Origin of the sequence: Limosilactobacillus panis (assembly GCF_019797825.1) — a bacterium.
In the GTDB taxonomy this organism is placed as follows: domain Bacteria; phylum Bacillota; class Bacilli; order Lactobacillales; family Lactobacillaceae; genus Limosilactobacillus; species Limosilactobacillus panis_A.
The window spans coordinates 633,219-690,889 of sequence record NZ_CP081855.1 but is presented as its reverse complement, the minus strand read 5'-3'; the positions used below and the strand labels follow the sequence as shown (position 1 = coordinate 690,889).

Genomic DNA, 57,671 nt, shown 5'->3' with positions numbered 1-57,671 from the left:
TTGTCAGTGGAATCCCAAAGTAAATCAAAAATGGCCGGTACTTTCCACCGTGCTTGAAGTGGCTCTTATCAACAACGGTCCCAACCCATGGGTCCCAGAAAACGTTGACCCAACGGACAATCAAGAAGATGGTTGCCCCGGCAGCGGCAGAAATACCGAAAACCGTTGTTAAGTAAAATAGTAACATTGAACCGATTGTTCCGAAGATTAGGTTTTGCGCTAAGTCTCCGGCACCATAAGCAATTCGTTCGCGCCATGATAACTTCGCAAACTCATCTACTTTTCCAGCAGGTGTCTTTTCCATTTAAATCATCCCTTAAAAAATAATAAATACAGAGTAGAAAAGTAAGTTAGTTGTGTAAACGAAGTAACTACTTCATCAACGTCTTTTATTGTATGCGGTTTCACAATATAAAAATAGACCATAACCTGACAGAAATTTGTCAAATTATGACCTATTATGTAGGGTGATCCTTGTTAAATTCTATTCGAAGTAGCCAACATTGTTCTTTGAACGAACCGAGCGCTTATGAATAACCTGCTTTCGGTACTCGCTTGGTGAATAGCCTGACCACTTCTTGAATTGCTTACTGAAGATGGAGATGTTGGCAGCCCCCACCATGTAAGCAATCTCCTCAATCGAATTTCCCGAATATTCTAAAAATCGCTGGGCCTTTTTATATTTTTCCCGGTCAATGAAGTGCAGCGGGGTAATTCCGTATGCCTTCTTAAATACCCGGTGGCCATAACCACTACTAATGGCGAGTTCCTTACAAATATCACCGAAATTGAAAGATGGGCTGTGGTCATCATTGTTGACCCGGTTCTCAATTGCCATCACGATATCACGACCAATCTTGGCTTCCTTGTTACTGTACGGCATGTCATGGCGGTAATCGACATCCCCCATCAGCTGATTCAAATCACGGAGGTACTTAAGAAGGACAATTTCAATGTTAACCTGGGTATCAAACTCATTCCGGTGCTCACGATCCCGACTGAGGTCGACAATCTTGCTAAGGGTGGTATTAGACAACTGGGCAAACGGGGTTTCCGCCTTAAAGAGCTTATTAGCAATTAAGCCAATCATCCGGGAACGAATCTGGGTATCTTCAAAGTCAAAGTGCAGGCACATGTACGTCATCTTGGCCGCGGCACTAGCGTTACGGTTGGTATGGTAAGTCCCCGGGGAAATAATCAGGGCGTCCCCCGGTCCCATATTAACAGCGGCTTGGTCACGGAAGTCGGTAATTTGGTGTCCTTCAGTCACAACCATCAGCTCAAAGACCTGGTGGCGCTGCTCAAAAAACGACCAGGAACCGTTGACAGTATGCATATGACCGCCAAACATGTACAAGCCGGACTCAATAGTGGGAATCGAAACAAATTTCTGCATCGTTATCACCTCCATTTTATTGAAAGCTCTTACATTTCTATTATCCAATTTAAACCATCCATTCGTTAGTTCTATTTGTAACCTTAATTTGTTATTTTATGACTAAAATACAATTCTATATTTACCTTTTTATGATTGTGATTTGTTTATTAATATATCATGAAAGGGTTTTCTTTTTAAGTCCTTTATGCTATATTTAGGATGTTGGTTGGTTATTAAAACCAACTCAATCTATAAACAACTAACTCATTTCTGTCTATTATTTGGTTTTGATGGATAAGGAGCTCAAAATTATGAAACACAAATTATCCGCCGGGTGGATATACTTTTTTGCCGCCCTTGGTGGTCTCTTATTCGGTTACGATACTGGTTCAATTTCTGGTGCCATTCTCTTTATTGAAAAGCAATTATCATTGAATTCGTGGCAACAGGGTTGTGTCGTTTCTGCTGTTTTGCTTGGTGCCATCCTCGGTGCCATCACGATTGGGCCTTTCTCTGACCGCTTTGGCCGGCGGAAACTATTAATGTTCACTTCCATTCTGTTCTTCATCGGGGCTCTCGGTTCTGGGTTAGCTCCGGAATTCTGGACACTGATCATCACGCGGATCATCTTAGGGTTAGCCGTTGGTGCGGCCTCTGCTTTGATTCCGACTTACCTTGCTGAATTGGCGCCGGTTGCTAAGCGGGGAATGATGTCCGGGCTCTTCCAGTTAATGGTTATGACCGGTTTGCTACTTGCTTACCTGCTTAACTTCTGGCTACAAGGACTCTACACTGGTTGGCGTTGGATGCTCGGTTTTGCTGCCATCCCAGCTGCCATCCTGTTCTGCGGTGCTATTATCTTGCCAGAATCACCACGTTACCTGGTTCGGAACGACAAGGAAAGCGTTGCCCGTGAAGTCCTGATGGCCATGAACAGCAACGACGAACAAGTTGTTAATGGTGATATCGAGGACATTAAAAAGCAGGCTGCTATTAAGTCCGGTGGTTGGAACGAATTATTCGGCCCAATCGTTCACCCCGCACTTGTCGCTGCCGTTGGTCTGGCAATTTTCCAACAGGTCATGGGATGCAATACCGTGCTTTACTACGCACCAACCATCTTTACTGATGCTGGCTTCGGTGTTCACTTTGCCCTCCTCTCGCACATCTGGATTGGGATCTTCAACGTTATCGTTACGGTCATTGGTATCTGGTTAATGAACCGGGTCAGCCGTCGTAAGATGTTAATTGTCGGTGGTTGGTTAATGGCCATCACCCTGTTCATCATGTGCTGGGGACTAATGCACTCCTCTGAGTCCAAGTTTGCTGCTGACGTTGCCGTTCTCTCAATGGTTGTTTATATTGCATCATTCTCTGGTACTTGGGGCCCAATCATGTGGACAATGATTGGTGAAATGTTCCCACTAAACATCCGTGGTTTAGGTAACTCCTTCTCCGCCGGTGTTAACTGGACCGCTAACATGATCGTTTCTTTGACCTTCCCACCGCTACTTAGTTTCTTCGGTAAGGGTTCGCTGTTCATCGGTTACGGTATCTTCTGTCTGTTAGCCATCTGGTTTGTCCACGCCAAGGTCTTCGAAACCCAAGGTAAGTCCCTTGAAAGTATCGAACAATGGCTTCGTGACCAAGCTGCTAAGCGACAAAAGGCTAACAACTAAATTTAATCCAAACAGGTAAAGAGCACCAGCGTACTTAAATGCCGGTGCTTTTTTGTACCTTAAATGAAATTTGTATAAGAAACATAAATCATACAACTTAGAACAGCATAGTACGCAAATGGCCTCCAGTGCCCGGCATTGCCAAACACTGGAGGCCAATTTGCGTTCCATATTATTTAAGATCTTCACCATTAGTCGCAATTACCTTCTTATACCAATAGAAGGAATCCTTCGGCGTCCGTTTCAGAGTTCCCTGACCATTGTCATCCAAATCAACATAAACGAAACCGTATCGCTTGCTCATTTGGGAGGTGGAGAATGAAACCAGGTCAATTGGTGCCCAGGTCAGGTAGCCTATCAGGTCAACCCCATCCTTAACGGCCTCCTTCATCTGTTCAATGTGTGCCCGGAGGTAGTCGACCCGGTACGAATCGTGAATCCTACCATCATCACTAAACTTGTCATAGGTGCCTATGCCGTTTTCCACGACAAACAATGGCACCCGGTAACGATTCCAGAGGGTATTTAGGGCCACCCGCAGACCCTGGGGATCAATTTGCCACCCCTACGGTGTCTGTTTTAAGTACTTGTTCCGCACTGCGTACTGGTTACCAGTAGCCTCTGCTGTAGCGTCATGATTTGCCTTGGCAGCCGTTGCACTCGACATGTAGTAACTTAGGCTGAGGTAGTCAACCGGGTACTTCTTCAGCAACTCCTGGTCACCAGCCAGCATCTTAATGACGATGTGGTGTTCACCAAAGTAGCGATTCATGTATTCCGGATATTCTCCCCGCACCTGAACGTCGGTGAAGAAGAGGTTGAGCTGGTCTACCTTCTGGGCCATGACCACGTCAGCGGGGTTGCAAGTTGCCGGATAGGTTTGCATCCGGGCCAGCATACAGCCCATCTTGGCTCCCGGAATAATTTCGTGGAGCTGCTTGGTTGCCAGTGCGCTCGCTACAAATTGGTGGTGGAGGGCTTGATAACGCAGTTGGAGCTTTTCATCAGTTGTTTTCAAACCGTCCTCAAGGGCCCCGGTGGCGTGGAAGCCGGTGGTGCCGGTATTGATCTCGTTAAAGGTCATCCAGTACTTAACCTTACCCTTGTAGCGTTTAAAGACGGTTGCCGTATAACGAGTGAAGTCGGTAATTGCCTCCCGACTGGCCCAACCATTGTACTTCAGAGTGAGACCAACCGGCATCTCGTAGTGGGATAGGGTTACGACCGGTTCAATGCCATACTTGTGCATTTCATCGAAGACCCGGTCGTAAAAGGCGAGCCCCTTCTCGTTTGGGGTTAACTCGTCCCCATTCGGAAAAATTCGTGACCAGGCAATGGAAATCCGGAAGGCTTTGAAACCCATCTCGGCAAGGAGTTTGATATCTTCTGGGTAGCGGTGGTAAAAGTCATTCCCGTGACGCTTCGGATAGTCACGAATTGAGTCACTGTTGACAGCCTCTTCAATGCTTTGCCGGGTTGCTTCATCAAGCGTTGAGTGGGTCTCGCCCTCCTTTGCACCCCGGATACACTCGGCTCCAGATAGCTTCTTCCCGTCAATATTCCAGGCCCCCTCAATCTGGCTGGCAGCGGTTGCCCCGCCCCATAGGAAGCCGTTCTTAAATCCACGTGGGTAATCAGTTGCGTACATGTTAGTTTTCCTCCTCTAATTTTTCTCCATTTGTTTCAATCACGCGTTGGTACCAGAAAAACGAGTCCTTACGAATTCGCTTATAAGTACCTTGACCATCGTCATCAAGATCGACATACACAAGTCCATAACGCTTGCTCATCTCGGACGTTGAAAACGAAACTAGGTCGATTGGTGACCACATCAGGTAACCGATTAGCTTAACCCCATCACTGACAACCTCCTTAATCTGTTCAATATGTTCCTTTAGATAGGCAATTCGGTAGTCATCATGAACTTTCATTGTTGACGTTAATTGATCAACCGCTCCAAGACCATTCTCTACAATAAATAGTGGGCACTCGGTACCGGTCCCAAAATTCATTTAGTGTGACCCGCAAGCCACGCGGGTCAATTAGCCAGCCCCACGGTGTTCCTTTCAAGTAGGGGTTATTGAAGCCACGGGCCATATTTACCGTAATTTTCTTATCACTGGCAAGCGGACGACTGTTGGAAACTCGGGAGGTGTAATAACTAAAGCTCAGGTAATCAGCATGATACACATTTAACAACTCCTGATCGCCCGCAGCCATTTGAATGTGAATATGGTGGTCAGAGAAGTAGCGATTCATATAAGCCGGGTACTCCCCCCGAATCTGGACGTCCGGGTAAAAGAGGTTCAACTGGTCCTCTCGCTGGGCCAGGACAACATCTGTGGGATTGGATGTCGCAGGGTAGGTTTGGTCTCGACCAATCATACAGCCCATCTTGGACTGGGGATTAATCTCCCGCAACTGCTTGGTAGCAATTGCCCCGGCTACAAATTGGTGGTGTAGGGCCTGATAGCGTAACTGGAGCCGAGCGGCAGGTGAATAATCGTTGTCAATCGCACCGGTCGCGTGAAAGCCTGTCGTTCCTGTATTAATTTCATTAAAAGTCATCCAGTACTTAACCTGGTTTGCATAGCGTTTTAAGACTGTCTGAGTATAGCGTTTGGCAGCCCTAATAATCCGCCGGTCCGCCCAACCGTTATATTTTAGGGTTAGAGCAGCAGGAGTATCATAGTGAAATAATGTTACTACCGGTTCGATTTCATAATGGTGGAGCTCAGCCAAAACGCGGTCGTAGAATTTAAGGCCCTGCTCGTTAGGGGCTGGATCATCCCCATGGGGGAAAATCCGCGACCAGGAAATGGAAAAACGATAAGCTTTAAAGCCCATCTCCGCCATCAACTTGATATCTTCCTTATAGTGGTGATAAAAGTCATTTCCATGACGTTTAGGATAGCGTTGAGTTGACTGGTCGGTAATTGCCTTCTCTAGTGCCGCTTTCGTTACATTATCTTGGGTAGAATTGTGTTGACCCCCCACCAACAATGCATTCAGCGCCTGACAGTCCCTTACCATCAATGTTCCAGGCACCTTCAATTTGGGTTGCTGCACTGGCACCACCCCACATAAATCCTGCAGGGAAGCCGTGCGGGTAGTCCGTTGCATACATTTAATTTCCTCCTTTATATCTCATTATTAACCTCTAGCAAGAGGTTATATACTCCACCGTACAGGTTCGCATCATTTTCAAAATAGGCCTTCATGATTGTGGGACGCCGGATGCCTGCCAGGTCCACCTGCTCAACTAGCTTTTCGTATTCCGTGCGAATCGTATCACCGACAATCGGCTGGGCGCTGATCCCCCCACCAATCACGTAACGATCAAGGTCAACGACGGCTTGAATGCTTAAAATCATGTTGGCAATCCGCCAGCAATACTTTTTAAATACCTTGTAGGCATAGTGGTCACGGCGGTTAATCTGTCCAAAAACAGCGGGCCCATCATTAATGTTACTGATATTGTAATGCTTAGCAATTTTATTGATCATTCGGACAGCTGAGCCTTCAACCCCGTACTTATCCTTACCATTTTTAAAGGGAATAAAACTCAGCTCACCCGCCTGGTAGTGCATCCCCCGGTATAAGTGACCGCCGATGATGATACCCCCCCAACACCAGTACCGAGAACAATTGCTGCACCATTCTTAATATTATGAAGGTTACCTAGCCATAGTTCGGCCAAAGCTGCAGCCTTCCCATCATTTTCCACAGCAACAATGAGCTGGTCATCTATCTCTTGATGAACATGTTCAACCAAGTTGAGGCCATCAAGGTAGGGTAATGCACCCCCGACTTTGACTTCACCAGTAGCAGGAATAACCGTTCCGGGGATGCTAAATGCAACACCGCGGATTTGATCAACGTATCTTCTAATAATCTGATCAATGGTTTCCAGGAAAGGCCCTACCCCATCTTGAGGGGTTCCGAGTTTATCATGGGTTATCAGGTTTCCGGCCCGGTCAAGTATTCCGTATTTGATGTCGGTCCCGCCAACATCGATACTTAAATAATTTTTTCGCATATTTTTCTCCATTCTATATCACGATTCTTGTCAGACTGGAAAGGGGCCGGGAAGAACTCTCATTTTTCCCAGCCCCGTTCAAGCTTAAGTATTACTTGTTTTCTGCATTTTCACGTGCGTGCTTTGCCCGTAAGTCGGCCTGCATCTTACCTTCGAAGGAGTCAACCTTGTAGAAGATCAAAGCGATAGCAGAAAGGGCAAAGCCAACCATTGGTACCCATACATAGTTAATTGTAATGGCGTTTAGTGAGGAAGCGGTCTGAGCGTGGTTGGCAACGTAGCCACCCATGCTAAGGATCCAACCGGTGACCGCACCACCGATTCCCATTCCAAACTTAGCAGAGAAGGATGAGAACGAGGTAACAATTCCTTCGGCCCGGACACCATTTTTCCACTCACCATAGTCAACGGCATCGGCCAGCATAACGGCAATCAAACCAGATACCAAACCGGTCCCTAGGTTAACAATAATGTTAGCGGCAATGATGACGGGTACGCTAGCAGTCTTTGCACCAAGCCACATAACGAATTGGCCGATGATAGCAATTAGCATCCCGGAAAGCATCGTGTTACGCTTGCCAAACTTCTTTGAGCACCATGGAGTGATGGCAACTGTAATCAGCGCGAACAGTTGCAACCCCAGCATGATTGAGGTCAGCCAAGCAGCATTCATATTGTACTTGAAGAAATAGACAGTAACTTGATTCCGGGTTTGCATCCCCATCCAGTAGATAAAGTTGATAAAGATGATGACCGCCCATGGCCAGTTGTGCTTCAAGGCCTTTAAGGAAGTCTTGATTGGCAGTGCCTGCTTAGATTCCTTCGTCTGAATCCGTTCACGGGTGTTGGCAAAGGCATTAAGCAATAGAACACAGCCGATGATGGCTAGGATAATACTAGTAATGAAGAACCCATTTTGCTCGTTACCATGACCAAAGGCATTTACCATTGGCAGTGCCAAGACGGAAACCAGGGTTCCACCAGCAGTACCGAAGAACTGCCGAATCGTGCTTAATGTTACCCGCTCGTTCGGGTTGTTGGTCAGGTTAGGCAGAATCGACGTAATTGGAATGTTGACTGATGAGTACAGAACATCGACGCCAATATAGGTGACGTAGGCCCAAATAATCTTACCTTCCAAACTCATATGCGGCGTAGAAAATACCAGGACACAGAAGATGGAATACGGGATGGCGAACCATAACCAGTATGGCCGTGACTTACCCCACCGAGTGTGGGTGTGATCAATCATAATCCCCCAGAAGGGGCCATCGACCGCATCAACCAGCCGTGCGACCAGGAACAGAGTTCCGACGGCCGCAGCTGAGATTCCAAACGCATCAGTGTAGAAGAACATCAGGAAGTTAGAAATTAAACCAAATGACAAATTGCAGGCAAAGTCAGTTGCTGCGTAACTGATTCGTTCTGGCCAATGAACCAGGTTAGGCATCTTTGTTTGCTTTTCTGAAGCCTTATCCATAAATAGCACCTCGATAAATAATTCCAAAATCAATAACAATTTGGACAATCCCGGGTTTGTTGTCTTTCCAAGCAAACACAGTGTAGACCCATTAAAAATATTTTGCAAGCGTTTCCAGTAATTAGTTTTATAATTCAGATTTAGCGTTTTTGTCTACATATAATGTCAAAATAAAGGTAAATTTCACCTTTTTTACACTATTGACAGCGCTTACTTTGCGATATACAATCAGGTCATATTTAGGATTGTTTATGTAATAGACAAACTTACAGGAGGTACAATATGAAATTTACTAACGGTTTATGGCTGACCAAAGAAAATTTTGATATTAATTCACCCGCACAAGTATATGACTACAGTATCAGCGCGGACCACAAGAAGGCCGAAGTATTTGTTCCCTATCATCCCGCCGACCGTCGTGACCAGACGACTGACATTGGGGCAACCACCATTAACTTTACTTCCCCGTTGAAGAATGTATTAGGGGTAAAGTTAACTCACTTTGCTCAATTTCCACTTAAACCAAGTTTCCACATCAATGACCAACAAGTTACGATGGACGCTGATATAGTTAAAGATGATCATTTCACCCTCAAAACTGGTGATCTTTCTGTAACGATTCCCTTAGGCAAGCAGCCATTTAAGATGCAGTTCAAGGGGGCAGGCAAGCTCCTCACCACTTCTGAACCAGGGATGCAGGCTGAAATCACCGATCGTGACACCGGTAAACACTACATGCGTGAGGCCTTGGACCTCGATGTTGGTGAAAATGTCTACGGGCTCGGTGAGCGGTTCTCCCACTTTGTTAAGAATGGACAAAGCGTGGAAATCGTTAACAAGGATGGAGGTACTGGAAGCCAACAGACTTACAAAAACATCCCCTTCTACATCACCAACCATGGCTATGGTGTTTTTGTTGATGAACCCGAAACAGTATCATTCGAAGTGGCCTCTGAATATAACGACAAGGTTCAATTTAGCGTCGAAGGCGAAAGTATCCAGTACTATATTATCTATGGACCAACCCCGAAGGATGTCCTTGTCAACTACACCAGTCTGACTGGCAAGCCGGCCCTACCACCGGCCTGGTCATTTGGCCTCTGGTTAACAACCTCCTTTACGACTGATTACAGTGAAAAGACGGTTCTCAACATCATTGATAAGATGAAAGAAAATAACATCCCATTAGATGTCTTCCACTTCGACTGCTTCTGGATGAAGGGCTTTGAATGGACCAGTTTTGAATGGGATAAGGATATGTTCCCAGATCCTGCTGGCCTGATAAAGAAGATTCATGACCGTGGCGTCAAGGTTTGTGTCTGGCTCAACCCCTACATCGGCCAGAAATCCCGCCTCTTTATGGAGGCCCGGAATAAAGGCTACTTAATCAAGCGACCAGACGGTAATCCATGGCAGTGGGACCGCTGGCAAGCTGGTAACGCCTTCGTAGACTTTACGAATCCAGCTGCAGTCAAGTGGTATCAAGGCTACCTTAAGGACCTTCTCAATATGGGTGTTGATGCCTTCAAGACCGACTTCGGTGAACGAATTCCGGTTAAGGACGCGGTCTACTACAATGGTGCCGACCCAAAGCGGATGCACAACTACTACACCTTCCTTTACAATCAGACTGTCTTTAATGCTATTAAAGAAGTTAAGGGTGAAAAAGAAGCCGTAGTCTTTGCTCGTTCCGCAACCGTTGGTACTCAACAGTTCCCGGTTAACTGGGGTGGCGATAGCGATTCACGTTACACTTCTATGGCCGCTTCCCTTCGTGGCGGCCTGTCCTTCATGAGCTCCGGCTTTGGCTTCTGGAGTCATGACATCGGCGGTTTTAATGACCATTGCCCAACAGACCTTTACAAGCGGTGGACCCAGTTTGGCTTACTCTCCACTCATAGCCGTTATCATGGTAGTTCTGAATACCGGGTACCATGGCATTACGGGGATGAGGCAGTTGTAGTTTCCAGAAAGTTCGTCAAGAACAAGCTGGCTTTAATGCCATACCTCTTCGAACAAGCTGTTGAGACCCACGAGAATGGCTACCCGATGATGCGGCCAATGTTTGTAGAATTCCCTAGTGATGAATCTGCTGCCCCACTGGGCTCTCAATACATGTTGGGTTCTCAGCTGTTAGTCGCTCCAATCTTCAACGACCGTAGCGAAGGTAATTACTATCTCCCTGCTGGTAAATGGACAAATATTTTGACCAATAAGTCATATGACGTCGCTCATGGCCAATGGTTTAAAGAACATTTTGACTATATGACTCTGCCACTTCTGGCGCGGCAAAACGCCATCCTTCTTGAAGAGCCAAACGCTGAGCACGCCAAGTATGATTACCTAGCTGCCTCTACTCTCCATGTTTACCAACCAACCGCTGGTCAGCATAGCCAGCCATTGGTTGATGAGGAAGGGAACCACCAGGGTGAAATTACGGTTACCATTAAGGACAACAAATTAACCGTTGACGTCAGCGCTCTGAAGAAATTGCCGACCTTATACGTCCACGTTAATGATGAGATCAAGGAATTCAAACTGACTGATGCTCACCAGACCGTTCAATTATGATATAGTCATCACGTTTAAAAACAACTAAGAAGCTGGGAAAAGCAAATTTTTCCCAGCTTCTTACTTTGAAAGGAATCATTATGGATTATTTAATCAACCACAGTCCCACCCGTTGTATTAACCTTAGCACTGTTAAGCAGCAACTGTTTAACCATCAGGCGATTTCGCGGGCAGATATTGCTCGGTACACCGGCCTTCACCGGTCGACAATTTCCTCTTTGTTCGATGAACTTGATACTCAGGGTTACATCCACCACCTGGGCCATGGAAAGTCAACTACTGTAGGTGGTCGGAAGCCTGAACTGTACACTTTCAATGGACACTACGGTTATGTTGCCTGCTTCAATATTACCTACGCTCACCTCTATACAATGTTTCTTTACGTAAACGGCAAAGAAATCGGTTTTCAGCGCTTCGATACCTGTGGTCAAGATATTATTACTGTCATGGAACTGATTAATCGTCAGCTTCACAAGGCAGCTAATCGACACGATACGACACACGGATTGCTTGGCATCAGTATATCGATCCACGCAATCGTCGACCACAATAAGGTTACCCATTCACCTTATTACCCTATGAATGGAATCAACTTCCAACAGTATTTTACCAACCACTACCATGTTCCCGTTATCGTCGGAAACGAGGCTAACCTAGCCGCCATTTACGAACGCGATTATGCCCGCCATGTCAGTCCAGCTAACTTTATTGTTTTAAGCATCCACCGGGGTCCTGGGATTGGAGTAGTTGCCAACCACCACCTCTTCAGTGGCTTTCAGGGAAAGACCGGTGAGTTAGGAAGCGTCAAAGTCCCTAATTTGATGGGGCAATTTCAAGAGATTGGTGACTACTTGTCTGTTGACCATCTTCAGGCAGCAATCACTAAAGCCGTTGGTATTAACCCACACGCAGACTACTCGACTTTAAAACGGGTGGTTGCTACGGGCAGACCCAAGGTTGACCGTGTCATAACTTCTTTTGCGGAAGTCACAGGTCAACTGTTGTTTGATCTGCAGATGCTGTACGGGCCGGAAGAAATATTCATCAATTCCCCATTGATTGAGCTCATTCCTCAGCTTATCACAAAAATTAAAGCTACTGCTCAACAGCACGCGGTCACCATTCCCGTTTCAGTCATAAGTGGCTCCCGTTATGTTTCTCTCCTAGGCGCAGCCGCAATGATCATCCGCCAGGTAATTGAACTACCTGATCGGGACCTAGACTTTAAATGGACAACTTCAGTCGGTTAAACTAAACAAAAGTAAAGGGCCCTTATCTCTCCGGGAAACCTCCGGAGGGGCTAAGGGTCCTTTACTTTACTATTAGTCAATATTTTCGACTTCGTTTGGCCATTGAAGCTTCAACTGGAAGTCTTCTAGATTCAGCGCTTGGTGAATTGCCAACGAGCTGGCCCCCAAAAGCGAGGCCATCCGGGCGCCCTTAATCATCTTAATTGGTGAAAAGGCCCCCATCTCAATGAGCTTTCCCTGAACCTGTTTAAACAGTTCCGGAATATCTTCAAACAAGGTGGAGTTAAAGTAAACTTCCTGCGGGCCAAAGGAAACGATGGCGTTGTATGAGGCTTCCGCAATCAGTTCCATCGCATGGTCAAAGATACGCAGCACCTGACTGTCGTAATGGTAAAGCTTAACAAGCTGGTCGCTGTCGATTTCCTTGAGGCCCTTGACCTCCTTGACCTGGTTAATAATGGCATCCTCTGAACAGAGTGATTCGACTTTTACCAACTTATGGCCATTACCAGCATGGTCATTCATCAAGGTCCGGCCAATTTCTCCAGCCATTCCCCGGTTTCCCCGGTACAGGCTACCGTTGGCGATAACACCGACCCCAATTCCCCGGTGGATACTAATAGTAATCAGGTCAGAAATGTTGTCGGCCGCATAGTAGTCCTTCTCAAAGACAGCGGCCAGGTTGGCCTCGTTTTCCAGGACAACCGGGACCGCAAACTCCTTCTCGAAGTATTCTTGCAGGTCAATCCCGTTCAATTCCAGGAATGGCGAATCCAGGACCTTGTTTTGGTAGACAATCCCGTGGATGGAAAAACCAATCGCCAGAAGGCCATGCCCCGTCTGGTCGACTTTTTGCATTTTTTTGATTTCCTTCTTAATCATTTGCATGATGTTCAGAATATCAAACTGTTCGATTGGCTGACGGTTATACTGGATGATCTCCCCGTTCGTGTAGTTGAACATGGAGGCCATGTATGATGTCCCAATACTAAAGCTAGCGAAGAAGCCATAGTTGTGGTTTAAACAAACCAGGTGCGGCTTCCGGCCACCACTGCTGGTCGATTCCCCCTGGCGGACTTCTTCGATAAAGCCTTCGTCATCTAGTTCACTATAGATTGATGAAACTGTCGACTTGTTTAGGTGCAACTGACGGGCAATCTCCGCCCGGGAGGTCTCCTTGTTGTTAAAAAGCTGTTGTAAAACTAGTTTTCGGTTGTTAATTCGTGATAAATTACGGTGATCAATTGTCATATAATACTTTCCTAACTCTACCTAATTAATCCATTAAATCTATTATAACACGTGGCTAATCACTGCAAATGAAGCAGTCGCCACTCCAAATAGCAATAGAGGATGATTAAGATAACACAGTATCCCGCTGACATCCAGGCAATGATCTGCACAATTAACCAGGAGGTGATTGCGGCAATGGTTTGAAAGCAGATAGTTAAGACAATCCAGGCCACTAACCGCCGTTGGATTATCTGCCGATTTTTAATGATTTTGTTTTTCTCCATAATCAAAAAAGAGGCGTTTCACCGCCTCCGTCAATCTTATTCGTTCTTTTCCATTTCTGCCCGCAATTTCTTGCCGACTTCTTCGTAACCGGGCTTGCCCAGCAAGCCAAACATATTGGTCTTGTAGGCCTCAACCCCAGGTTGGTTGAATGGGTTAATCCCGTTCAGGTACCCAGAGATACCCATGGCAACTTCAAAGAAGTAGATCAGGTAACCGAGGGTGTATTCATTTTCTTCTGGAATGTGGACCGTCATTACCGGAACGCCACCAGCAGTGTGGGCAGCGACCACGGCTTCGTAGGCCTTGGTGTTGGCAAAGTCCATTGTCTTACCTTCCAGGTACTTCAGGCCGTCCAGGTTGTCGTCTTCACTAGGAATTTCAACATCGAAGTTAGGCTTGTCCAGCTTAACAACGGTTTCCATCAAGAAGCGGCGCCCTTCCTGGATGTATTGACCCAGGGAGTGGAGGTCGGTGGTGAAGTTAGCGCTGGATGGGTAGATTCCCTTCTGGTCCTTACCTTCGGATTCACCAGCTAATTGCTTCCACCATTCGGCAAACATCCGCATGTTTGGTTCGTAGTTTTCGAGGAGCTCTGTTTCATAGCCCTTCCGGTAAAGGATGTTCCGGTAGGCAGCGTATTGGTAAGCTTCGTTCTTGGTCAGGTCAGGGTCAACGTAGTCCTTTTCGGCTTGGGCAGCCCCTTCCATCAGCTTATCAATGTCGGCACCAGAAGCGGCGATTGGCAGGAGACCCACTGGGCAAAGGACGGAGTAACGACCACCGACCCCGTCTGGAATAACGAAGGATTCGTAGCCGTTGGCGTCGGCTTCGGTCTTCAAAGCACCCTTAGCCTTATCAGTCGTGGCATAGATCCGCTTGTTGGCTTCTTTTAGGCCATACTTTTCAATCAACTTCTTCTTGAAGATCCGGAAGGCAATTGATGGTTCCGTGGTTGTCCCAGACTTAGAAACAACGTTGACGGAGAATTCCTTGTCACCGATCAGTTGTAAGAGGTCGTGAACGTAGGTGGAGCTCAGGGAGTTACCGGCAAAGATTACTAGTGGGTACTTGCGGTCCTTGGCGCTTTGGGCCTGGTAGAAGGTGTTGTGCAAGAAGTCGATGGCCATTTGAGCACCGAGGTAGGAACCCCCGATTCCGATAACGACCAGGATGTCGGAGTCGGATTGAATCTTCTTGGCTGCCGCCTTGATCCGGGCGAACTCGTCCTTGTCGTATTCGGTTGGCAAATGGAGCCAGTCACGGAAGTCCGCCCCAGCACCGGTCCCATTACGGAGTTCGTCGTTAGCGGCATTGACCATTGCCTGCATTTCACCTAATTCGTTGTCGTGAACAAATTGTTTTAAGGCACTACTGTCAAATTTTACTGTTGTCATTTTCAGAGCCTCTTTCTTAAATTAAAAATACTTCACCACTAAATAATAGCGAATTACGAAGCCGGTTTCAATCCTTTGGGCACTTGTTGCAAACGTTTACATCATTTGTGATAATAAGGTTAACAAAGGAGTGACTTTTAATGGAACAAAATACTAAAGATATGCTCGCGGGCAAGCCCTACTGCCCGGATACCGCCGAGCTAAATCAGTTCGCGCAACTTGCCCATCGTCTTTGCCGAGATTACAACCTGACCGCCGATGAGGATACGGTTGAACGCGACACAATTATCGACCACCTCTTTTCTGACCACCAGGGAGGCGTCTACCTGCAAGGGCCCATTCACGTCGACTATGGCCGCTTTACCAGCCTTGGCAAAAACTTCTATGCCAACTTCAACCTGACAATTCTTGATACCTGCCCGGTTAAAATTGGTGATAACGTCATGTGTGGACCGAACGTTTCCATCGTCACCGCCATGCACCCACTGTGCTATTCACAACGAAACATTCGCAAGCAGGATAGTGGCCAGGTCACCGACATCGAATTCGGTAAGCCGGTGACAATTGGCAACAACTGCTGGCTGGCTTCCAACGTTACCATTTGCCCAGGAGTGACGATTGGTGACGGCTGCGTAATTGGCGCCGGGGCGGTGGTTACCCACAACATGCCGGCCGATTCCCTGGTTCTTGGGGTCCCCGCAAAGGCCGTACGCAAGATTACCGGGGCCGACCGGATGAATAACTATCCTTACTAAGACACAAAACGAGGATGGGAAGCTATCGTTCTTCCACCCTCGTTTTGTGTTTTCAAATATTATTCAGTATCGATTATTATCTTTTTGCTTAGTGGGCAAATGCGGTTAAGATACTACCGGCAACGATGAAGATAATTCCGGCAATCGTAAAGCCCATTTCACGATGGGTTTTTTGTTCATGCAGAACGAAAACCCCACCAATTGTTGCAATCACCACGTTTAACTGGGTGAAAACAAAGGCAACGTTGACCCCGAGGGCCCGTCCGGCAAAAATGTATGCCAGGGCAGCGATACCCCAAGAAAGGCCCCCAAAGATGTTGAGGTATTGTTCACGCTGCTTAAATGCAGAGATGTTTCCAGAAGCAATGGTGTAAATAACGGACCCTAACAGGATTCCCAGCATTTCCGGAAGGAAGATCCCCAGTGACTTTTCATTTGCCAACCATGGAATCTTAGGAAAGGCAGAGTAAACCCAGTAACCAAAGGTCGTAATCAGCAGGAAGAAGAAGTTTTGAATGGTGATCTTTTTTCCGCTACTTTGGTCGGTTACGGACGTCATCAAGGCACCAATGATAACAATTACCAGGGCCCCAAAACCAATCAGGCGGGCAGTGGCAGTGTGCCATTCGCCAAAGATAATTACCCCAATCAGGGAATTACCAATTAACTGGAACACCGTGGAAAGCGGGATGGTGTTTGAAACCCCCATCCGCTTAAAGGAAACGAACTGACCAATTTGACCAGTCGACCACAGGGCCCCACAGAGGACGGAAATCCAAAAGCCGCGGGCACTAACAATCACTGCATCCGGGTTTCCCGTCAAGTGAGCAATTACAAAGGCCAGCAAACCAATGATGGTGGCACCAGCCCCAATTCCAAATGTCTGGTTAACGGTGGAACCGCCGACCTTTCCAGTAATTAATGGCATAATCCCCCAACCAATGGCCGGGACCAATGCGAGTAAATAGCTTAGAAACATAACAATTCTCTCCTATCAATCAATCTACAAAGAGATAGTTTATCATACTGGAAACGCTTGCACAACCCCTATTTTTTTGGTCTACCATGTTAACCGGTTGATACTATTAATAAGTAAGTGCTTTATAAAAAATTGGCCTTGATCATAAAACTTTACTAATCATCGGCCTCTTTTTTACTGTTAAGGGCGGTCTTTTCGTCAGGAAAATAGACGGTGAATGTGCTTCCCTTTCCGTACTCACTTTGGGCAGTAATCTTACCCCCGTGGAGTTGAACAAGGCGGTGGACAATTGCCAGCCCCAGGCCCGATTCGCCGTATTTTGCATTCATCCGGGAACGGTCAGCCTTGTAATAACGTTCCCAAATATTTTCTAACTGCTCAGGGGTCATCCCGATACCGTTATCCTGAACGGTAAACTGGGTACCGTTTTCGACCTGCTTACCGCGAATCTTAATTTGACCATTTTGGGTAAACTGAATTGCGTTCTGGATGATATTAAACATAATCTGCACGAAGCGGTCATAGTCAGCATAAACCAGCAGGCCCTTAGCAACGTCAACGTCTAATGTATCACCCTGGGCCTGGGTCTTCTTACTCAGTTGTTCCTCTAGGTTCTGTAAAACTGCAGATGCGTCGAACAGCTTTCGTTCCATCGTAATCTGGTTCGTCCGAATTTTTTCGTAGTTCAGATTGTCATTTACCAGCCGAATCAGACGCTTAGTCTCGTTTTGCATTAACTCAATACTGTGTTTCTTATCTTCTTCCGGGATGACATCATACTGGAAGCCTTCTAGGATCCCATTAATCGTTGTCAGCGGGGTTCGCATCTCATGGGCAGCGTTGGCCATAAATTGGCGGCGCCGTTCCTCTTGACAATGAATTTCCTCCTGGGAGGCCTTAAGAGAAGCCGTCATCTGGTTAAAGCTCCGGCCAAGATCCCCAATCTCATCCTTTCCCAGAGCGGGCAGTTGAACATCATAGTTTCCCCTTGCCACTTGAGCGGTTACCTGCTGGAGGTTACGGACCCGCCGCGTGATTGAACGGGCAAAAAAATAGCTCACTAGTAAGGTTAACAGGCCGGCCACCAGCAGGGCCATGATTAGGTTGATCTTAATCTGGTGCATGTTTTGCTCAATCGACGACACGAAAGTAGCGATGGCGACCACAGCAACCAACCTATTTTTAACCCGGTAAGGCCGTATGATTTCCGTCATCTGCGGAAGGCGGGTATCGGCGACCTTGCGGGAAAGTTGGGGGGTGGCAATTCGGACGTAGATGGTCTTCCCTTTCTTTAACTTTGCCCACTTGTCAGCAGTGATCGTGGGGGTAAAGCCGTTGCTCGCAAAGACCTGGTTATGGGTCGCATCATAGATAGCGAAGTGGACATTCTGGTCGGACAAGAGCTTAGCGTTGCTATTCAAAGCCGGCGAGGCAAAGCCCTCAAAGCTATGGTCACTGGGGTTGTAACGGATGGCATCCTGGACAAGACTGTCGGCATCATTCCGCAGCTGGAACCAGGCGTTATGGTAGAGGGTCCGATTTGTAACGTTAATGAACGAGAAGCTGAGGATGATCATCAATAACATAATGATCGCAAAGAAGCTCAGCATTAAACGATACATTAATTTCATTTTAGTTATTCTCATCATCAAACTTATAGCCTACTCCCCAAACGGTTTTAATCACCTGCGGGCCTAGATCTTCCAACTTTTGACGGAGCTTTTTAATGTGGGCATCAACAGTTCGTTCATCCCCGTAATACTCGTAGTCCCAGACAAGCTGTAACAATTGTTCGCGGGTGAATACCTGGCGGGGCTTGCTGGCCAGAGTCTTCAGAAGGTCAAACTCCTTGGGGGTCAGGTCGGTGATCTGCTTATCGTAGAGGTATACTTCCCGGGTCTCGGTGTTCATCCGGAAGTGTTTCGTTTGGACATCAAAGCCACTATCGCCCTTTTGCTGGGCTGAATTAGCGGTCTTACCGAGTTGACTCCGCCGATAGAGGGCCTTAATACGGGCAATCAGGGTAATTGCGCTAAAGGGCTTGGTAACATAATCGTCTGCCCCAATTTTGAGGCCGAGGACCTGGTCACTTTCCGTGTCCCGCGCCGTTAGCATAATCAACGGCACGGTAGATGAAATGCGGCGGATATCAGCAGCAACCTGCATACCATCTTTCTTAGGAAGGTTCAGGTCCAACAGGATAATGTCCCATTTGTCGGGATCCGCTTTAAACTTCTCTTCCGCCTCGATCCCATCGTAAGCAAATTCGTAGTACCAGTTTTGCTTTTTAAGAAACATTGCCATCATTTCACAAACAGAATGGTTGTCTTCAATCATTAATATGTTCATCATTATCTTCCTCTCTTATTTAAAAGACAGGTGCAAATTACGTTTCAAAGGGCGTTCAAACAACGCGGCTACTACCGCCCCAAGAACTCCCTGGAGGGTGTTAGGAATTACGCCAAGGGCGCTTGTACTCCAGGAGTAAAGAATAGCATCTGCAAAGAAGTAGCAGACCACCATGACTACCACCCCGAAGACTAAGCCGAGAAGCTGCCCCCAGCGATTCGGGAACCACCGTATCAGCCAGCCGGCAACTAAGCCTTCCAGTCCGTGAGCAATGAAGGAAAACGGGGCGTACTGACCGAATCCAGACAAGAGGTCAAGGAAGAGGCCTGCGCTGCCGCCAATAATTCCTCCGTACCAGGGCCCTAGGAGCAACGCCCCAACAAAAATTGCCGCATCACAAAGATTAACGTTCCCATGGGTCCAGGGCAATGGAATCAGGAAAACCCGGCCAAAAACGATTGACAGGGCAATCAACATCGCCGCCAGGGTTAGCTTCTTAGTAGTTTGCTGCGTTTTCACAATTCTCGTCCTCCCTTGATAAGTAGGCAAGTAGTTTTTGCATTTTCATTCCGTACCGCCGGCCTTGATTATTTAAAAGTTGAGTTTCTTCAACAGCAACTGCTAGCGCTTGACTGGCTTTTTCAACTGCCCCTTCTAGTGGGCACCCCTGTGCCAGGTAACCGCACAGCAAGGCGGCAAAAGCATCGCCGCTCCCGTAAAAATGCCCGGGACAGCGCGGCGAATCAAACCAACGATAGCCAGCTTTAGAACAGAGGCAACAGCTGACCTGCTCCCCCCTGACGATTCCCGTTACTACCACGGCCGCAGAAATACCCGCTACCCGCAGTTGGGCGATTAGGTCGGAAAGGAGACCGACTTTGAACCTCTGGGGTTGCTTACCGGCTAGAAGGCATAACTCCGTCCAGTTAGGTGTAATTACGGTTGCCCGCCTACACAACTCTTCGAGCGCACTGGGGAGCTTGGATGAAAGGCCAGGGTAAAGCTTACCTTCGTCAGCCATCACCGGATCAACTACCCGGATTGGGGGATGGTAGTGATCAAGAAGCCGGGCAATCGAATGGGCCAGCGCTGGGTTCCCCAAGTAGCCAATCAAGGCACTATCGAGGACAAGGCCGGCGTGATCCCATTGGTTAATGGCTTGCGGTAACCAATGCTGGGTATCAATAGCAACGGGCTGACCAAAGCCTTCCGTTTGCGTGGAAAGGACTGCGGTAGGTAATAGGGCAGTTGACTTCCCCATTGCTTGGAGGATAGTTGTCGCTGCCACCATGGAAATCTGTCCCAGGGCAGTAAAGTCCTCAATTACTAACGTTGGTTTAACTGTCACCCGTGCCACCTCTTTCCCTTAGCTTAACCATCATTATATACTTTTCTCCATTCCTTTTGAAAGGTAGCAAGCTCGAAAGCCGGTTTAGGCAATTTTAAATAGCGGCTTATTAATGGCCGACACGTATACATTGACGATACAGAAAAACCGTCCAGCCGAAGCTAGACGGTCGTCCAAGTCGCTAAACCATGCTATAATATAGTCAATCGTAAAATATATTATATTCAACAATTAGGCTGATAGCTTAACGGTAGCGCTCTTGTTCTGGTGTACTGCAATACACCACCAGCCAAGTGCAACAAAGAACGTCGCCAAAAAGGGTCAGTCCTTTCATATTGAGCTTGTGCATTGGTGGTAGCCAGTGCACTTTTTATTATCGCAAAATTTAAAATAAAAAAAACCATCACATTTTGTCATGATGGCCACGCCCAAGCAATATTTACTTTCTATACAACATTTAATTGAAAGTTGTATTTTCTGAAAGTCTACTATACCGACGTTTTGAAGTTGCTTACTACTCAACGCAACCCAATTATGGAGATGACGACCATACACGACCCTTATATACCGGGCTTTATGGTACTTTTTTCCGCACTTTTTCCGCATTACTCATAATTCCGCTAATTTGTCGATAATAAGCGTGTCATTTTTTGCCTTATATTCCTCTATTAAATAGGAATAAGTTTTCAACGTAACCGTGATATTTGAATGCCCCAGCCTTTTCGATATGGCATAAATATCTACGCCCTTACCTAATAGGTAGGCAACATGAACGTGGCGCAGTGAGTGAAAATGGAAGCCTTGCTTTTTTAGCTTACATGAAGCCATAATAGAACGTAAACATTTATTCAGAGCGTTACTTGTGGGGATGGTCCCCAGTACATTCTGAAATACCATAACCGATTGATTAGCTTTTAGATCAGCTAAGTGATTGAGCAACTCACGATTGACCTTGATCGTCCGTTTACTTGATTCAGTTTTAGTTGATTTGAAAGCTTTTTTCTTTTCGTCCCACGATTTACTTATGCTGATCGTAGCATGGAGAAAGTCTATATCTTTCCATGTGAGCGCTTGTATTTCACTCTTTCGCATTCCCGTGTAAATAGCGGTCAAGATCATATAACGGCTGGTATTGTAACGATTAAGCTTGCCAACTATAGCAGTTTTAAGAGTTACTAGCTCATCATTGGTAAGATACTCTACTTTATATTCCCGTTCCTTGTTATTAACCAATTTGACGTTGTGGGTAAAGTCTTTCGTTATTACATCATCATCAATCGCATAGCCCACACAGGAACGAATGGCACCATTTAACTTAGAAACACTGGACATTGCGTGCTTGGTCCCGTACTCATTAATGAATTGCTGATAATCAGAACGACGAATGGCCCGCAACTTATTATCACCAAAATAGTTACTGATTACCTTGTGGAAAATTTCATATCGACTTTTAGAAATACCAGAAAGCCCGTTCTGTTTGTAAGCTTCATACCAGCGCTGGTAATAATCAGCTAGTGATATATCTTTTAACGGTTGATTGATTGCATTAAGCTTCTTTTCCAGAGTAACGGCAGCAGATACCGCTTCACGTTTTAACTTAAAGCACCCGGCAGATTTTTGCCGCCGCTTCCCGTTCTCGTCACGATATACCGCAACGCCGTAGTATCCTTTTTTAGCTTTCCTTACATAACTCATAAGATAACCCCTTTTCATTCGCACAGCTCCCCAGCGTGGCAATGAGAGGGGGATTTAATTGACGAGGATCCAATTTTGGATTCTCCTCAATTGCTTATGAGCGGACCAGGCCGGACGTGTACCCGGTTCGGTCCATGATATGAATAGCATCCCCAGAAGTGGGGAAAAGTTAACGAGCGCAATTTTGAGCTGGTTGGTATTCTGGTAGCATTTCAAAGGCGGAGATGGGTTCCCATATAATACCGTCGTGAATTGCGATGGTTGGTCAAACTATCGACACCTTAGATTTATCAGCGGTTGGTAATTTATTTGGGGCAATTTCCGAACCTTATTTCTTAATGAGTTTAATTTGCTGAAGGTCGGTATTTAACGTCTGGCCGTTTGAGAGATTAGCGGTAACATGGGTAACTTGTCCAGAGTCTGAATCGGATTCAGTACCAAGAATTTCGTTAACATCACCATCAGAAGTTGTTAAATTACCGCTACCTTGCATAGCTTTGATTTCATATCGGCCAGGCTTAATATCTTGACCAACCTTCCATGAACCAGCAGACAAAGTAGTTTGATATTTAGGCTTTGACGTTGGCTTGAAATCAGCTGACTGGATACCTTCTAGCTTAATGGTTTCGCCCTTGTGAAGGTCGGTAGTATATGAGGTAATCTGCCCAGCGTCATCATCTTCTGAAGTACCTAAGATTACGTTGATACTTCCAGACTTGTTAGTAAAATTACCGCTACCGTTTGTTGCCGTAACAACATACCGACCAGGCTTGATGTCTTGACCTACTTTATAGGTTCCTGCACCTAGCGTTACCTCTTTGGCTGTATTCTTTACTGGTTTGCTTGTGGCACTTGAACTACTGGATGAACTTGAAGAATCGTCACTACCAGCTGCTGATCCAATAACAAATATTAAAATTACAACGAGTACCCAAACCCACCAGCGCTTATACCAGGGCTTTACTTGTACATATGTATTTCCATCTTTATCAACCATCTTTTTAGCCATAATAAAACCTACTTCCTAATTAAAATTAAAACACCATCAATTGCGTAGACTATTCCAGGAATGATGCCATATTCCCCACACATAAAAAGAATGATTAGCCCAAATACGAGAATGAGCCATCCAATTAATGTCCGCTTTTTATTAATAAAAAACACGAGAACAAAAGCGGCTATGGCGAGAACTAGCCCTAACATCATTTTAGCGGTATAGTATCCGCCGCCACCAAAGGCATCAGCAACGCTGGCAGCCCCAAAGCTACCGCCGATACATACAACAGACAGAATAATAGCAATAATCCCGATAACAATTTCGAGTGTACGCTTGCGATCAGAATTGCTTGGGGTTACTTGTTTATAGACGTTTCCCTCATTGTCTTTGATCTTTTTAGCCAAAATAATTCCTCCCAGTAGCTTTTAACGTCGATCACGCTTGGACGTAATTGGTATTTTTCACGTTAACCTTAATAGACCGAGAGTTAGGAAATATATTATTGATTATCGCTATTTTCTTGATTCATTAATTGTTTAACCTTATTATCCATAGCTTTTCTAAAAGACTTATCTTTAGATACATTCAGCATTGTTGCTACGATCACTGAAATTTGAAGCCAAGATTTTCTTAATTTTGAATTTCTAGTTGATATATCGTCATTTCTATTAATAGATTCCCAAGTTTTATTATTTACAGAAGTAAGAAAATCATTTAAATAACTGAATAAAAGGTTACGACTTTTAGAAGCTTCTTGGTCTAACTTATTAAAAGCTAACAGAGTCTGAGATAAGCTTTCAGCATTTTGCAAAAAAGAACCTACAGAATCTTTAGTTTTATCGTCAAATTCTTTTGAAGAATAATATTCTTCATCGTGAGAATCTATACCTTCGTTAATCTGATCTATAAATTTATTGAATTTTTCTAAGTGATCGGCTTTCATTCTTAAAGGCCAATCATCAGTGAAAGATAAACTGTCTCCACTAATACCTTGTAAGTACGTTACAGGAACCCGAAAAAAGTCAGCTAATTTTACCCATGTTCCCATTTTTGGCTCCCTATCACCTCTCTCATACTTTCCCAAAGCGTCAGCAGATATTTTAAAATTGTTTTTAGCTAGCTCTTCACTTAATTGCTTAAGAGTTAGCTTTTTCTTTTTTCGACATTCTCTAATTCTATTCATAGCTTTATACCTCATAACAATTACAGAATAACATAAAATAACCAAAAATAATACATTATGTCTTGACAATACAAAACGTATTATTTAATATAAAGCTGTCAATCAAAAGACAAAATGTATTTTTAAGGGGGCGAAAAACATGACCGAGTATTTTAGCTACCAACAGGCCATGAAATATATTGGCGTGAAGTCACCAGCTACTTTACGAAAGTATATTTCGGATGGTTTACCAACCATTAAAGTTGGTAAATCTAAGCGCATCGCTAAAGCTGATATTGATAAGTTCATGGCCGAACATCGTGTAGTAGCAACACAAGACAAGTAAGGGGATGAATTATTAATGAACAATCTAGTTTTCATGCACGGCTTGAATGAAGAGCCGTATACCACAGATAAGATCATCGCAGAATGTAGTAATAATCAATCGAAAGTAGTTAAGAACCTTATCCGCAATCACAAAAACGATTTAGAAGAGTTTGGAATTTTGCATTTTGAAAATGCTAAATTACCCGGACGAGGACGGCCGCAAAAGACTTACCACCTTAACGAACAGCAAGCTACTTTATTGATTACTTACCTGGACAACACACCGCAGGTAAACCAATTCAAAAAGAACTTGGTTCGTGAGTTCTACCGCATGAAGAAAGAATTAACCCAGCGTCAAATTAACCGGGCAATCGGCAAACCACAACGAAAATCATTAACGGACGCTATCAAAGAATGGCCGCAAGCTCCCAAACATATCTATATCAATATGACCCAGTTACTTCTTAAACGTGCTACGGGCCTAACTGCTCAGCAAATTAAAAAGAGCCGCAACGTCAAGACGGCCCTTGATGGATTGACTATCAAAGAACAAGAACGTTACAGCCAATTGGAAAATATTGCTATCGGTTTAGTTGGACTAAATAAGACGTGGAACGAAGTAAAGGGTGTTCTGCTCTTAGCGTGATTGGAGGTGAAAGTTATGGATATTGGAGTAAAGCTACCGCCGGAATTAGAGCGGGCCACTTTTTCAATGGTCAAGGCTGCTATTGAACAGGTGGTGGCAGATACAAAGGCAACAAACCACTGGCCAGAGTATATGAACCAACGGCAGGCTGCTAAGTATCTGGGGACTTCACCAGGTACCCTCATCAAGTGGGAAAGAGCAGACATTAACTTCCCCACCATCACAATCGAAGGCAGCAAGCACTACTGTAAATCATCCCTTGACCAGTGGATGAAGTCACAACAACAGTAAAAGAATTAACGCACAGCGCCCCAGCGTGCAATGAGAGGTAATTAATCACGATGAAAGCATTACGCACTATTGATAATCAAATACTGGCCTTCTGGTATACGGAACCAAGTGACCGCTTGTGGGCTTACCTAGCAACGTTTGTACCAGTAGCAGCCTTTATTATTGGCACAGTCGCTCAATTTACTAATTAGGGGGTAACGATATGAAGCTAAGTAAGGACGACAAGTTATTAAAGAGTTCGCTTCTTTCTGACATTGAAGGCAATATCAAGACGCTAAATGGCACCGGTAAAACATACACCGACGGTCAAGAGGTTAGCGCCCTCACCTTGATTGATGAAAGTATCCAGGAACTAGCAGAGCTTAAAGACCTATTGAAGGGGGCCGAGTAGATGGAACATTTAGACAAGGACGAGCAGCGAATTATGGAGCTACTACCAAGAGGAATTGATCGACCACGCCCGTTGAAAGAGATTATGAAGATTACGGGTTGGAGCAGCCGCCGGATTCGCTTAACCATCAATCGTCTGATCGTACTTCACCACAAGCCAATCGGAGCGGTATACCGGAAGCCCCATAACGGTTACTTCATTATCACTAACGACGAGGAACGGCAGCTAGCATTGGAACCGCTGGCCTCACAGATCGCTGAATTGAAAAAACGGACACAAATAATCAGAGGCGTTGAGTTTTAGAAAGTAAATGATGATTATGTTTCATGAAATAAAAAAGCCGTTAACGCTGACTAACTACCACATCAAACAGCATTAACAGGCTCACAAATATAGACATAGCGGCAATATGTACCGCCTTGTCTATTCTATCATGAAGCAATTCAGTGGGGGACATCCCCAGAAAGGAATAAGACAATGACAAATAGTAATTATAAATTCATGTTAGCGGACGACCACAAGGGCAACAAGATACTCGCAATAATTAAGGGTGATTTTACGGCTGATCTAGTAAGTCAAGCTAAGATCATCGACGATAGCCGTTTTAAGGACACCGCAGACCAGCTCAAGCACATTATTGACACTTCTAGCGTTAAAGAAATGGATGGTGACAAATCATGCAATTAATCACCCTTACAGCCCCAGACGGCCACTGGGAACAGTGGGATATTAACTTAACCATCCACGCCTTGCGATTGTTAAAAAGGTACCTGGAGGACGCAGACAGCGGACACGCTATCAATCCTCTAGCCAAACAAGTAGAAGCCTTTACCGGGACTGACTTATCACGTGTCGCTAATTGCTTAACTTATGCACTGGCAATTAAGCATAATCTTTTCTACAAGTTACAACTAATTACTAGCGATGAAACGCAGTTGCCACGAATTTACATCATGCTAAGAGAAATGGACCAAGCATCCCCTATCAAGCGGAATAATTCCAGACGGCTGGCAGCAAATCGGGACCTATTCGCTTCAATTCAACAAGTGACTAACCGGGACCAACAGATCATCAGGGAATTAGAAGCACTCATCAAGCTTTTCATGGATGGTGAATTAAACTACCCCAGTTTGGAGATGACCAGCAATGGATAAATTACAGAGCGCACTCAAATACGCAAGATTAGGCTATTCAGTTTTACCAATGAAGGGTAAACATCCCCTAATCAAGTTCGCAGGCCGCCCGGCACTCACTACCGACCAGATAAAGGAATACTGGACTAAATACCCTACCGCCAATATTGCATTACGTACTACCAGCTTTTTCGTGGTGGATATTGATACGAAAAAAGCACATGGCAAGGACGGAATGAAGTCCATTAAACAGTTACCATCTGGCGTTATATTGCCCACCCGGACACAAAAAACAGCAAGTGGTGGTTATCAAATGTTTTACATGAAACCACCAGACAGCCACTTAACGCAGGCAATTGGTCTGCTGCCAGGCGTTGACATCAAGGCACACCCTAATAATTACGTGCTAGTGCCACCGTCAACAACAGAAAAAGGTGAGTACAGGTGGCTTAACGCTACCGCAGCAATAAAACAGCCAAGTCAAACCCTATTAAAGATGATTTATAACCACCATCCTACCGTGAGAGAACCACGCCAGGCTAGTTACCAGGCAAAAAAGAAATGGACCGGAATGGTGCTAGACAACATCGTTACAGGAGCGCCAGAGGGTTGTCGCAATGATTACCTAACTCGCTTGTGTGGGCAGATGATACACGCAGGCGCAGAGAATGAAACCGTTTGGACATTGCTAAACTATGCTAACCAATTCAATACACCGCCGTTGGATGATACCGAAGTTGGTAGGATTGTTGCCAGCGTCTTAAAAGAGGAGTTGTGAAAGTGAGTAAGAAAAGACAAGCACTAGCCCCCAATAATCCAGTAGTAAAGAAATTAGGAATTAATGCTTTATTTCGTGACCTTGACCAGCAACGTAAACAGGAGACACCGCCGCGATCCATGAAAGAGTTAGAACAGCAATTACAACACGATGGCCAAAAGTGGCGAGATAAGCATAAAAAGGAATTTAAGAATGACAACGTTAAGGTATTTCACCCCTCACCACGTATAGTAGCGGACATATTAGAGCGTCACCTAAATTACGGGATAATTGCCAATGATGATGAAGAAATGGAGCATGGCCAGGTTTCATTTTATGACCTAGACAGCGGCACATATAAAGAAAGCCACCGCTTGTTGAAAAAACTAGCTACTTGTGTGGAGCGGACCCTAACCACTCGCCAACTAAAAGAAGTTATGAACTACTTATTCCTAGATAGCCACCGCCTTATGGAAACTCGCAGTAAATGGCTTATTCCCGTTAATAACGGTGTCTTTAATCAGCATACCCACCAATTAGAGCCGTTCTCGCCTAAATACGTATTCAGACACAAGATCATGACCAGCTTTAATTCCAACGCTACTGAACCATCATTCAACGGCTGGAGCTTGTCGGAGTGGTTTCAACAGATTGCAGGCGATGACCAGGAAAAGTTATTGCTATTGTGGCAAACCATTTCAGCTGTTGTTAATCCTAACCTAACCACTGACGTTGCTATTTTTCTGGTAGATAGTGGACAAGGCCGCACCGGAAAAAGTACGTTTGAACGGTTGCTAGAGAACCTGGTAGGCGCTGGTAACTACGGCTCATTGAAACTAAAAGAGTTTGAAGATGATTTCAAACTGGCCAGTGCAACTGGTAAGGCCCTACTAATTGGGGATGATAACAATCCTAATGACTATAATCGCACCAGTGAGAATTTTAAAAGTGTGGCCACTGGCGAGAACGTCCTCATCAATCCTAAAGGACTAGCCCCGTTTAACTACCGTTTCAATAACTTTATTATCCAGTCTATGAACGGCATCCCCCGTTTTAGTGACACCACAGACGCCCTTTTTAGGCGTTTCCGGGTAATCGTATTCAATCATCAATACGAAGCTACTCCAGCCAATAAGCGCATCAAGGATGAATACATCAAGGACCAGCGGCTGCTAGAGTTCGTATTAAGAAAAGCCCTTAGCATGACCCCAGACGTGTTACAAGACACCGCAGAAAGCCGGGAGATCATTAAGGACATCAAAGAGGACAACGACAGCGTAGATCATTTTATCGAGGAGTATTTACCAGAGCTGGAAAGCACTCGTATTCCCGTCTCATTCCTATTTAAGTTTTTCCTAGCCGCTATGGACTTTGAGAACAATCCACAGAAGATTAAACAGAATACATTTACCAGAAGAGCCAAACCACTAATGGCCAATAAAGGGTGGGAATATTCAAGAAAGAACTTGGCACCACTTACTTATTGGAATAATAGCGATATAGATAAGCTGGACCACCTAGACCAACATTACAAATACGGTATCAAGGTTAATCCAAATAAGTGCCAACCACTTTTTGACAAAACCGACAAATAAGGCTCAAAACCGACAAAATAATTTAATATTAAAAAATTGTCGGTTTTAATAGTCCCGTGATATACAAGGAATTAACAAGTATAAACCGACAAACCGACAAACCGACATAGGAATATTACATACGCGTGGTGCTAGTACTCATTAGTATGTTTGATTTTACAAAAAAAGCCCAACATGGTTAGACTATTAAGTGATACAAAACTTAAATAGAAAAGAGCCTTAATCATGTTGAACCTTCTTAAGTCTAACCACTATTGCCATCATTTACAAGTTAATTTTGCTCAATTAAACCGTACCTGCCATCGCTGGTATAAGCTTTATGCACCTAAAAAGCTCGTTCAACGACCGAACATCAACCAAGTTAAAGTTGATGATAGTACCCTAATAGCCCTTCTGATTTGCCAAACTCAGTTAGGAATCGAATCGCAACGACGCTTTTGTATGATCTTGGTGAGCTCCATTTCTCGGTCACGTTTCAACCGTCGCACTCGCCAATTACTACCGTTACTCAGTTTAATTAGGCGAAAGCTAAACCAAGATGTTGATTTACATGGACAATTCCTAATTATTGATAGCTTTCCAGTACCAGTTTGTCATCCAGTTCGCAATTATCGAGCCAAGATTTTTCGGGGAAGTACTGATATTGGCTATAACGCTACGAAAAAACAGTATTACTATGGGTTTAAAGTCCACATGATTGTTAGTAGTGATGGTTACTTGCTCAACTACATCGTTACTAAAGCTTCTGTCCATGATAGTAAGGTCGCCGAAGAATTAATCTTAAACACTATGCCACTTGAGCACTTTTTATTAGCAGATGTTGGCTATGTTAGCCGTCAGCTTCATACCGACCTAGTTAGTGATGGCTATGAGCTTTGGACTCCATTTCGTCAAAACATGGCTGGCGCTAAGAAGCATAATTCACGAATCCTAAAAGCAATTCGCCGAACGATTGAGACCGACTTTTCGTTATTAAAATACTATAATGCCGAAAATAATCGTGCGCGAAGTTTAGCAGGCTTTCAAGAACGGTTAGAAGTGGCAATTTTAGCATCTAATATGGAGTATTGTCTAGAAAAGTTTCACTAGCACCACGCGTAATATTACATATAAAAGAAAGTATCCCAAAAATACGTGTTTTCTCTTTAAAAGAGATTTTTCCTAAAATAATTGTCTGTTTGTCGGTAATGGCTTAAAAAGCTAGTGTTATCAAAGGATTGAGCTACCGACAATAGTTGCCGACAATCATTTACTAATTGTCTGTTGTCGGTATAGGCACATTGGACACCCTATAAAAAGAAAGCAGGTGTAAGCATGGTTAAACAATTGAGCAGTAAACAATTTAATTCCTTACAGCAGAAGATCGGTGCTGAACGAAAAGACACCAATGTTTTGTATGTTCAGCTCAACGAAACAGTCGGCGCTGGCCTGGAGTATTACACCGACACCGGGACATTTGACCTGGATATATTGGAGCCGCCACTAGAGGATAGAAGCAAGCGCCTGGCCCGTTACTCACACAGTTACCCACCGTGTTTAGTCCCGACTGATATCAGATTGTTACGGCAGTACGTAGAGGCACACGGTGGCAACTTTGAACACGTGAGAGAATATGAAGCCAATTCAAACAAGGGGTTCGCTGATTACTTTGAGCAGCAGACTGGCATCCCCTATGCTGACCTGGTGAACTATGAACCACGTTAAAGGCACATTGACCACACCATAAAAAGATATTCAGATTTTTCATACACTAAAAGGCCAATTCCGACATTCTGGACACCCTAAAAGAAAAGAGGATGACAATGGATAAACTTAGTACGATTAAAAGAGTGAACCGCATCCTGGTACAGATCAACGAAAGCCAAGATCAGCAAGAGCAATTACACGAACTGGACAGGCGGTGGAATGCTAACCGCCAAAAGCTAGAGCATGGTTTCATCAAAATACCATTTGTTAAACGGCGCCTGTTTGATGACCTGGGAATTTTCAAGCACAGCATTCCCACACTACTAGAACGTGATCGGCAGCTTGTAGGCAGCTATAACAAGCTGCTACAACAGACCCAAGCCTTTTCAAAGTTCATTGATAATGAAATTGACCAACTGGCAGCAGACAATGAACTAACAGTCACTGGAAACTGTTTCGATAAGCTATCCCAGATAATTAGAGCGCTGAATATTGGTGAGCATCCCTATATTCCAGACTAATCGCTTAAAACTAACATCCCCAGATCGTTGTTATATCAACAATAGTCTGGGGATGATTGTAGTTATTTGTTGGAAAAGGGAATGGAATTGTAGTTATATAAGCAGCAAGATACACTAAGAATATAGATCATATGTTCTATATACCTAATTACGTTAAAAATTAGGCCAGTTTAAGACCGCCTAGCTAGTAAGTAATATAATTTATCATTCAGTACTTAAAGTTGCTTAGACGGACTTACAAAGGAAAATAACGATATATGGCAGAATGGAGTTGATAAATTTGAGCTGGTATCGTGGACGATATGTTTTCAATAATCGAAACCTGGCACAGTGGATGGCAGCAAGTAAAAAGGATTACCATTTCAGAGTTCGCCACAAGGACCAGGCAGAAAAAACGGTAGTTAGTTTCGTATTTTCGGGCCGGGTGAAGAAAGATCGGCGATTATATAGCCCTTGTCGTCAAACTTACGAATACTACAAAGATTACTGTAATCAGCAAGGACTGGAGCCGCTAACTAATCGACAATTCAAGTGCAACATGGAGTTGCTGGGGTTTGTATACCAGAAGCACCGCCGCTTTTACGCAGGCTATTACAGCAATAAGGTAACAACCGCCTACAAAAACATTGGAATAATGGCAGATTAGTTACATGCACTTCACAACTGTTTGGAATTGCCTAAACGTTGATAGGACAGTAACGCAGCACTAATAACATTGTACAAAATTGGACATTATCGGGGATATTTGTAGTCACTGGAATGTAGAAAATGCTGGAATTGTTTTGATAAATGTTCCATGCAAAGTGAACCATGCACACAGCATCCTAAAGGCTGGCACAACGGCAATCCTAGCAATAAAGGGTTGCACAAAATGACCAGGTGTGTGGGGATGATCGTAGTTAATCGAATGCTAACAAATGTTAACGTTGCTATATGATTCGTAGTTATATGGAACCCCTCAAAACCTTACATCCCTTGCTGATTCGTAGTTAATAATTGGGGGGGGTGATCGCTATGGATAGTCTTGATTTAGGTAAAATGATTGAAAAGGGCCAACAAGAATTAAATGAACTAATTGATAATTCGTTACAGTAACTAAAGGCCATTACCCTAATAACGTTTAGAGCAATGGCCTTTTTAGATAGTTTGGGGGATGATTAAGAATGTTACTTAACTCATTTGATGATTATATGTTCTATCGCTTAGTGGCCATCGTCTTTCACGTTTCGATAGCAGTGGCCTACTGGACCACCACCATAATTACAGCCGGGATAATAGTTGCTATCGTCCTGGTATGCTTGATTAAGTGGCAGTAATAAAAAAGACCCGTTGAATTAACAACGGGCCAAAGACAGCGCAGGAAAGCACGCCTTGAAATATAGATGAAACCCAAATTCATTGTAATTGGAGTGTTTATCCCGTGTCAATCATCCCCACAAGTGGAGAAAAGGCAGCCGCCACCATTGCTAAAGACTACCTAAGACAATTCAAGGACTGGCAACTAATATCGCTTAGAGTAGACGATAGCGACCCTAGAGCGACCGACCAGGAACAACTAGAACATATAAGGGCCATAGCTGAACTAAAAGCCCGGCAGCATATTGTTACCGCAGTTGGTAAGGTTGACCAGGCCAGTGGGATAATCTTAGATCAACGATTTATTAAGCGGCACCGCACCAAAACGACACTGGCAGAGTTGGCAGCGAACCATTACCAGATCACAGATGGCAACTTCTATCATCGACAACGTAAAGCCTTGTTGTTGGCCTACAAGCTTATGCACTAGCTGGGGATGATTCCGACATTCCAGACACCCTAAAAAGGGATTTCTGACACTTTCGGCCCCATAAAAAAAGAAAAGGCAGCCCTCGCATAGCCGCCTTTACTCAAATTACCATACACATTCATATTCTAGCATGAAACACTCCCCCGCCCTACTTTGCTATTGAAAAGAGCGCACACATTCCAATCGTCTTGTGTGCAAGCGGTAATTTTAAAAATTTTGGCTCCCGGGGGGGGTATATATCATGTATTATCTACTGAAACTCAAATTCAAAATCTAGTTGTGACATAGGACAAAAAAGTCTCTATTTAAATTGTCTATTTTATTGACAGGGGAACTCAGGCCAATTATATAATTGGAACTGTATTAAATTTTGGAGGCCTATTTACGTGAAAAAGTATATAAAATTACATCCGGATTTATTTTGTTTTGCTTACTTTTTATTTAGCACTTTTGCAATTTTTATTGTTGGTTTTCATTCTGGAATTCTTATAGGTTGGGATTCTTCCTTTCATCTCAATAGAATTGAAGAATTAGCCCAAAGTATTAAAAGCGGTCATATTTTATCATCCAGTGGTTCTTTTGCCTTCCAACACGTGGGATTAGCCGTTAATAAATTTTATCCATACCTATTTTTATACCCGTTTGCTCTAATGAGATTATTAATTAATCCTGTTAAAGCATACCTAATTGTATTATTTATCTTTGTTTTTATCTCTTTTGTCATATCCTACAAGTGTATTCAAGCCATAACTAAATCAAAACGTCAGGCTGCCTGGTTTAGTATTATTTATAATAATAGTGGCTATCTAATGCTGCAAATAATGCAACGTGCTGATATTGCTGCATACATTGCTTTGGCCCTTTTACCGGTTACTTTCTTAGGAATAGTAAATTTGCTAAAAAATAAGGATCACAAAAATTGGCTTTTATTTCCTTTAGGGATAACTTTAACAGCATATAGTCACTTTTTATCGGTCATCATCTTTTCGATGTTTATTTTTTGCTTTCTGTTACTGAATTATCATTCAATTACATTGAAAGTTATTAAAAGACTAACCGCTAGTATAGGAATTGTTATCATTTTAACAGTACCGATTTTTACTCAAATGTTCGCATTACGTCGTTCCGGAAAGATTATTCCAGCAGACCTAACCGGGCTTTTGAATAACACTGCTTTAACTCCCAGTACTTTATTTTTAAATTCATTCAATAATGCTTCCCCGATAACTTTATGTGATGTTAACATTGGTATTATATTACTAATTCTGTGTTTAATTTGTTTAATTTTCGTTCATAAACTTAATAAGTTGAATCTCCAAATGTTATTTCTTGGTCTCTTCTTTCTTTTGGCCTCTACTAAACTTATACCGTGGTTTATTTTCCAACATACGCCTTTAGTAATTCTTCAATTTCCGTGGAGATTTTTAGGTGTTACTAGTTTTTGCATCTCATATTGCAGTTCATTTGTCCTTTCAAAAAGTAAATTAGGAACATTTCTTACAACCACAATTTTACTATGTATTAATTTATTTACGATCACTTATTGTTATAATGCATATCATAATGGTGGACCTATCATTAATGATCCGCACAGTTACAACACAATTGCAACTTCTGCTACTTATGCTGATTATCTTCCACTCAAGGCGCTTAATAATGTTAGTTTAGCTGATGCTTACAAAAATCCAAAAGATAAAATACCTGTTTACAATAAAAATATAAAAGTAAATAATCATACAAGCAAACTTCAAAAAAATCACGTTTCTTACAATTACAATTCAGTAACTTATACGATTCCAGATCTCAATATTAATCATATTAATAAGGTTACCCTACCGCTAGTTAACTATGGTCAGAATTACTGTAAAAATAAGACGGTTATAAATTGCAAAGCAGTGAATGGACAAACCGAGCTTACAATTAAGCCCCATCAAGAAAAGGTTCGAATAACCGTTCACTTAAAGTAATTTCTTGCAATCTGCCAGAAATATAAAAATTATTGATTAATAATTGACTAAGCGAAAAAGGTACCTTGAAAAATTGAAAAGCACGGTTCCAAAAAAGGACGAGATGATGATTATCTGATTCTCTCAACCGCACAAACAAAATTACAACCACAGACCATCATTCAACTTTACGGAAGAAGATGGCAAATTGAATCATATTTCAAGGCATCAAAGCAATATTTAGCAATGGATGAATCGCAGATTCAAAGTTATGATGGCCAAGTAAGTTACATTGCAATAACAGAGCTAGCATATACCTTGTTGGCATGGCAAGAAAGATTGAATACCGACGATAGAACATTAGGCGATTCGTTCTATTCCTTCACGAATTCATTACCTGATATTACGTCCATTTGCGCATTGGTATACCTAATTTCCGTTCTTAAATGCTCTGGTAATGAGTTTATCGAAGATAAAATTGACCAATTCATGCACACCATCCCATCAAACGTACAAAATATCATTTCAAGAGTGTTGTAAAACTAATTTAGGTACGAAAAGCCCAGAGCTCATCAGAGCTCCGGGCTATTTTCGTGCTTTCAAGTTTCAGATAATAAGGTTATGTTACAGGGTATATTGCCATTCAGGCGAAACGAAAAACATTTTACCACATAGTTGATCGTTAAATTTGTGAAGATGACATACCCAAAGTAATTTCACATTTTGCACCCTTTAAAAGGGCACATCGGGCAGGACATAAAAAGATAGTCCTACTTGTCTGGAACAAAAACGGGGATGATTTTTCCGCACTTTTCCGCAGAGCAAAATAAAAAGCCGCCTAAACAGACGGCACCACGCTGGGGCGAAGATCAATATTTTTCCGCACTTTTTCCACACTTGCGGTAAAAAATACGTTTTTCAATGTTTTTCCAAAAATAAAAATGCCTTTATATCAACGTTTTGCGCTAATCTAAAAGCACTGAAAACCCCAAAAATGGAGATGACGGGAGTCGAACCCGTGTCCAAGCATATCGCCATTTCAACCTCTACGTTCGTATCTCAACTATTTAAGCTTCACTAACCAAAACGCCGTTGATCAGGGCCAACCATGGCTAGCTAGTTTGATTGGTCTCTTCTTACTGCTTCAAACGGGAGCAGGAAGCGTAGTCCACTAACATATAAAACCTACATTCGCATCATGGACGAACCCGAAGTAGATCTACGCGCGCTACTTGTTAGGCAGCGTATGCGTAAGCGTTTGAATTATTGTTTGCAGTTATAATTTAAAACTGAGCGTTTTTACGAAGACGCAACCTTCGAAACGCAGTTGAAACTCGACCTATGCCTGTCGAATCCAAAAAACATCCCCGTTACATTAAGTATTATATCATACTTAGCCCCAAACTGCATAACAAAAAGGACCGCGCCGTCTAGCACAATCCTTATAAGAACTATTACCACCAACCATTGGCTTCCCAATGAGCCTGGGCAGCTTGCCAAGAGCCATAGCGGTTTTGCATGTATTGTTGAGCGACTTCTTCTTGGTGTTGTGGTGAAAGGTCACCGCCAAGGTAAGCCAAATCAAGTTGGTAACGACCATAGTAACGACCGTTTTGGGCGGTATAACTACCACCAGATTCATGTTGGGCAATCCATTCCTTAGCTGCTTGGTCGGCACTGGAAAGGTTGTTAGATTGGCTAGCCTTATCCGCAGTATTGTTACCAGTCGTGTTGTTCTTGTTTTGTTGACTACCATTTGTCTGGGTCGCCTGCGTGGTTGGGGTGTTCATCGTGGAGATTTCTCCGTTACCCTTAATCAGTAACTTTTGGCCAACTTGCAAGTGGTTAATATCTGACAAGTTGTTATCCTTAGCAATTTCATTAATTAAACTGTTGTCCTTGGCGAACTTGTAAGAAATACTCGAAAGGGTATCACCACTTTTTACGGTGTAAACCATGTTGGCGTTAGCAACAACTGCTGTTGAAGTAACACCAAAGGCTACAGCCCCAAGAGTAGCAAAAGCTTTTACAAAGTTTTTCTTAGTATTCATAAACTAAACAACCATCCTTTATCATTCTGATTTATTTCGTTCATTCAACAGCTCTTATGGTACACGGTGAATATTACTAGTCTGTAACAGCTTCTTTTCGCTTTCCCCTATTTCGCCAATATAATGTTACTTGATTGTAATATTAACTATCTCCTTGTTTTCAAGAGCAGGCGTCAAAAGGCATCAGAACTGGATTTTTCAAGTACCCTAACTTTTTCATGAAATCTTCAAAATTAAACTAAAAAAAGGCAAAAAATCCAAAGAATCCTTGAGATTCCGCGGATTTTTGCCTTTTTTACTGCTTCTTTGCCGCTTATATTACAGTTGTGTTGCAAAGAAACGTTCACAATACGTGGCCACCCCGTCATCATCATTCGTGTCGGTAATCGCTGTGGCAACCTTCTTAACCGCTGGCAAGCCATTAGCCATCACAATGCCCTGCCGCGCCGCCTTAATCATTTCAAGGTCGTTATCGGCATCGCCAAAGCTCATCAGGTTGCTGAAGCCATCACCAAAGTGCTTCAATAGCACCTTAAGACCAGCCGCCTTATTAACGCCGATTGGCAAGAACTCCATAATCATTGCCTGTGACTGCACAGCGTGATAATGCTTCTTCAGTTCGGCCGGAAGTTTCTTAATGATTGGTGTTAGTTTTTTCGGTGAAATTGCCATTACGGCCTTACTAAAGGTCTCCTCTGGCAATTGCGTCGCCTTAATGTTTCTAAACTTAATGTTTTTCAGGACCGACCGGTATATCGAGCCCGGGAAGTCATTCAGTTCGAAAACCTGGTCAAAGTCTAAAACATTTAGTGGTATATGGTGAACGTTAACAAAGTGTAATAAGGGTGCCAAATCATGCTTATCCATTCCCATCTCATACAGGTGGTCTTTCGTCCGATTATTAATCACCAGCCCCCCGTTAAAGGTGATCGTGTAATCGTCCGAATCAGTTAGCCCTAATTGCTCAATGTAGGGCCAGATGGCGTTAATTGGCCGTCCCGTACACAAGACGACGTGGATTCCTTGCTGGTGAAGCTTCTTCAAAACCGCCTCATTTCGTGGGGAAATCTCCTTATTACTGTTGAGCAACGTGTTATCAAGGTCTAATGCAATCATCTTAATCATTTTGATTCATCCCTCTCCGTATTTGCCTGAACAATCTGCTGGTTAAATTCGGAAAGGAGGTCCAATAACTGGGCCCCCCGTTTCATGCCGAAGATAGTTAGCCAGTTACTAAAGCGTTTTTTAATCCGCTGAGTAATCTGTTTTTCCACCCTTATTCCTTCAGACGTGGCCACTAAGGACTGTCGCCGTCGGTCCACCGGATCCTTTTTTTGGATAACGTAGTGGTTTGTCAACAGAACTTTCAACTGTCGGGAAACGGCACTGCGGGTAACCGCCCGGTCCTTTGCGATGTCCATCAATTTTACTCCTGGATGGTGAACGATATTGTGTAAAATCAAGTATTGCTCAAAAGATAAGAAAAAAGCTGCGGAGGGCTCAGAGACAAAGGAACCAAGTCCCTTTAACCCCGTCAGGTAAAGATCGATTGCCTGATCTAATAAGTGTTCATCCTCAACCACAACCGTCGCTCCTTACTGGTGATTCAAAATCGCCTTGGCAACCATCCGCGTGTAATGAATATTCCCTTGTTCATCCATATGAACATTATCATCAGCAAACCAGTCCGCATGATTATTACTTTCCGCCGACCAGTCAATCACGTGGACATTCTTATGCTTCTTTGCCGCGGCCTTGATTTCCCGGTTAACAGTTTGCTGCCATGGCTTGGTCGGTACGTGGGCCGTCAGCCAATAGATCTGGCGGTTAGAACCAATCCCAGAAAGAATCTGATTCACTGTCTCCTTGGTCATTGCCCCGTTCGTTCCTAAATTCAGTACCACGTTCTTATTCAGGTGCCCGTCGGACTTTAATTGACTGATTACCGCGGGTGCTTCTGACCCCTGGCGACCAACCTTGGCATCAACATAGGCCTGGGGCATTAATTCTTGGATACTATTGGCTGCATCAGCCATTACCGAATCACCGATTGCCGTCACTTTAGTATTCTTCAGCACCTTGACCTGTTGGGCAGTCAAGTTGTACTTCTTTTCCAACTTGCCAGACTTTTCCGTGGACGTCTTCTTCCCCTCCGCAAGCTGCTTATTATGTTGAGCAGCAAGCTGGTGGTTATGTTCGATGCGGGCCTGGACCGCCGTCTTAGCAGGCTGGTGGTCTGGTTGACTTAAGCCGAAGAGGGCAATTCCCAAAGCGATAACACTAAAAGCCATTTTAATTCCTCCTTGAAGTGAGATTGTCTTAATACTATGTAAATCTTGTCTAATATTTGTCCAATCATAGTTAGCCAGTGGCTTTTCCAAAAGCTGGTAGGAAAGCTCACTAACGACTCCGATAATCACAAGTTCGATTAATGAATTAATAATCGGGTGGACACCAACGTGAATCGCCTGTTCATAAAAGGCCATTACCGGGTACTGATAAACATAAATCCCGTAGGACCGCTTCCCAACCCAGGTGAATACCGGGTTGGTCATCCACCGATTCATGCTGGCTCCCGGGTGCAAAATCATTGCCGTAGTGATCATGCCAATGAAGCTATAAAAGAACATTCCCCCGCTGTAGGTCGCCGGGTTCTGACCATTCAAGGTAAAGAAACCAATGATGGTGATGATAATTGAAGCAATTCCTAACCCATTCAGCATGTTTATGTCAGACTGAATTAGGTTTTTACGCAAGCGGTTTAGCGGCCAGGTAAGCCCCAGCCAAGATCCCAATAGGAGGGAGAAAGCCCGGGTATCGGTCCCGTAATATACCCGGTTGATGTTCCCCGGGTCATAGAGGAGGGCCATCTCTACCGCAGAGGCAATTGCCAATAAGAGGACAACACGACTCACCCGCTTCTTCTTTCCTAGGATTCTGAAAAGCAGGATCAAAATCAGTGGCCACAATAAGTAGAATTGGGCCTCCACCCCAAGTGTCCACAGGTGAGTAAACGGCGAGATTCCACCAAATTGGTCAAAGTAGGACTGACCATTTTTAATTTCCCACCAGTTATAGACCCACAGCAGGTTAGTTAGGACAATCGCCTTAATATGGTACAAAAGTGGCCGGGCAAACAGGGTAATATATGCTGTTGTCAAAACCAGCATTGCAATTAAGACTGGGTAAAGGCGCTTAAAACGTCGCTTATAGAACGCCCGAATATCAAAGAAACCGTCTTGCATTAGGTGCTTGGATATCTGGTACGTAACGAAATAACCGGATATCAACAGAAAAAGGGGAACCCCTAGGTAGCCCCCTTGCAGTACATTTGGTAAAAGGTGGTAAACAATTACCCCCAATACCGCCAACGTACGTAGACCATCAATGCCAGTAATATATTGACGCTGCCTACGCCTAGCTAATCTCATTTCAACAACCCCCACTTTTTGTAATCCTCACAAAATTATACTGGCTGAAATGCCTGGTGTATAGCCCCTTCATAAAAAATAAGGCCAGAAAAGGCAAAAAATTTCCCCTTTCCTGCTTTATTCAATAATTTAAGGGCCCCCACCTTCTCTTTTCGGCTACTGGTGCCCCATTAAGCCTTTATCAATCATCCTAACCGATGTGATTTTCTTTCAAGATATCAGCAACCACCTTGTCCATCTCGGGTGTTCGCTTCCATTCTTCCCAGTGGTCCATCGACTCGTCCTGCATCTTATAATGGCTATTGATGTAGTCCTCGTACTTAGCGACATTTCGTGAATGAGGGATATTCAATTGAAGGATGCGGACCTCCTTAATGAAGCCGCGTTCCGCTGCTAATTCAGCCCGTCCATTATGGACCATATTACCAATTTCATAATAGGTACTCCCGTCGTTACGGGTAATCTCTTCAATTAATGTTAAAACTTCGTGTTGCTTTTCCAAAGTATTCTTCTCCCTTCTCTACCTTGTTAATTATAACGATTTAAAACCAAAAAATCACCGTCGCAATGACGGTGATTGGCATAAGAGAGAAAGAGAATTGATTAGAAGGTAAATACTTAATACCTTGCAATTATTATGATAGCGGTTTCATCGATATAAGTCAATACAAAATTTCAAAAATGTCAATTTTGGGAATTAAAAAAGCCGCAACGGTCGACGGTGACCATCGCGACTATTTATCTTATTGAACAGTAACTGACTTAGCAAGGTTCCGCGGCTTATCCACATCCAATCCCTTCCCCAGACTGGTGTAATAAGCTAGCAGTTGTGCCGGAAGTACACTGAGCAATGGTGTCAAGTATTCATCAACATCCGCCAAGACAATCGTGTCATCTTCTTGGGCCAGGTGCCGGGAAACGATGGTGATCGTACTTGCCCCCCGGGCCTTAGTTTCGTCCAGGTTACTCCGGGTCAAACCAGCCGTCCGGTCTTGGGTGATGATACCGATGACCGGTGTATTCTTTTCAATCAGGGCAATTGTCCCGTGCTTCAGTTCACCGGATGCGAAGCCTTCTGCTTGAACATAGGAAATTTCCTTCAGCTTCAGCGCTGCTTCCAAAGAGACGCTCCAGTCAATTCCCCGACCTATATAGAAGGCATTCCGCGGCTTCGAAAGGTAACGCGCGGCCACCTCTTCAATCTTCTTCTTACTATCGGTAATAGCTTGCATCCCGTTGGCAACTAGCCCGAGCTGGTGCTTAACGTCAAAGTCCTTGGCTGGTTGCTTGCCCAGGTATTCACCCAGAGCCTTGGCCAGAATTGCTTCAACGGCGATTTGTGCTGTGTAGGCCTTCGTTGAGGCAACGGCAATTTCCGGACCGGCATAGAGCAATTCAGTGAAGGTCGCTTCACGAGAAAGAGTTGACTTATCAACGTTGGTAATCGTCAGACTTGGCCAGTTGTTCTTATTCACGTTCACCAGTACCTGCCGGCTATCTGCGGTTTCACCACTCTGGCTCAGGAAAATGAAGAATGGCTTCTTGGACAGCAATGGCTGTTCGTAGGCAAATTCCGAAGAAATGTGAACACTAGTTGGGACCCCACAGAGCCGTTCAAAAATCCGGGCACCAACTAAACCAGCGTGGTAACTAGTTCCGGCACCCACAATGTATAAGTGGTCGGCATCGGCCATTGACTTCAGCAGCTTTTCGTCAATTTGCGGTTGCCCATCCTTACCAAAGTACTTTTGAACCAGCTTCCGCATCACTGCCGGCTGTTCATCAATTTCCTTCAGCATGTAGTATGGGTAAGTCCCCTTGTCAGCGGCGTTCTCATCCATGTCAACCTTAAACGACTCGCGGTGCTTTTCGTTGCCGTCAAAGTCCTTGATTGTGACGTGGTCAGGCTTAACAATTACCAGTTCATGGTCATCGATTTCCATGAAGGTGTTCGTCTGCTTGATCATTGACATTGCATCTGAGCCCACCATGTTGTAACCATCAGCCAAGCCGACCAACAATGGTGACTTGTTCTTGGCAACGTATAGGGTGTCCGGTTGCTCCCGATCAATCATCACGAATGCGTAGGAAGAGTCAGAGCTGATTAAACGCAGCACCTTTAAAAGGGCCCCTTCAGTTGACATATTGTTTTCAATAACAAATTTATCAACTAATTGAACAATTACTTCAGTATCAGTCTGACTTGTGAAGTGAACCCCGGCCAAGTACTCCTTCTTCAATTGGGCATAGTTTTCAATTACCCCGTTGTGAACCAGGTAAAAACGGTCATCCTGAGAGTATTGGGGGTGCGCATTCGCCTCACTTGGTTCACCATGCGTTGCCCACCGGGTATGGCCAATCCCGGAAAGACCGTGAACATCATCCGTCAAGGCTGCTTCCAGGTTGCTAATCCGTCCCGGTCGTTTAACGAGGTAATCATGACCCTTTTGGTCGTTTAAATAAACCCCTGCTGAGTCGTAGCCCCGGTACTCCAGCCGTTTCAGCCCCTCAATCAGGATTGATAAACTCTGGTCAGTACCGGTTACTCCAACAATTCCACACATATTTTATTCCATCCTTTTTTATCTAAATTTCATTTAAATTGGTATAGATAACTTTTAAATCGTTAGTTTCTAAGCTAACTGTATTGTATAGTACAGACTTTCAAATTAATTGTCAATCGGTTGCACTCAATTGGTATAGGTATTACTGAAAACATAACCTCTTCACCAGCTTCCATGATCTTAAAAAAAGCGCGCCCCTGGTGGCTAGTTACGGACAGTCGATGGCATTTCATCCCAATGCTTGTCTTCCGCTAGTCATCCGGAGCACGCTCGAATGCATTCTGCAGTTTAATTACTTGACTTCTAGTTCTGCTCGGGCAACATCGCCAATCTTTTCAACGTACTGGTGAACCAGTTCCTTAGTCGGCGCCTCGGCCATAATCCGGAGAAGTGGTTCCGTCCCACTTGGCCGGACAAGGACACGGCCATTACCAGCCATCTCATCTTCGACCTCTTTAATAACCTTCTTAAGGTCCTCATTTTCCATTGCCGCTGCCTTGTCAGCAACCTTGATGTTCAGCAGTTCCTGTGGGTAGGTTGTGACATCACTAGCCAGCTCGGCCAAGGTCTTACCGGTTTCCTCGACCACGGATAGTAATTGTAAAGCAGTCAGCATCCCATCACCCGTGGTGTTGTGGTCCAAGAAGATGATGTGACCGGATTGTTCACCGCCAAGGTTGTAGCCGTTCTTCAGCATCTCTTCAACAACGTAACGGTCACCAACTTTGGTCTTAACGCTCGTCATCCCGTGAGCTTCCAGGGCCTTGTACATCCCTAGGTTACTCATGACGGTCGTTACCACGGTATCCTTCTTCAGGGTTCCCTTGTTGTCCATGTACTTCCCACAGATGTATATAATCTTGTCACCATCAACAATGTTCCCGTCAGCGTCAACCGCGATGCAACGATCACCGTCACCATCGAAGGCCACCCCGAGGTCAGCACCGTTTTCAACAACCGCTTTCTGGAGTCCAGCAGGGTGGGTTGACCCACATTCAAGGTTGGTATTCAACCCGTCTGGCTGATCATTGATTGGCACAAAGTCGACGTTCATGTCCGCAAAGAGGTTGGAAACAAAGCCACTCGTGGCCCCATTAGCAGCATCAACAACGATCTTCAGACCACTCAAGTCGGTTGAGACAGTTTGTTCCAGGAAGGAAGTGTATTTCAAAGCCCCTTCGTGGTAGTCGGTAACCATTCCCAGGCCCTTATCAGATGGCCGGGGCAAGGTATCCTCATCCACGTCCAGTAATTGTTCAATTTCATATTCAAGGTCGTCTGACAGCTTGAAGCCGTCCCCACCAAAGTACTTGATTCCGTTGTACTTGATTGGATTGTGACTGGCTGTAATCATGACTCCGGCATCAGCATCCTGAGCCCGAACTAGGTAGGCAACCCCGGGCGTGGTAACGACTCCTAAGCGGAGGACCTCAATCCCCACGGAAAGCAGGCCGGCAACCAAGGCATTCTCCAACATTTCGCCGGAAATTCGGGTATCACGGGATACCAGAACTTGTGGCTGCTTCCGCTCAGAGTGCCGCGTTAAGACGTAGCCCCCGGCCCGGCCAACGCGAAAGGCCAGTTCGGGACTTAAATCCTGGTTTGCAACCCCACGGACACCATCTGTACCAAAATACTTTAATTTCATTGTTCTTCTCCTTCAATTAATTATTTAGTAGAGCTCGTACTGCTACTACTTTTCTTCGTAGTACTATTCGTTATGTCGTTACTATCCTGATTCCTGCTCGAGGAAGAACTGTTAGACTCTTCACTACTGGAGCTGCTGGAGTTATCACTACTCCGGTTAATTGGAATCGTCACGTTCGTTGTCTTCGGCGTAATAACCACGTTCAGTGTCTGACCATTCTTATCCAGTGCCTGCAAGGTTACCTGCCGCTGCAAGTCATTCTTAGCGTCACTTGGAATAGCGACAAAGGCCACTACCCGGCTAACCCGGTCAACTTCTTCTCTTGAACCGGTAACCTGAACAACATCCGTATCCAGTCGCGGTCGACCAATCACGTAGCCATTGTCTAACGTCCGTGAATTCAGCCGGACACTTACCCGCATACTGATGGTCCGACGCGGTTGAATATTGACATTAATATACTGTGGCTTGGTCGTGGCACGTAGTTCAGAATTAAGGCCACTGGTCTTGACCTTTACCCGGTGGTTCCCCGGCGTAAGCTTACTCAGGTCTAAGTAGGCCCGAAAATTCTGGGTGTTGTTAGTAGTAGTAACTAACGCCGATGGTCCGTTGACCCGGACCTTGACCGTTTGGGGATAACCAGTGACGACGTACTTAGCATTATCAACGGTAATGTTGAGTGGCATTTCAATCGTTGCCGACTTGTTGGACATCAAAGCACTATTACGGTTGCTGTCCCGGGTATTCTGGCGTAAAAAGCCATTCTTGCTGCCGTTGACGTACACAAAGAGAAAGATTGCCAAGACCAAAGCCGTTAAACGTAGCACCCACTTGCGGCTGAAAAAGCCGTCGTTATTTTTGTTCATGACGACCGCCTCCGTTGCGACCAAGCAAGCCAAACAACTTAGTCAGCAGGTTTTCGCTTTCTTGAGGAACCTTCTTATAAAGTTGGGCCCGCAAGAATTTCAGATAATCATTCTGGGACATGTTACGGATTAACTCGTTATCCTTAGTAATAGAAACCTCACCAGTTTCCTCCGAAATAACGATTGTCAAGGCGTCCGTAACTTCACTGATTCCGACCGCTGCCCGGTGCCGGGTCCCCAGCTCCTTGGGGATTAGCTTACTATCTGATAACGGTAGGTAGGCGGCCGCTACGGCAATTCGGTTGTCCTTAATAATAACGGCCCCATCGTGCAGTGGCGTATTCGGAATAAAGGTATTGATTAACAGCGCTCCAGAAATGTCCGCATCCATTGGAATTCCGGTTTCAATATATTCTTCGAGACCCGTATTCATTTGAATACTAATCAAGGCCCCAATCCGACGCTTTGACATGTATTGAATTGCCTGATCAAGTTGCTTGATCATTTCCTCTTCGGTCTTATTCGCTGTTTGATGAGCCGTAAAGAATGAACCACGCCCAAGGTGTTCCAGTCCCCGCCGAATTTCTGGTTGGAAGATAACCACGATTGCGATTACTCCCCAGTTAATTACCTGGTCCATCAACCACGAGACGGTGCTTAGGCCAAAGTACCAACTGATGACCTTGACCAAGATGACGATCAGAATTCCACGGAAAAGCTGGACAGCCCGCGTCCCGCGAATTAGGATCAACAATTCGTAAATCAAGAACCAGATGACAAGGATATCGATGAGGTGGATCAAGTTCTGCCACGTCAGAAGCGAAGCAATAAACTGCATAGCATTCACCATCCTCCAAATTCACGTTCATATTATATCATTTTCACCGGTAAAAGTCTGGTATGCTAGTAGTATTAACTAAATCAAGGGGGCTGTATTTTGCAACGAATTTCTTTTCAGTGGAAAGTGCGTATCCTTTTTCTGGCATTAATTGCCTACCTATGGCTAATGGTCAGGCCGCCGTATAACTTTATGGCCTTTAACACCTTTCTCGGTTACTTGCCAATTGAGTTTGGCTTTCAGATGCGTCGCTTCAATGACCGCCGGGCCCTGGCCTTTTGGGTCACCCTTGTTCTATGGATAATTTTTTACCCGAACGCCCCGTACGTAAGCACAGACCTCTTCCACCTTTCCTGGCTCCGTCCTCACACCAGCATTAACGGCATTCTCAAGAGTGACCCCCACATCTGGCTAATCTTTGTCTTAATGGTTGTTTGTGCCTTTTCCTGCTTAACCTTGGGAACCATTAGTCTTCAAAATACCGCCGCTCAGCTGACCCGGTTAACAAGTCCTCACCATCCCCGGCTGCAAGCTTGGTGGGTATTCTTTTTCTGCTTTACTTCCAGCGTCGGAATCTATATTGGGCGCTTCCTTCGCCTACACTCCCTCTACCTCCTCTTTACGCCTTCATGGTTTATCCGTCAGCTACTGGGTATCTGGTCTAAGCCAATGCTCGAATTCACCACCATGTTAACGGTCATGCAGATAATCATCTATGGTCTCTTACGATTAGTCCAGCATCTTCCCCAAAAATAAAAAGGGGCTGTGACATAAGTCCCAAATAATTAATGGAGTTAGATGAAATCTTCGGATTTCATTTAACTCCATTTTCCTTTAAAATATTAGTAAAAGAAAAGACATCGACCTGACCGTCGATGCCTCCAAAATACCCTCGAAAGGATACAAAAACATTGGAACTTAATTATAACATGAATCAACTTAGTTTGAACATACCTACTGCTTATGAACCTGAGTTAAATCATCCAGCACGTTATATTAATCGGCTGGTTGAAAGCTTAGCGCTGCGGCGACCCAATATTATGGGTCGACCAAGAGAGTATGATCCACGAATGCTGTTAAAGTTAGTTTTACTGGCTTACAGCTATGGTATCATTTCCTCTAGGAAAATTGAACGCTTTGCTCGTGAAAACATTATTGCGATGTGGTTGACTCAAGAACAGCGCCCAACCTACCGCACCATTGCTCGCTTCATTGTCTCCCAAGAATTGGAAGATATGATTCAGAGTAGTTTCAAGGAATTTTATGACTATTTAAAGGCTCAGGGAATGATCGATGAGGCTTCATTCATTGATGGCACTAAGATTTTAGCTAACGCAAATAAGTTTTCCTTTGTTTGGAAGAAACGCACCATTAAGTATCGCGAATTAAACGTTGAAAAGGCTCAAAAACTAATTCGTGAAATTAAGCAAGCAGAGGTTAAGATTGATGTTGATGAAGATAGCTTTGACATTGATCAACTTGATACGATTATTGCCTTACTTGAACAACGGATTGAAGAGTTAAACCAACGGGTGGCCGAAACCGCAAAGGTTTCGCCCAATCCGGCCAAGCAGGAACGACGTCATGCCAAAAAGTATCTCCATGCTTTAGACCATTGTCGTCAAAAGCATCTTGAATACCAAGCCCAATCGCAGATTGCTGGCCAACGTAATAGCTATTCCAAAACCGATCATGACGCTACTTTTATGCGTTTAAAGGAAGATCCGATGCGTAATGGTCAAACAAAGCCAGCGTATAATCTTCAAATTATGACTAGCTCACAGTACGTGCTGGGTTATGAACTCATGCAGAACCCAACCGATACTAGAACCTTAATCCCATTCTTATCTCATCTCGCCCAGAACGAAGTTTTGGGGCGAGAAATTGTTGCCGATGCTGGTTACGGATCAGAACGCAATTATAAGTATATCGAAGATGAGCTATCTGATTGTACAGCTTTAATTCCTTACAGCACCATGATTAAAGAGAATAGCCGTAAGTGGCGTTCTGATGATCGAAAAGTAATGAACTGGGAATATCATGAGGCTGATGACTTTTATGTAAACCCACAGGGCGTCCGATTCAACTTTAAACGATACGCATACCGAAATGATAAATACAAATTCCGTCGTGATTTCAAAGTATATCAAGCAGAGAAGTATGATGAGAATCATCAAATTATTTCTCAGGCATTAACACCACATGGGAACACTAAGTACCTTATGGTGAACCCACAGTGGGAATATTTTAAGTCGAAAGCTCGCGAGTCGCTTTCAAATTCCAACACTTACTCCCGTCGTAAGTACGATGTAGAGACTGTTTTTGGTAACTTGAAGGCTTATTTGGGTTTTAAAAGATTCACAGTACGTGGTCTTAAGAAAGCCAAAAGACAAATTGGGATTGCTTTAATGGCATTAAACATGAAGAAAATGGCCGGGAGGCCGCTCATTTTCTCAAAATATTCAGATAATCAAAAAGCTCCATTCAGAATTTTTGTCACAACCCCCATTATTTTTAAATTAGTTTTCTGCAAGGGCCGCTTTAACCTTGTCAGCCGTTGGGATTGAAGGCATTGCCCCCATCTGTTGAACCGTTAGACTAGATGCCCGTTGTGCATATACCAATGCATCGGCGACGTTGCTCAGGTCATCCTTTAATTGGGAACTCAGGGCCCCAATAAAGGTATCCCCGGCCGCGGTTGTGTCCACCGCCTTGACCTTAAATGCCGGAACAAGACCGTGAGCTTTTGGCGTAGCATAGAAGACGCCTCGCGAACCAAGCGTGATCAGTAGGTGCGTAACGCCACGCTTTTGGAAATACTCCGCACTCTTTAGCATCGATTCTTCGTCCGCAACTTCAATTCCCGTTAACAGGGCACACTCGCTTTCGTTTGGGGCAATCACGTCCGTGTAGGAAAGCAATTCTGGAATGATGTCATGGGCTGGCGCCGGGTTCAAAATCGTGGTAACCCCGTGTTCCTTAGCCAGCTTGAAAGCTGCCAGAGTAACCTCTTGGGGAGTTTCAAACTGGCTAATTAAGAAGTTGGCACCATCCAACACATCCTCAATGCCCGCCAAAACATCAGTAGTCATCGCCTGGTTGGCCCCACCATAAATCATAATGTCGTTTTGACCATTGGCGTCGAGCGTAATAGCAGCGGTTCCCGTACCATGGTACTTATCAACCATGATGTGGTGGACATCAATGTTGTTTTCCTTAAGGGCTTCCAGCATGTATGAGCCTTCGTTATCAGAACCAACCGCGCCCACAAAGGACGTCTGTGCACCGGAGCGAACAGCCGCAACAGCTTGGTTAGCACCCTTACCACCAGGCGCAGAACTTTTGCTCTTTGCCGAGATTGTTTCTCCTGGTTGGGGGAAACGTTCTACGTGGTAAGTGGTATCAACGTTAATACTTCCTAAAACTACTACCTTATTCGCCATTTTCATTCTCCTTTATCCGTAAATTCTCTTGATTTTATTCTATAATACCATATGGCAAAAACGATTACAAAGCTTAATGCAACAATAAGTAAAACGTTTTGATAGCTTTGCAATAGAGAAGGGAAAGAAACTATCCGTCCCTTCCCCCGCAATTTCTAATTACGACCGATAATCCGGACTTCAGTCTGGAGGGCAACCCCATACTTCTTCTTAACGGTTGCCTGAACATGGTGGATCACCGCTACGTAATCTGATGCCGTTCCGTGGTCAATGTTAACGATGAAGCCCGCATGCTTCTTAGAGACCTGAGCGCCCCCCGCGGTATACCCTTGCAGGCCGGCATCGTGAATTAGCTTACCAGCAAAGTACCCCTGTGGACGTTTGAAAACACTACCGCAGGATGGTAAATCAAGGGGCTGTTTAGCAGCCCGACGTTCATTCAACTCCTTCATCTTGGTGGCAATTTCGTCATGGTCACCAGCTCGGAGGGTAAAGGTAGCATCTAAGACAATCCCGTGAGAATCCTGAATACTGCTGTGGCGGTAACCGAAGTCCAGTTCCTGGTTATCTAATTTCTTAATCGTTCCATCTGGAAAAAGAACCGTAGCTGAAGATGCGACCATCTTCGTTTCACCACCATAGGCACCGGCGTTCATAAAGATTGCTCCACCAATACTGCCGGGGATTCCCGCCGCAAATTCAAGGCCCGTCAGGCTGTGGTCCCGAGCGACTTCAGTTGTCTTAATATAAGCAGCCCCTGCCTGAGCAGTTACCTTATTGTGGTCAACGGTGATTGCGTCCATCTTAGTTAATATCAGGACGAGCCCTTCAATGCCGCCGTCACGAACAATCAGGTTACTGGCGTTACCGAGGACAGTCAAGGGGACCTGGTGAACTCGAGCGTAATCAACCAGTTTCTTGACCTCCGCTACATCCTTTGGGAAAGCAAGCCAGTCAGCGGGTCCGCCGGTATGCGTGTAAGTATAATGCATCAGTGGTTCATCCTGCTTAATTTCGATACTAGGAAACTCATTCATTAAATTAGCCATTTCGTTATTCCTCATTTTCTGATTACTTCTCTTCAACATCCTATAGTATTGTAGCATTTAATTGCAAAAGCCGGCGAGCATTTGTACAATAATAAATATCAGCAAACAGATTAGGACGGTGTTTAAATGAACTTTGTTGCCTTGGATTTTGAAACCGCAAGCGGTAAGCGCTATAGTGCCTGTTCACTGGCCCTTTCAATCGTCCGTAACGACCAAATCGTTGACGAGTTTTATTCCTTAATTAACCCCCACACGGACTTCTTCTGGCGCAATATCCAGGTTCACGGGATTCATGAGCGTGACGTCGCTGATGCCCCTTCATTTCCCGCTGTCTGGGACCACATCAAAGAGTTTTTTACCCCCGACAAACTGGTCATCGCCCACAATAACCGCTTTGACAACAGTGTGTTAAAGAACACTTTGGAGCACTATGGCATCCAGCCACCAGCTTACCAGGCCCTTGATACACTGACTACGAGTCGACGCCTACTCCCAGGTTTAAGTAACTATAAACTCAACACGGTCTGCGACGCCCTCAGTATTGATCTTCACCATCACCACAACGCTTTAGACGATGCCCAGGCCTGTGCTAATATCCTCCTTTATCAGGGCCGCCATTTTAGTCCCCAACAACTTAAACCCTTCATTAAAGTTATCGGTTAGGAGAATCTAATTATGCAAAGTATTACCCTTAATGGTGGCCAGCTTTCTTTAGACGAGCTAAACGCCATTTTTACCACCATTCCCGTTGAATTTGACTTCATTGACGAAGACGACATCATCCGCTGGTCATCAGCGAACCGCCACCGGCTATTCAAACGGACTGACAAGGACCTCGGTAAACACGTTTTGGATGTCCACCCCGGACACAGCCAAAAACGGGTCAAGCAAGTGCTGGCCGAGATGCACGGTGGCAAGCGCGATTCAATCAAAATCCTGATCAACTACCACCAGCAACCAGTCAGCATTGCCTTCTATGCCCTCCATGATAACAATGGTCAGTACCTCGGCTGCGTTGAGGTCACCCAACCGGTCGGTGACTTCCAACAGCGGGGATCATTCTGGCGAAATATTAAACAGATGTTTAATAAGAAGTAACTATAAAACCACTTAAGATTAATTCAGGCGGTCATCTTGCCTAATCTTAAGTGGTTTTTATTATTCCGGCTGGTATTCCATCAAAAGGGCTAGACGACCATCTTCTATCGTCGTCCCCGTTTTCTTAAAGTGCATCTTCCGGTAAAGGGCAATTGCCGGTGTGTTATCTGCAAAAACTGCTAGGACCAGCCTCGTTAAACTGCTATAATGCGTGAACCAATACTCGGCTTCGTCAACAAGCAACTGACCAATACCATTTCGCCAGTACTTCTTTTCAACGACCACGCCCAGTTCACCCGTTTCTGGCTGCTCCGCGAGCATCATAACGGTAACGATACCCACTGGTTCATCATCCAGCATCGCAAGCATCACCACACAGTCATCGAACTGGTTGATCATCTTGATATTATCGGCCTCTTGTTCCAGGCTTACGTCTAACAGGTGGGGAACCTGGACAGCATTACTTTCCGTGGCCGTCTGTCGTAAGAAGGCAAGAACTTTGGCGGCGTCTTTGGGGCCTGCCAGCTTAATTGTGACCGCGCTCATTTAAGCCACCACGTTCTTAACGATTTGCGCAAAGTGGTCACCATGGGGTTCAAATTCCAGAACCCGCTTATTCTCATCATCGGTCCGCCGGAAGTGGATGGCTAAAAAGTCCGCCGGTAATTCGTCTTCCACAAACTCGGCCCATTCAACCACGCTTACCCCGTCGCTATCGAAGTATTCCTCAAGGCCCAGGTCCGCTGCACCACCGTTCTCCAGGCGGTAAGCATCCATATGATATAGTGGCAATCGCCCGTCGTGGTATTCATGAATAATCGTAAAGGTCGGGCTCTTGATAATGTCTGGAATGTCTAATCCTTTCGCTAGTCCCTTGGTAAAGGTTGTTTTCCCCGCGCCGAGGTCACCGTCAAGAACAAGGACATCGCCGGCCTGGAGCTTTTGACCAATCTTTTCGCCCAGGGTAATGGTTGCCTCCCGACTACCCATCTTCACTTTTTCTTCCACCAGGATCACCTCAATTTCATTATTACTGTTATTATTGTAGCTTATCCGCAACGGGAAAACAAAAAGCTGGGTTGCGTACTTTATCAACCCAGCTTTATTTTTAAATTCGCTATCACGCGAGCCACAACAGTTTTATGCCCGGGCTGCAGTAATCAAAGCGACGTCGTAAACGTCATCTTCATTGCATCCCCGTGAAAGGTCCGCAATTGGGGCGTTCAAGCCTTGCAGAATTGGGCCCACCGCCGTGAAGCCACCAAAGCGTTGAGCAATCTTGTAGCCAATATTACCGGCTTCCAGACTTGGGAACACAAAGACGTTAGCGTGACCAGCAACCTTAGAGTCTGGGGCCTTTAGTTCACCAACTTCAGGAACAAAGGCGGCGTCAAATTGGAGTTCACCATCAGCTGGCAGGTCTGGTGCCATGTCGTGAACCTGCTTCGTTGCCTCGGCAACCTTAGTGACCATGTCACCCTTGGCAGAGCCCTTCGTGGAGAAGCTCAACAAGGCAACCTTAGGGTCAATGCCAAAAAGTTTAGCAGTATCAGCACTTTGAACAGCAACTTCAGCCATCGTTGGGGCATCCAGTTCAATGTTGATGGCGCAGTCAGCAAAGATGTAACGCTGGTCGCCCTTGATCATCAAAAAGGCACCACTAATTCGGTGGGCACCGGGCTTGGTCTTAACAATTTGTAAAGCCGGACGAACGGTCGAACCGGTAGAGTGAACGGCACCAGATACCATCCCGTCAGCCTTACCCATGTAAACGAGCATGGTTCCGAAGTACGAAACGTCCTTGAGCATTTCCGTAACTTGTTCAGGAGTGTTCTTGCCCTTCCGCCGTTCAAGCAAGGCGTCAAACATTGCCTTCTTGTCTTCTTCGGGGTATTCAGCAGGGTCCAGAATGCTTAAAGCAGAAATGTCCCAATCGTTGTCCTTGGCGGTCTTTTCAATGTCTGCCCGCTTGCCAAGCAGGATTGGCTTGATCAAGCCGTCGTTTTGCAGACGAACAGCAGCACCGAGGACCCGCTTGTCTTCACCTTCTGGGAATACAATCGTCTTGTTTTGTCCCTTAACCTTGGCAGCAATTTCATCAAATAATTCCATTATGCAAGTACCTCCTCAATTGATCCTTAAGCATTTTTCGGCAACTGATCAGTTGCCCCTTCATCCACCACCGGATTTTCCGGCAGTTGCCAATCAATTGGCTGTTCTCCCATTGCGCGAAGTGCTTCGTTGGTCTTTGAAAACGGCCGTGAGCCAAAGAAACCACGGTTAGCAGACAGCGGGCTCGGGTGGGCTGATTCGAGAATAATATTGGTATTCGTGTTGATCAGCTTCTTCTTGTCCCGGGCTGCCCGTCCCCACAGGATAAACACCACCGGTTTGGGACGCTCTGACAATGCGTGGATGGCCGCATCTGTCAGCTTTTCCCAGCCATGTCCCCGGTGAGAAAAGGCCTGTCCCGCCCGGACGGTCAAAACCGAGTTAAGCAGGAGAACGCCTTGGTCGGCCCAGTGTTTTAGGTAGCCATGGTTCACGGGCTTAAAACCCACGTCACTCTGCAATTCCTTATAGATATTTTGCAAAGATGGTGGAACCGCCACTCCTGGTAATACTGAGAAACTGCATCCGTGTGCCTGGTGGGGGCCATGGTAAGGGTCCTGCCCCAAAATAACCACCTTCACCTTACTAAAGGGGGTCCACTCAAACGCCTCAAAGATATGATGCATCTCCGGATAAATTGTCCGGTGGGTGTACTCCTCTTTTAAGAAGTCATGAAGCTGTGAATAGTATGAACTTTCAAACTGGGGCTTAAGGACTGGCCACCAGTCATTGTGGATTAATTGTCTCATCAGTATTATGCACCTCGTCTTTTATTCTATCATATCTAATTTAGTGGTAACAGTGAATTTGGAAACGCTTTTTTGTAAATAGATTATTGGGCATTTATTGGGTAAACTGGTAAAATAAGTTTAATAACTAATTGAGGATGGTGGTGAGTTCGTGCGCAAATTGTATCTTCGTGACCATTCAACCGACTTACACGGAACAACAGTTGTCCGTGATGATCAAGGAAGATCATGTTACCTGCTGGTGGGTAAGTGGGGAATGCACCACGACGTTTTGTCGTTATATGCCATTACTGGTGAATTACTGGCGGAGGTCAAGCAGCTCTCCCTCGGTTTGTTGCCAAAGTTCGGTCTATATGAGCACCGCCACCGGGTGGGGACCGTTGGTAAGTCCTTTGGTTTTGTCCGCCAGGTTGTCTATATCCGAGGACTTAACTGGATCATCGTCGGGTCACCTTTAAGTAACCGTTACCGGGTCTTTGGTGCCGGTAAACTGGTTTTTGCCCTTAAGCCGGTTCAGTTTTCCGGTACATACTGCCATGAGCTCCGAATAACGAGGCGGGAAGATGAGCCCCTGGCCATCCTGGTTGCCAGTGTTCTCGACCACTGGGCCCGCGGTGGACAGTTTGATACCAATAAAGTCCAATTTAAGAACCGGTCCCTCTCCGATAGTTTTGGGATGGAGTACCGACTTAAATAAGTTCATAATATTTAGGTCTCGCTAGAGTTGCTATCTAGTGAGATCTTTTATTTTCCATTAAGAGATTGATAAAACGCTTGGCCAAAGGACTCAGCTGAGCGCCACTTTGCCACACTATTTCAATTTGTGACTTCCACGCCGGGTAATCGACAACCGTCAACGGCACTTTAGTATAGGTCTGCGCAATCAGCTGAGGAACAACTGCAATCCCCATCCCCTGGTTAGCCCACATGATGGCTGTCCGCGCGTCATCACACTTCACACAGTAGTGCGGCATTACCCCCTGACGGGCAAAGGTATCGTTAAAGATAGCCTCAAAACGGCGGTAGATAATCAGCGGTTGCTGGTCAAAGTCGGTGATCCCCATTTGCCCAGTGGGAAATTGGTACCGGTCGTGGTCCCCCAGTGCTACCATCCGGTCCTGATACAGGGGACGTTGTTCAAGTCCCCGGGTGTTAAACGGGGTCCGGACAATCGCCAAATCAAGCAGGCCACTATTCAACTCGTCAATTAGTGCCATCGTGTTGCCTTCCGTAATGGCAAAGTTAACCCGGGGGTAGTCCGCCGTTAAATGCTGCATTCCCGTATTGGGAACGAGTTCCCCCGTCGACGAAATCAGTCCTAGGTGAATCGTCCCAATTCGACCGGATTTCTCCTTACTAAGGGCCTCCCCTGCTGCCTGACCAAGTTTCACCATTTGTTGGGCATAGCCTTGGAAGGTCCGACCGGCGGACGTTAAAGTGATGCCATGAGCGTTGCGCAAAAAGAGCTTCACGCCCAGCTCCTTTTCCAACTGTTTCATCTGGTACGATAGCGGCGGCTGGGCCATGTACAGCCGTTTCGCGGCCGCCGTGATTTGTCGTTCCTGCGCTACTACTAAGAAAGCCTGCAGCTGTTTTAGGTCAATTAAAAAAATACTATTTTATAATTAGTGAAATTAAAAAAATAGATAACTGAGGGGGATTATATGAACCAAAAGTTAGTTAGACTAATTGTATATATCACAATATGTCAGGAGATTATTATGAAAAGAGAAGCGGTAAATCATCATTATATTAGGTGGGGACTGATAATAACCGTCGTCCTCGGGTTACTCTGCCTAATCGGCTACGAATACCACCATTGGCGGTCCGCCGCCAACGAAATTCACACAAGGAGTAGTGCCACCAGTACCGCCCTGATCAACAAGCACCAGCCTTTTAGTGTCCTAGTAATGGGAACTGACGTAGAAGCCCTTGGTCGTGGCACTTCCTATGCCGGCAACACCGACACAATGGAAGTGATCACGGTTAATCCCCGGAAAAAGCGGATTACCATGGTAGCCATCCCCCGGGACACCCTGGTCAAAGTCCAGACCAAAGCGGGAACCCGCTATGTTAAGATCAACGCTGCCTACGCAATCGGTGGACCCCACCTCGCTAAGCAACAGGTCAGTGAACTAATCGGTGTTCC

The 57,671-nt window shown here is 44.9% G+C and carries 59 protein-coding genes, 1 other RNA gene and 3 pseudogenes (2 of these 63 cut by a window edge); 28 read left to right on the top strand and 35 right to left on the bottom strand.

The window, feature by feature from the left end:
- Together KZE55_RS03190 and KZE55_RS03185 are read right to left on the bottom strand one after the other, a co-directional pair.
- Positions 1-304, bottom strand: the beginning of a protein-coding gene (locus KZE55_RS03190; RefSeq protein WP_222259227.1) for an MFS transporter. 1,163 nt of this gene lie to the left of the window's left edge; only the first 304 of its 1,467 coding nucleotides appear in the window; it begins with the start codon at positions 302-304; its stop codon lies off the left edge, out of view.
- A gap of 180 nt (positions 305-484) precedes the next feature.
- Positions 485-1,396 (bottom strand): AraC family transcriptional regulator, encoded by a 912-nt coding sequence (locus KZE55_RS03185; RefSeq protein WP_222259225.1) that lies wholly within the window; start codon positions 1,394-1,396, stop codon positions 485-487.
- A 293-nt stretch (positions 1,397-1,689) separates the two neighbouring features.
- Between KZE55_RS03185 and KZE55_RS03180 the strand changes: the two genes are divergently transcribed.
- The gene (locus KZE55_RS03180) at positions 1,690-3,057 is read left to right on the top strand and encodes a sugar porter family MFS transporter (RefSeq protein ID WP_222259223.1); all 1,368 of its coding nucleotides are present in this window, start codon (positions 1,690-1,692) and stop codon (positions 3,055-3,057) included.
- 172 nt (positions 3,058-3,229) lie between these two features.
- On the opposite strand, the pseudogene KZE55_RS03175 reads toward KZE55_RS03180, so the two are convergent.
- The 4 genes and pseudogenes from KZE55_RS03175 to KZE55_RS03160 form a co-directional block, all read right to left on the bottom strand.
- Positions 3,230-4,705: pseudogene (locus KZE55_RS03175) on the bottom strand (glycoside hydrolase family 1 protein).
- 1 nt (position 4,706) lies between these two features.
- Positions 4,707-6,184: pseudogene (locus tag KZE55_RS03170) on the bottom strand (glycoside hydrolase family 1 protein).
- 13 nt (positions 6,185-6,197) lie between these two features.
- A pseudogene (locus tag KZE55_RS10465) lies at positions 6,198-7,096 on the bottom strand (ROK family protein).
- Between the two features lie 91 nt (positions 7,097-7,187).
- Positions 7,188-8,576 carry an MFS transporter gene (locus KZE55_RS03160; RefSeq protein ID WP_047766814.1) on the bottom strand — a complete coding sequence of 463 codons (1,389 nt, stop codon included), beginning with the start codon at positions 8,574-8,576 and terminating at the stop codon, positions 7,188-7,190.
- A gap of 282 nt (positions 8,577-8,858) precedes the next feature.
- Here KZE55_RS03160 and yicI point away from each other — a divergent pair, with 282 nt between their 5' ends.
- Together yicI and KZE55_RS03150 are read left to right on the top strand one after the other, a co-directional pair.
- Positions 8,859-11,147 carry an alpha-xylosidase gene (yicI, locus tag KZE55_RS03155; protein ID WP_047766815.1) on the top strand — a complete coding sequence of 763 codons (2,289 nt, stop codon included), beginning with the start codon at positions 8,859-8,861 and terminating at the stop codon, positions 11,145-11,147.
- Positions 11,148-11,227: 80 nt separating this feature from the next.
- The gene (locus tag KZE55_RS03150) at positions 11,228-12,397 is read left to right on the top strand and encodes an ROK family transcriptional regulator (protein ID WP_222259221.1); all 1,170 of its coding nucleotides are present in this window, start codon (positions 11,228-11,230) and stop codon (positions 12,395-12,397) included.
- A gap of 72 nt (positions 12,398-12,469) precedes the next feature.
- Here the strand turns inward: KZE55_RS03150 and KZE55_RS03145 are convergent, their stop codons facing one another.
- Genes KZE55_RS03145 through KZE55_RS03135 form a run of 3 tightly spaced genes read right to left on the bottom strand, consistent with a single transcriptional unit; the run spans position 12,470 to position 15,309 of the window.
- Positions 12,470-13,648 (bottom strand): ROK family transcriptional regulator, encoded by a 1,179-nt coding sequence (locus tag KZE55_RS03145; RefSeq protein ID WP_222259219.1) that lies wholly within the window; start codon positions 13,646-13,648, stop codon positions 12,470-12,472.
- A 59-nt stretch (positions 13,649-13,707) separates the two neighbouring features.
- The gene (locus KZE55_RS03140) at positions 13,708-13,914 is read right to left on the bottom strand and encodes a hypothetical protein (RefSeq protein WP_047766822.1); all 207 of its coding nucleotides are present in this window, start codon (positions 13,912-13,914) and stop codon (positions 13,708-13,710) included.
- Between the two features lie 36 nt (positions 13,915-13,950).
- Positions 13,951-15,309: a glucose-6-phosphate isomerase gene (locus KZE55_RS03135; RefSeq protein ID WP_222259217.1), complete on the bottom strand. Its 1,359-nt coding sequence runs from the start codon at positions 15,307-15,309 to the stop codon at positions 13,951-13,953.
- Between the two features lie 140 nt (positions 15,310-15,449).
- On the opposite strand from KZE55_RS03135, the gene KZE55_RS03130 reads away from it, so the two are divergent.
- A complete protein-coding gene (locus KZE55_RS03130) occupies positions 15,450-16,064 on the top strand; it encodes a sugar O-acetyltransferase (protein WP_047766826.1) in 615 nt (204 codons plus the stop codon).
- Between the two features lie 88 nt (positions 16,065-16,152).
- Here the strand turns inward: KZE55_RS03130 and KZE55_RS03125 are convergent, their stop codons facing one another.
- The 9 genes from KZE55_RS03125 to KZE55_RS03085 form a co-directional block, all read right to left on the bottom strand.
- Positions 16,153-17,043: a GRP family sugar transporter gene (locus tag KZE55_RS03125; protein WP_222259215.1), complete on the bottom strand. Its 891-nt coding sequence runs from the start codon at positions 17,041-17,043 to the stop codon at positions 16,153-16,155.
- A gap of 155 nt (positions 17,044-17,198) precedes the next feature.
- Positions 17,199-18,674, bottom strand: coding sequence for a sensor histidine kinase (locus KZE55_RS03120; RefSeq protein ID WP_222259213.1), 1,476 nt, complete (start codon positions 18,672-18,674; stop codon positions 17,199-17,201).
- A 1-nt stretch (position 18,675) separates the two neighbouring features.
- Entirely contained in the window at positions 18,676-19,392 is a 717-nt protein-coding gene (locus KZE55_RS03115) for a response regulator transcription factor (protein WP_222259882.1), read from the bottom strand.
- A gap of 15 nt (positions 19,393-19,407) precedes the next feature.
- Positions 19,408-19,914 carry an ECF transporter S component gene (locus KZE55_RS03110; RefSeq protein WP_396442467.1) on the bottom strand — a complete coding sequence of 169 codons (507 nt, stop codon included), beginning with the start codon at positions 19,912-19,914 and terminating at the stop codon, positions 19,408-19,410.
- The gene (locus KZE55_RS03105) at positions 19,889-20,740 is read right to left on the bottom strand and encodes a PfkB family carbohydrate kinase (RefSeq protein WP_222259209.1); all 852 of its coding nucleotides are present in this window, start codon (positions 20,738-20,740) and stop codon (positions 19,889-19,891) included. The genes KZE55_RS03110 and KZE55_RS03105 overlap by 26 nt, the downstream gene beginning before the upstream one ends.
- Positions 20,741-21,349: 609 nt before the next feature.
- Positions 21,350-22,435: a tyrosine-type recombinase/integrase gene (locus KZE55_RS03100; RefSeq protein WP_222259880.1), complete on the bottom strand. Its 1,086-nt coding sequence runs from the start codon at positions 22,433-22,435 to the stop codon at positions 21,350-21,352.
- 328 nt (positions 22,436-22,763) lie between these two features.
- Positions 22,764-23,444 carry a hypothetical protein gene (locus tag KZE55_RS03095; protein WP_222259207.1) on the bottom strand — a complete coding sequence of 227 codons (681 nt, stop codon included), beginning with the start codon at positions 23,442-23,444 and terminating at the stop codon, positions 22,764-22,766.
- A gap of 8 nt (positions 23,445-23,452) precedes the next feature.
- The gene (locus KZE55_RS03090; protein ID WP_222259205.1) at positions 23,453-23,836 is read right to left on the bottom strand and encodes a hypothetical protein; all 384 of its coding nucleotides are present in this window, start codon (positions 23,834-23,836) and stop codon (positions 23,453-23,455) included.
- A gap of 95 nt (positions 23,837-23,931) precedes the next feature.
- A complete protein-coding gene (locus tag KZE55_RS03085; protein WP_222259203.1) occupies positions 23,932-24,615 on the bottom strand; it encodes a helix-turn-helix domain-containing protein in 684 nt (227 codons plus the stop codon).
- A gap of 139 nt (positions 24,616-24,754) precedes the next feature.
- On the opposite strand from KZE55_RS03085, the gene KZE55_RS03080 reads away from it, so the two are divergent.
- The 18 genes from KZE55_RS03080 (at position 24,755) to KZE55_RS02995 (ending at position 36,213) form a co-directional block, all read left to right on the top strand.
- Positions 24,755-24,940 (top strand): helix-turn-helix domain-containing protein, encoded by a 186-nt coding sequence (locus KZE55_RS03080; RefSeq protein ID WP_222259201.1) that lies wholly within the window; start codon positions 24,755-24,757, stop codon positions 24,938-24,940.
- A 15-nt stretch (positions 24,941-24,955) separates the two neighbouring features.
- Entirely contained in the window at positions 24,956-25,567 is a 612-nt protein-coding gene (locus KZE55_RS03075; RefSeq protein ID WP_222259199.1) for a Rha family transcriptional regulator, read from the top strand.
- A 15-nt stretch (positions 25,568-25,582) separates the two neighbouring features.
- Entirely contained in the window at positions 25,583-25,858 is a 276-nt protein-coding gene (locus KZE55_RS03070) for a helix-turn-helix domain-containing protein (RefSeq protein WP_222259197.1), read from the top strand.
- 50 nt (positions 25,859-25,908) lie between these two features.
- Positions 25,909-26,049: a hypothetical protein gene (locus KZE55_RS03065; RefSeq protein ID WP_222259195.1), complete on the top strand. Its 141-nt coding sequence runs from the start codon at positions 25,909-25,911 to the stop codon at positions 26,047-26,049.
- An 11-nt stretch (positions 26,050-26,060) separates the two neighbouring features.
- On the top strand, positions 26,061-26,249 hold the full coding sequence (locus tag KZE55_RS03060; RefSeq protein WP_222259193.1) for a hypothetical protein: 189 nt from the start codon (positions 26,061-26,063) through the stop codon (positions 26,247-26,249).
- Positions 26,250-26,552: a hypothetical protein gene (locus KZE55_RS03055; RefSeq protein ID WP_057739619.1), complete on the top strand. Its 303-nt coding sequence runs from the start codon at positions 26,250-26,252 to the stop codon at positions 26,550-26,552. It begins immediately after the preceding gene.
- Between the two features lie 174 nt (positions 26,553-26,726).
- Positions 26,727-26,936 (top strand): hypothetical protein, encoded by a 210-nt coding sequence (locus KZE55_RS03050; protein ID WP_222259191.1) that lies wholly within the window; start codon positions 26,727-26,729, stop codon positions 26,934-26,936.
- On the top strand, positions 26,927-27,403 hold the full coding sequence (locus KZE55_RS03045; RefSeq protein ID WP_222259189.1) for a hypothetical protein: 477 nt from the start codon (positions 26,927-26,929) through the stop codon (positions 27,401-27,403). Before KZE55_RS03050 ends, KZE55_RS03045 begins: the two co-directional genes overlap by 10 nt.
- Positions 27,396-28,160 carry a bifunctional DNA primase/polymerase gene (locus KZE55_RS03040; RefSeq protein WP_222259187.1) on the top strand — a complete coding sequence of 255 codons (765 nt, stop codon included), beginning with the start codon at positions 27,396-27,398 and terminating at the stop codon, positions 28,158-28,160. The genes KZE55_RS03045 and KZE55_RS03040 overlap by 8 nt, the downstream gene beginning before the upstream one ends.
- Before the next feature lie 2 nt (positions 28,161-28,162).
- Positions 28,163-29,734, top strand: coding sequence for a DNA primase family protein (locus tag KZE55_RS03035; protein WP_261313298.1), 1,572 nt, complete (start codon positions 28,163-28,165; stop codon positions 29,732-29,734).
- A gap of 228 nt (positions 29,735-29,962) precedes the next feature.
- Positions 29,963-30,823 carry an IS982 family transposase gene (locus tag KZE55_RS03030; RefSeq protein WP_222259876.1) on the top strand — a complete coding sequence of 287 codons (861 nt, stop codon included), beginning with the start codon at positions 29,963-29,965 and terminating at the stop codon, positions 30,821-30,823.
- A gap of 225 nt (positions 30,824-31,048) precedes the next feature.
- The gene (locus KZE55_RS03025; RefSeq protein ID WP_222259185.1) at positions 31,049-31,438 is read left to right on the top strand and encodes a hypothetical protein; all 390 of its coding nucleotides are present in this window, start codon (positions 31,049-31,051) and stop codon (positions 31,436-31,438) included.
- A 98-nt stretch (positions 31,439-31,536) separates the two neighbouring features.
- Positions 31,537-31,941 (top strand): hypothetical protein, encoded by a 405-nt coding sequence (locus tag KZE55_RS03020; protein ID WP_222259183.1) that lies wholly within the window; start codon positions 31,537-31,539, stop codon positions 31,939-31,941.
- A gap of 280 nt (positions 31,942-32,221) precedes the next feature.
- Complete coding sequence (locus KZE55_RS03015; protein ID WP_222259181.1) at positions 32,222-32,587, top strand: hypothetical protein; 366 nt, start codon at positions 32,222-32,224, stop codon at positions 32,585-32,587.
- 517 nt (positions 32,588-33,104) lie between these two features.
- Complete coding sequence (locus KZE55_RS03010) at positions 33,105-33,257, top strand: hypothetical protein (RefSeq protein ID WP_222259179.1); 153 nt, start codon at positions 33,105-33,107, stop codon at positions 33,255-33,257.
- 104 nt (positions 33,258-33,361) lie between these two features.
- Complete coding sequence (locus KZE55_RS03005) at positions 33,362-33,727, top strand: hypothetical protein (protein ID WP_222259177.1); 366 nt, start codon at positions 33,362-33,364, stop codon at positions 33,725-33,727.
- Between the two features lie 386 nt (positions 33,728-34,113).
- Complete coding sequence (locus KZE55_RS03000) at positions 34,114-35,694, top strand: glycosyltransferase family protein (RefSeq protein ID WP_222259175.1); 1,581 nt, start codon at positions 34,114-34,116, stop codon at positions 35,692-35,694.
- A gap of 72 nt (positions 35,695-35,766) precedes the next feature.
- On the top strand, positions 35,767-36,213 hold the full coding sequence (locus KZE55_RS02995) for a transposase (RefSeq protein WP_222259874.1): 447 nt from the start codon (positions 35,767-35,769) through the stop codon (positions 36,211-36,213).
- Between the two features lie 452 nt (positions 36,214-36,665).
- Here the strand turns inward: KZE55_RS02995 and ssrA are convergent.
- From ssrA to cdaA, 10 genes are all read right to left on the bottom strand, one after another.
- Positions 36,666-37,042, bottom strand: a transfer-messenger RNA (tmRNA) gene (gene ssrA / locus KZE55_RS02990).
- An 85-nt stretch (positions 37,043-37,127) separates the two neighbouring features.
- Entirely contained in the window at positions 37,128-37,724 is a 597-nt protein-coding gene (apf, locus tag KZE55_RS02985) for an aggregation-promoting factor (protein WP_222259173.1), read from the bottom strand.
- 318 nt (positions 37,725-38,042) lie between these two features.
- On the bottom strand, positions 38,043-38,849 hold the full coding sequence (locus KZE55_RS02980; protein WP_222259171.1) for a Cof-type HAD-IIB family hydrolase: 807 nt from the start codon (positions 38,847-38,849) through the stop codon (positions 38,043-38,045).
- Complete coding sequence (locus KZE55_RS02975; protein ID WP_222259169.1) at positions 38,846-39,307, bottom strand: MarR family winged helix-turn-helix transcriptional regulator; 462 nt, start codon at positions 39,305-39,307, stop codon at positions 38,846-38,848. The genes KZE55_RS02980 and KZE55_RS02975 overlap by 4 nt, the downstream gene beginning before the upstream one ends.
- Positions 39,308-39,319: 12 nt before the next feature.
- Positions 39,320-41,155, bottom strand: coding sequence for an acyltransferase family protein (locus tag KZE55_RS02970; RefSeq protein ID WP_222259167.1), 1,836 nt, complete (start codon positions 41,153-41,155; stop codon positions 39,320-39,322).
- Positions 41,156-41,345: 190 nt separating this feature from the next.
- Positions 41,346-41,657, bottom strand: coding sequence for a hypothetical protein (locus KZE55_RS02965; protein ID WP_222259165.1), 312 nt, complete (start codon positions 41,655-41,657; stop codon positions 41,346-41,348).
- 241 nt (positions 41,658-41,898) lie between these two features.
- Positions 41,899-43,719 (bottom strand): glutamine--fructose-6-phosphate transaminase (isomerizing), encoded by a 1,821-nt coding sequence (gene glmS, locus KZE55_RS02960; protein WP_222259163.1) that lies wholly within the window; start codon positions 43,717-43,719, stop codon positions 41,899-41,901.
- Between the two features lie 292 nt (positions 43,720-44,011).
- Positions 44,012-45,367, bottom strand: a complete 1,356-nt coding sequence (gene glmM, locus KZE55_RS02955; RefSeq protein ID WP_222259161.1) for a phosphoglucosamine mutase — start codon at positions 45,365-45,367, stop codon at positions 44,012-44,014.
- 20 nt (positions 45,368-45,387) lie between these two features.
- Positions 45,388-46,233: a CdaR family protein gene (locus KZE55_RS02950; protein ID WP_222259160.1), complete on the bottom strand. Its 846-nt coding sequence runs from the start codon at positions 46,231-46,233 to the stop codon at positions 45,388-45,390.
- Positions 46,220-47,071: a diadenylate cyclase CdaA gene (cdaA, locus tag KZE55_RS02945; protein ID WP_261313297.1), complete on the bottom strand. Its 852-nt coding sequence runs from the start codon at positions 47,069-47,071 to the stop codon at positions 46,220-46,222. The genes KZE55_RS02950 and cdaA overlap by 14 nt, the downstream gene beginning before the upstream one ends.
- Before the next feature lie 99 nt (positions 47,072-47,170).
- On the opposite strand from cdaA, the gene KZE55_RS02940 reads away from it, so the two are divergent.
- On the top strand, positions 47,171-47,827 hold the full coding sequence (locus KZE55_RS02940) for a DUF1361 domain-containing protein (RefSeq protein ID WP_222259158.1): 657 nt from the start codon (positions 47,171-47,173) through the stop codon (positions 47,825-47,827).
- Between the two features lie 173 nt (positions 47,828-48,000).
- Complete coding sequence (locus tag KZE55_RS02935; protein WP_261313296.1) at positions 48,001-49,638, top strand: IS1182 family transposase; 1,638 nt, start codon at positions 48,001-48,003, stop codon at positions 49,636-49,638.
- On the opposite strand, the gene rbsK is transcribed toward KZE55_RS02935, so the two are convergent.
- The gene (gene rbsK / locus KZE55_RS02930) at positions 49,591-50,514 is read right to left on the bottom strand and encodes a ribokinase (protein WP_222259157.1); all 924 of its coding nucleotides are present in this window, start codon (positions 50,512-50,514) and stop codon (positions 49,591-49,593) included. The genes KZE55_RS02935 and rbsK overlap by 48 nt on opposite strands.
- Before the next feature lie 155 nt (positions 50,515-50,669).
- Positions 50,670-51,563, bottom strand: coding sequence for a UDP-N-acetylmuramate dehydrogenase (gene murB / locus KZE55_RS02925; protein WP_222259156.1), 894 nt, complete (start codon positions 51,561-51,563; stop codon positions 50,670-50,672).
- Between the two features lie 126 nt (positions 51,564-51,689).
- On the opposite strand from murB, the gene KZE55_RS02920 reads away from it, so the two are divergent.
- Both KZE55_RS02920 and KZE55_RS02915 read left to right on the top strand, forming a co-directional pair.
- Positions 51,690-52,226 (top strand): 3'-5' exonuclease, encoded by a 537-nt coding sequence (locus KZE55_RS02920; protein ID WP_222259155.1) that lies wholly within the window; start codon positions 51,690-51,692, stop codon positions 52,224-52,226.
- A gap of 12 nt (positions 52,227-52,238) precedes the next feature.
- Positions 52,239-52,661 (top strand): PAS domain-containing protein, encoded by a 423-nt coding sequence (locus KZE55_RS02915; protein WP_222259154.1) that lies wholly within the window; start codon positions 52,239-52,241, stop codon positions 52,659-52,661.
- 60 nt (positions 52,662-52,721) lie between these two features.
- Here KZE55_RS02915 and KZE55_RS02910 read toward each other — a convergent pair whose 3' ends face one another.
- The 4 genes from KZE55_RS02910 to KZE55_RS02895 form a co-directional block, all read right to left on the bottom strand.
- Positions 52,722-53,207, bottom strand: coding sequence for a GNAT family N-acetyltransferase (locus tag KZE55_RS02910; RefSeq protein ID WP_222259153.1), 486 nt, complete (start codon positions 53,205-53,207; stop codon positions 52,722-52,724).
- Positions 53,208-53,651 (bottom strand): tRNA (adenosine(37)-N6)-threonylcarbamoyltransferase complex ATPase subunit type 1 TsaE, encoded by a 444-nt coding sequence (tsaE, locus tag KZE55_RS02905; RefSeq protein WP_222259864.1) that lies wholly within the window; start codon positions 53,649-53,651, stop codon positions 53,208-53,210.
- A 150-nt stretch (positions 53,652-53,801) separates the two neighbouring features.
- Positions 53,802-54,773: a phosphate acetyltransferase gene (gene pta, locus KZE55_RS02900; protein WP_222259152.1), complete on the bottom strand. Its 972-nt coding sequence runs from the start codon at positions 54,771-54,773 to the stop codon at positions 53,802-53,804.
- A gap of 26 nt (positions 54,774-54,799) precedes the next feature.
- The gene (locus KZE55_RS02895; protein ID WP_222259150.1) at positions 54,800-55,522 is read right to left on the bottom strand and encodes a uracil-DNA glycosylase; all 723 of its coding nucleotides are present in this window, start codon (positions 55,520-55,522) and stop codon (positions 54,800-54,802) included.
- Between the two features lie 151 nt (positions 55,523-55,673).
- Here KZE55_RS02895 and KZE55_RS02890 point away from each other — a divergent pair, with 151 nt between their 5' ends.
- The gene (locus KZE55_RS02890) at positions 55,674-56,219 is read left to right on the top strand and encodes an LURP-one-related/scramblase family protein (protein WP_222259148.1); all 546 of its coding nucleotides are present in this window, start codon (positions 55,674-55,676) and stop codon (positions 56,217-56,219) included.
- Between the two features lie 34 nt (positions 56,220-56,253).
- On the opposite strand, the gene KZE55_RS02885 is transcribed toward KZE55_RS02890, so the two are convergent.
- Complete coding sequence (locus KZE55_RS02885) at positions 56,254-57,111, bottom strand: LysR family transcriptional regulator (RefSeq protein WP_261313314.1); 858 nt, start codon at positions 57,109-57,111, stop codon at positions 56,254-56,256.
- A 132-nt stretch (positions 57,112-57,243) separates the two neighbouring features.
- Between KZE55_RS02885 and KZE55_RS02880 the strand changes: the two genes are divergently transcribed.
- Positions 57,244-57,671 carry the start of an LCP family protein gene (locus KZE55_RS02880; RefSeq protein ID WP_261313295.1) on the top strand. Its footprint extends 613 nt past the window's final position, so the window shows 428 of its 1,041 coding nt (coding positions 1-428); its start codon is at positions 57,244-57,246; its stop codon lies off the right edge, out of view.

Excerpts from the sequence above, each read along its gene's own strand:
- KZE55_RS03185 (WP_222259225.1), bottom strand. The coding sequence starts at position 1,396 with ATGCAGAAATTTGTTTCGATTCCCACTATTGAGTCCGGCTTGTACATG.
- KZE55_RS03180 (WP_222259223.1), top strand. The coding sequence starts at position 1,690 with ATGAAACACAAATTATCCGCCGGGTGGATATACTTTTTTGCCGCCCTT.
- KZE55_RS03160 (WP_047766814.1), bottom strand. The coding sequence starts at position 8,576 with ATGGATAAGGCTTCAGAAAAGCAAACAAAGATGCCTAACCTGGTTCAT.
- yicI (WP_047766815.1), top strand. The coding sequence starts at position 8,859 with ATGAAATTTACTAACGGTTTATGGCTGACCAAAGAAAATTTTGATATT.
- KZE55_RS03150 (WP_222259221.1), top strand. The coding sequence starts at position 11,228 with ATGGATTATTTAATCAACCACAGTCCCACCCGTTGTATTAACCTTAGC.
- KZE55_RS03145 (WP_222259219.1), bottom strand. The coding sequence starts at position 13,648 with ATGACAATTGATCACCGTAATTTATCACGAATTAACAACCGAAAACTA.
- KZE55_RS03140 (WP_047766822.1), bottom strand. The coding sequence starts at position 13,914 with ATGGAGAAAAACAAAATCATTAAAAATCGGCAGATAATCCAACGGCGG.
- KZE55_RS03135 (WP_222259217.1), bottom strand. The coding sequence starts at position 15,309 with ATGACAACAGTAAAATTTGACAGTAGTGCCTTAAAACAATTTGTTCAC.
- KZE55_RS03130 (WP_047766826.1), top strand. The coding sequence starts at position 15,450 with ATGGAACAAAATACTAAAGATATGCTCGCGGGCAAGCCCTACTGCCCG.
- KZE55_RS03125 (WP_222259215.1), bottom strand. The coding sequence starts at position 17,043 with ATGTTTCTAAGCTATTTACTCGCATTGGTCCCGGCCATTGGTTGGGGG.
- KZE55_RS03120 (WP_222259213.1), bottom strand. The coding sequence starts at position 18,674 with ATGAAATTAATGTATCGTTTAATGCTGAGCTTCTTTGCGATCATTATG.
- KZE55_RS03115 (WP_222259882.1), bottom strand. The coding sequence starts at position 19,392 with ATGAACATATTAATGATTGAAGACAACCATTCTGTTTGTGAAATGATG.
- KZE55_RS03100 (WP_222259880.1), bottom strand. The coding sequence starts at position 22,435 with ATGAGTTATGTAAGGAAAGCTAAAAAAGGATACTACGGCGTTGCGGTA.
- KZE55_RS03095 (WP_222259207.1), bottom strand. The coding sequence starts at position 23,444 with ATGGCTAAAAAGATGGTTGATAAAGATGGAAATACATATGTACAAGTA.
- KZE55_RS03085 (WP_222259203.1), bottom strand. The coding sequence starts at position 24,615 with ATGAATAGAATTAGAGAATGTCGAAAAAAGAAAAAGCTAACTCTTAAG.
- KZE55_RS03080 (WP_222259201.1), top strand. The coding sequence starts at position 24,755 with ATGACCGAGTATTTTAGCTACCAACAGGCCATGAAATATATTGGCGTG.
- KZE55_RS03075 (WP_222259199.1), top strand. The coding sequence starts at position 24,956 with ATGAACAATCTAGTTTTCATGCACGGCTTGAATGAAGAGCCGTATACC.
- KZE55_RS03070 (WP_222259197.1), top strand. The coding sequence starts at position 25,583 with ATGGATATTGGAGTAAAGCTACCGCCGGAATTAGAGCGGGCCACTTTT.
- KZE55_RS03065 (WP_222259195.1), top strand. The coding sequence starts at position 25,909 with ATGAAAGCATTACGCACTATTGATAATCAAATACTGGCCTTCTGGTAT.
- KZE55_RS03060 (WP_222259193.1), top strand. The coding sequence starts at position 26,061 with ATGAAGCTAAGTAAGGACGACAAGTTATTAAAGAGTTCGCTTCTTTCT.
- KZE55_RS03055 (WP_057739619.1), top strand. The coding sequence starts at position 26,250 with ATGGAACATTTAGACAAGGACGAGCAGCGAATTATGGAGCTACTACCA.
- KZE55_RS03050 (WP_222259191.1), top strand. The coding sequence starts at position 26,727 with ATGACAAATAGTAATTATAAATTCATGTTAGCGGACGACCACAAGGGC.
- KZE55_RS03045 (WP_222259189.1), top strand. The coding sequence starts at position 26,927 with ATGCAATTAATCACCCTTACAGCCCCAGACGGCCACTGGGAACAGTGG.
- KZE55_RS03040 (WP_222259187.1), top strand. The coding sequence starts at position 27,396 with ATGGATAAATTACAGAGCGCACTCAAATACGCAAGATTAGGCTATTCA.
- KZE55_RS03025 (WP_222259185.1), top strand. The coding sequence starts at position 31,049 with ATGGTTAAACAATTGAGCAGTAAACAATTTAATTCCTTACAGCAGAAG.
- KZE55_RS03020 (WP_222259183.1), top strand. The coding sequence starts at position 31,537 with ATGGATAAACTTAGTACGATTAAAAGAGTGAACCGCATCCTGGTACAG.
- KZE55_RS03010 (WP_222259179.1), top strand. The coding sequence starts at position 33,105 with ATGTTACTTAACTCATTTGATGATTATATGTTCTATCGCTTAGTGGCC.
- apf (WP_222259173.1), bottom strand. The coding sequence starts at position 37,724 with ATGAATACTAAGAAAAACTTTGTAAAAGCTTTTGCTACTCTTGGGGCT.
- KZE55_RS02980 (WP_222259171.1), bottom strand. The coding sequence starts at position 38,849 with ATGATTAAGATGATTGCATTAGACCTTGATAACACGTTGCTCAACAGT.
- KZE55_RS02970 (WP_222259167.1), bottom strand. The coding sequence starts at position 41,155 with ATGAGATTAGCTAGGCGTAGGCAGCGTCAATATATTACTGGCATTGAT.
- glmS (WP_222259163.1), bottom strand. The coding sequence starts at position 43,719 with ATGTGTGGAATTGTTGGAGTAACCGGTACTGACCAGAGTTTATCAATC.
- glmM (WP_222259161.1), bottom strand. The coding sequence starts at position 45,367 with ATGAAATTAAAGTATTTTGGTACAGATGGTGTCCGTGGGGTTGCAAAC.
- KZE55_RS02950 (WP_222259160.1), bottom strand. The coding sequence starts at position 46,233 with ATGAACAAAAATAACGACGGCTTTTTCAGCCGCAAGTGGGTGCTACGT.
- cdaA (WP_261313297.1), bottom strand. The coding sequence starts at position 47,071 with ATGCAGTTTATTGCTTCGCTTCTGACGTGGCAGAACTTGATCCACCTC.
- KZE55_RS02935 (WP_261313296.1), top strand. The coding sequence starts at position 48,001 with ATGAATCAACTTAGTTTGAACATACCTACTGCTTATGAACCTGAGTTA.
- rbsK (WP_222259157.1), bottom strand. The coding sequence starts at position 50,514 with ATGGCGAATAAGGTAGTAGTTTTAGGAAGTATTAACGTTGATACCACT.
- murB (WP_222259156.1), bottom strand. The coding sequence starts at position 51,563 with ATGGCTAATTTAATGAATGAGTTTCCTAGTATCGAAATTAAGCAGGAT.
- KZE55_RS02920 (WP_222259155.1), top strand. The coding sequence starts at position 51,690 with ATGAACTTTGTTGCCTTGGATTTTGAAACCGCAAGCGGTAAGCGCTAT.
- KZE55_RS02915 (WP_222259154.1), top strand. The coding sequence starts at position 52,239 with ATGCAAAGTATTACCCTTAATGGTGGCCAGCTTTCTTTAGACGAGCTA.
- KZE55_RS02910 (WP_222259153.1), bottom strand. The coding sequence starts at position 53,207 with ATGAGCGCGGTCACAATTAAGCTGGCAGGCCCCAAAGACGCCGCCAAA.
- tsaE (WP_222259864.1), bottom strand. The coding sequence starts at position 53,651 with ATGGGTAGTCGGGAGGCAACCATTACCCTGGGCGAAAAGATTGGTCAA.
- pta (WP_222259152.1), bottom strand. The coding sequence starts at position 54,773 with ATGGAATTATTTGATGAAATTGCTGCCAAGGTTAAGGGACAAAACAAG.
- KZE55_RS02895 (WP_222259150.1), bottom strand. The coding sequence starts at position 55,522 with ATGAGACAATTAATCCACAATGACTGGTGGCCAGTCCTTAAGCCCCAG.